This window comes from Paraferrimonas sp. SM1919 (assembly GCF_010993985.1).
GTDB lineage: Bacteria > Pseudomonadota > Gammaproteobacteria > Enterobacterales > Shewanellaceae > SM1919.
Genome location: NZ_WINH01000006.1, coordinates 1 through 57671, shown reverse-complemented (window position 1 = coordinate 57671; position 57671 = coordinate 1). Strand labels below are relative to the sequence as shown.

The 57671-nt window shown below is 42.7% G+C and carries 49 protein-coding genes (1 of these 49 running past the window's edge); 24 read left to right on the top strand and 25 right to left on the bottom strand.

Annotated features, from left to right (window positions below):
• Both djlA and GFB48_RS05085 read left to right on the top strand, forming a co-directional pair.
• Positions 1 to 467 carry the 3' portion of a co-chaperone DjlA gene (djlA, locus tag GFB48_RS05090; protein ID WP_163932089.1) on the top strand. Its footprint begins 274 nt before the window's first position, so only the last 467 of its 741 coding nucleotides appear in the window; its start codon lies beyond the left edge, outside the window; the stop codon is at positions 465 to 467.
• A gap of 18 nt (positions 468 to 485) precedes the next feature.
• Positions 486 to 1118, top strand: a complete 633-nt coding sequence (locus GFB48_RS05085) for an outer membrane beta-barrel protein (RefSeq protein WP_163932086.1) — start codon at positions 486 to 488, stop codon at positions 1116 to 1118.
• Between the two features lie 50 nt (positions 1119 to 1168).
• On the opposite strand, the gene GFB48_RS05080 is transcribed toward GFB48_RS05085, so the two are convergent.
• Positions 1169 to 1507: a hypothetical protein gene (locus GFB48_RS05080; protein ID WP_163932082.1), complete on the bottom strand. Its 339-nt coding sequence runs from the start codon at positions 1505 to 1507 to the stop codon at positions 1169 to 1171.
• On the bottom strand, positions 1500 to 1931 hold the full coding sequence (locus GFB48_RS05075) for a hypothetical protein (protein WP_163932079.1): 432 nt from the start codon (positions 1929 to 1931) through the stop codon (positions 1500 to 1502). The genes GFB48_RS05080 and GFB48_RS05075 overlap by 8 nt, the downstream gene beginning before the upstream one ends.
• A 115-nt stretch (positions 1932 to 2046) precedes the next feature.
• Here GFB48_RS05075 and GFB48_RS05070 point away from each other — a divergent pair, with 115 nt between their 5' ends.
• Complete coding sequence (locus GFB48_RS05070; protein ID WP_163932076.1) at positions 2047 to 2925, top strand: TraB/GumN family protein; 879 nt, start codon at positions 2047 to 2049, stop codon at positions 2923 to 2925.
• 63 nt (positions 2926 to 2988) lie between these two features.
• On the opposite strand, the gene rapA is transcribed toward GFB48_RS05070, so the two are convergent.
• Positions 2989 to 5886, bottom strand: a complete 2898-nt coding sequence (rapA, locus tag GFB48_RS05065; protein WP_163932074.1) for an RNA polymerase-associated protein RapA — start codon at positions 5884 to 5886, stop codon at positions 2989 to 2991.
• A 301-nt stretch (positions 5887 to 6187) separates the two neighbouring features.
• Between rapA and GFB48_RS05060 the strand changes: the two genes are divergently transcribed.
• On the top strand, positions 6188 to 9844 hold the full coding sequence (locus GFB48_RS05060) for a response regulator (RefSeq protein ID WP_163932071.1): 3657 nt from the start codon (positions 6188 to 6190) through the stop codon (positions 9842 to 9844).
• Here the strand turns inward: GFB48_RS05060 and GFB48_RS05055 are convergent.
• The gene (locus GFB48_RS05055) at positions 9839 to 10660 is read right to left on the bottom strand and encodes a DNA ligase (RefSeq protein WP_163932069.1); all 822 of its coding nucleotides are present in this window, start codon (positions 10658 to 10660) and stop codon (positions 9839 to 9841) included. The genes GFB48_RS05060 and GFB48_RS05055 overlap by 6 nt on opposite strands.
• A 155-nt stretch (positions 10661 to 10815) precedes the next feature.
• On the opposite strand from GFB48_RS05055, the gene tcdA reads away from it, so the two are divergent.
• Positions 10816 to 11595 (top strand): tRNA cyclic N6-threonylcarbamoyladenosine(37) synthase TcdA, encoded by a 780-nt coding sequence (gene tcdA / locus GFB48_RS05050; protein ID WP_163932067.1) that lies wholly within the window; start codon positions 10816 to 10818, stop codon positions 11593 to 11595.
• Positions 11596 to 11646: 51 nt separating this feature from the next.
• Complete coding sequence (locus GFB48_RS05045) at positions 11647 to 12180, top strand: DUF3016 domain-containing protein (protein WP_163932064.1); 534 nt, start codon at positions 11647 to 11649, stop codon at positions 12178 to 12180.
• 92 nt (positions 12181 to 12272) lie between these two features.
• Here the strand turns inward: GFB48_RS05045 and GFB48_RS05040 are convergent, their stop codons facing one another.
• Complete coding sequence (locus tag GFB48_RS05040) at positions 12273 to 12584, bottom strand: prephenate dehydrogenase (RefSeq protein WP_163932059.1); 312 nt, start codon at positions 12582 to 12584, stop codon at positions 12273 to 12275.
• 253 nt (positions 12585 to 12837) lie between these two features.
• Between GFB48_RS05040 and GFB48_RS05035 the strand changes: the two genes are divergently transcribed.
• Positions 12838 to 13698, top strand: a complete 861-nt coding sequence (locus GFB48_RS05035) for a MaoC/PaaZ C-terminal domain-containing protein (RefSeq protein WP_163932056.1) — start codon at positions 12838 to 12840, stop codon at positions 13696 to 13698.
• A 37-nt stretch (positions 13699 to 13735) separates the two neighbouring features.
• Here GFB48_RS05035 and GFB48_RS05030 read toward each other — a convergent pair whose 3' ends face one another.
• Positions 13736 to 14806, bottom strand: coding sequence for a methyl-accepting chemotaxis protein (locus GFB48_RS05030; RefSeq protein ID WP_163932053.1), 1071 nt, complete (start codon positions 14804 to 14806; stop codon positions 13736 to 13738).
• A gap of 106 nt (positions 14807 to 14912) precedes the next feature.
• On the opposite strand from GFB48_RS05030, the gene GFB48_RS05025 reads away from it, so the two are divergent.
• Complete coding sequence (locus GFB48_RS05025; protein ID WP_163932050.1) at positions 14913 to 15212, top strand: hypothetical protein; 300 nt, start codon at positions 14913 to 14915, stop codon at positions 15210 to 15212.
• On the opposite strand, the gene epmB is transcribed toward GFB48_RS05025, so the two are convergent.
• Positions 15202 to 16203: an EF-P beta-lysylation protein EpmB gene (gene epmB, locus GFB48_RS05020; RefSeq protein WP_163932047.1), complete on the bottom strand. Its 1002-nt coding sequence runs from the start codon at positions 16201 to 16203 to the stop codon at positions 15202 to 15204. The genes GFB48_RS05025 and epmB overlap by 11 nt on opposite strands.
• Positions 16204 to 16243: 40 nt before the next feature.
• Between epmB and efp the strand changes: the two genes are divergently transcribed.
• From efp to GFB48_RS05000, 4 genes are all read left to right on the top strand, one after another.
• Entirely contained in the window at positions 16244 to 16813 is a 570-nt protein-coding gene (gene efp, locus GFB48_RS05015) for an elongation factor P (protein ID WP_163932044.1), read from the top strand.
• Positions 16814 to 16890: 77 nt separating this feature from the next.
• Positions 16891 to 17856 (top strand): elongation factor P--(R)-beta-lysine ligase, encoded by a 966-nt coding sequence (gene epmA, locus GFB48_RS05010; protein ID WP_163932042.1) that lies wholly within the window; start codon positions 16891 to 16893, stop codon positions 17854 to 17856.
• Between the two features lie 117 nt (positions 17857 to 17973).
• On the top strand, positions 17974 to 19491 hold the full coding sequence (gndA, locus tag GFB48_RS05005; protein WP_163932039.1) for an NADP-dependent phosphogluconate dehydrogenase: 1518 nt from the start codon (positions 17974 to 17976) through the stop codon (positions 19489 to 19491).
• Positions 19492 to 19663: 172 nt separating this feature from the next.
• On the top strand, positions 19664 to 20890 hold the full coding sequence (locus GFB48_RS05000) for a glycoside hydrolase family 105 protein (protein ID WP_163932036.1): 1227 nt from the start codon (positions 19664 to 19666) through the stop codon (positions 20888 to 20890).
• Positions 20891 to 21035: 145 nt separating this feature from the next.
• On the opposite strand, the gene GFB48_RS04995 is transcribed toward GFB48_RS05000, so the two are convergent.
• Positions 21036 to 21983, bottom strand: a complete 948-nt coding sequence (locus tag GFB48_RS04995; RefSeq protein WP_163932034.1) for a prohibitin family protein — start codon at positions 21981 to 21983, stop codon at positions 21036 to 21038.
• 74 nt (positions 21984 to 22057) lie between these two features.
• Positions 22058 to 24091: an FUSC family membrane protein gene (locus GFB48_RS04990; RefSeq protein ID WP_163932032.1), complete on the bottom strand. Its 2034-nt coding sequence runs from the start codon at positions 24089 to 24091 to the stop codon at positions 22058 to 22060.
• 475 nt (positions 24092 to 24566) lie between these two features.
• Here GFB48_RS04990 and GFB48_RS04985 point away from each other — a divergent pair, with 475 nt between their 5' ends.
• Complete coding sequence (locus GFB48_RS04985; protein ID WP_163932030.1) at positions 24567 to 26030, top strand: sulfatase; 1464 nt, start codon at positions 24567 to 24569, stop codon at positions 26028 to 26030.
• Positions 26031 to 26090: 60 nt separating this feature from the next.
• Here GFB48_RS04985 and GFB48_RS04980 read toward each other — a convergent pair whose 3' ends face one another.
• The 4 genes from GFB48_RS04980 to GFB48_RS04965 all read right to left on the bottom strand — a co-directional run bounded on the left by GFB48_RS04980 (position 26091) and on the right by GFB48_RS04965 (position 30426).
• Positions 26091 to 26282 (bottom strand): DUF3185 family protein, encoded by a 192-nt coding sequence (locus GFB48_RS04980; protein WP_163932385.1) that lies wholly within the window; start codon positions 26280 to 26282, stop codon positions 26091 to 26093.
• A gap of 90 nt (positions 26283 to 26372) precedes the next feature.
• Complete coding sequence (gene hemL, locus GFB48_RS04975; protein WP_163932028.1) at positions 26373 to 27662, bottom strand: glutamate-1-semialdehyde 2,1-aminomutase; 1290 nt, start codon at positions 27660 to 27662, stop codon at positions 26373 to 26375.
• Between the two features lie 19 nt (positions 27663 to 27681).
• On the bottom strand, positions 27682 to 28695 hold the full coding sequence (locus GFB48_RS04970; RefSeq protein WP_163932026.1) for an aspartate carbamoyltransferase: 1014 nt from the start codon (positions 28693 to 28695) through the stop codon (positions 27682 to 27684).
• Positions 28696 to 28827: 132 nt separating this feature from the next.
• The gene (locus GFB48_RS04965; RefSeq protein ID WP_163932024.1) at positions 28828 to 30426 is read right to left on the bottom strand and encodes a chloride channel protein; all 1599 of its coding nucleotides are present in this window, start codon (positions 30424 to 30426) and stop codon (positions 28828 to 28830) included.
• 43 nt (positions 30427 to 30469) lie between these two features.
• Here GFB48_RS04965 and GFB48_RS04960 point away from each other — a divergent pair, with 43 nt between their 5' ends.
• The 3 genes from GFB48_RS04960 (at position 30470) to GFB48_RS04950 (ending at position 33663) form a co-directional block, all read left to right on the top strand.
• Positions 30470 to 31186: a DUF6776 family protein gene (locus GFB48_RS04960; protein ID WP_163932022.1), complete on the top strand. Its 717-nt coding sequence runs from the start codon at positions 30470 to 30472 to the stop codon at positions 31184 to 31186.
• A gap of 74 nt (positions 31187 to 31260) precedes the next feature.
• The gene (gene erpA / locus GFB48_RS04955) at positions 31261 to 31611 is read left to right on the top strand and encodes an iron-sulfur cluster insertion protein ErpA (RefSeq protein WP_163932019.1); all 351 of its coding nucleotides are present in this window, start codon (positions 31261 to 31263) and stop codon (positions 31609 to 31611) included.
• Between the two features lie 510 nt (positions 31612 to 32121).
• On the top strand, positions 32122 to 33663 hold the full coding sequence (locus tag GFB48_RS04950) for an MFS transporter (RefSeq protein WP_163932016.1): 1542 nt from the start codon (positions 32122 to 32124) through the stop codon (positions 33661 to 33663).
• Between the two features lie 44 nt (positions 33664 to 33707).
• On the opposite strand, the gene GFB48_RS04945 is transcribed toward GFB48_RS04950, so the two are convergent.
• Positions 33708 to 35063 carry a solute carrier family 23 protein gene (locus tag GFB48_RS04945; protein WP_163932013.1) on the bottom strand — a complete coding sequence of 452 codons (1356 nt, stop codon included), beginning with the start codon at positions 35061 to 35063 and terminating at the stop codon, positions 33708 to 33710.
• Positions 35064 to 35718: 655 nt separating this feature from the next.
• Here GFB48_RS04945 and GFB48_RS04940 point away from each other — a divergent pair.
• Entirely contained in the window at positions 35719 to 36186 is a 468-nt protein-coding gene (locus GFB48_RS04940; RefSeq protein WP_163932010.1) for a hypothetical protein, read from the top strand.
• Positions 36187 to 36223: 37 nt separating this feature from the next.
• Here GFB48_RS04940 and GFB48_RS04935 read toward each other — a convergent pair whose 3' ends face one another.
• Together GFB48_RS04935 and GFB48_RS04930 are read right to left on the bottom strand one after the other, a co-directional pair.
• Positions 36224 to 37330 (bottom strand): anhydro-N-acetylmuramic acid kinase, encoded by a 1107-nt coding sequence (locus GFB48_RS04935; RefSeq protein ID WP_163932008.1) that lies wholly within the window; start codon positions 37328 to 37330, stop codon positions 36224 to 36226.
• 25 nt (positions 37331 to 37355) lie between these two features.
• The gene (locus GFB48_RS04930; protein WP_163932005.1) at positions 37356 to 38645 is read right to left on the bottom strand and encodes a peptidoglycan DD-metalloendopeptidase family protein; all 1290 of its coding nucleotides are present in this window, start codon (positions 38643 to 38645) and stop codon (positions 37356 to 37358) included.
• Positions 38646 to 38788: 143 nt separating this feature from the next.
• Between GFB48_RS04930 and tyrS the strand changes: the two genes are divergently transcribed.
• Positions 38789 to 39988: a tyrosine--tRNA ligase gene (gene tyrS / locus GFB48_RS04925; protein WP_163932002.1), complete on the top strand. Its 1200-nt coding sequence runs from the start codon at positions 38789 to 38791 to the stop codon at positions 39986 to 39988.
• 62 nt (positions 39989 to 40050) lie between these two features.
• Here the strand turns inward: tyrS and GFB48_RS04920 are convergent, their stop codons facing one another.
• The 7 genes from GFB48_RS04920 to gltB all read right to left on the bottom strand — a co-directional run bounded on the left by GFB48_RS04920 (position 40051) and on the right by gltB (position 48883).
• Positions 40051 to 40404 carry a glycine zipper domain-containing protein gene (locus GFB48_RS04920; protein ID WP_163931999.1) on the bottom strand — a complete coding sequence of 118 codons (354 nt, stop codon included), beginning with the start codon at positions 40402 to 40404 and terminating at the stop codon, positions 40051 to 40053.
• A 71-nt stretch (positions 40405 to 40475) separates the two neighbouring features.
• Positions 40476 to 40958 carry a nuclear transport factor 2 family protein gene (locus GFB48_RS04915; RefSeq protein ID WP_163931996.1) on the bottom strand — a complete coding sequence of 161 codons (483 nt, stop codon included), beginning with the start codon at positions 40956 to 40958 and terminating at the stop codon, positions 40476 to 40478.
• A 2-nt stretch (positions 40959 to 40960) separates the two neighbouring features.
• Positions 40961 to 41587: a trimeric intracellular cation channel family protein gene (locus GFB48_RS04910; protein ID WP_163931993.1), complete on the bottom strand. Its 627-nt coding sequence runs from the start codon at positions 41585 to 41587 to the stop codon at positions 40961 to 40963.
• 9 nt (positions 41588 to 41596) lie between these two features.
• Complete coding sequence (locus GFB48_RS04905; RefSeq protein ID WP_163931990.1) at positions 41597 to 42193, bottom strand: hypothetical protein; 597 nt, start codon at positions 42191 to 42193, stop codon at positions 41597 to 41599.
• An 11-nt stretch (positions 42194 to 42204) separates the two neighbouring features.
• The gene (locus GFB48_RS04900) at positions 42205 to 42894 is read right to left on the bottom strand and encodes a 5'-methylthioadenosine/adenosylhomocysteine nucleosidase (protein ID WP_163931987.1); all 690 of its coding nucleotides are present in this window, start codon (positions 42892 to 42894) and stop codon (positions 42205 to 42207) included.
• A gap of 122 nt (positions 42895 to 43016) precedes the next feature.
• A complete protein-coding gene (locus tag GFB48_RS04895; RefSeq protein ID WP_163931984.1) occupies positions 43017 to 44426 on the bottom strand; it encodes an FAD-dependent oxidoreductase in 1410 nt (469 codons plus the stop codon).
• Positions 44427 to 44434: 8 nt separating this feature from the next.
• Entirely contained in the window at positions 44435 to 48883 is a 4449-nt protein-coding gene (gltB, locus tag GFB48_RS04890; protein ID WP_163931981.1) for a glutamate synthase large subunit, read from the bottom strand.
• A 544-nt stretch (positions 48884 to 49427) separates the two neighbouring features.
• Between gltB and GFB48_RS04885 the strand changes: the two genes are divergently transcribed.
• The gene (locus GFB48_RS04885; protein WP_163931978.1) at positions 49428 to 49793 is read left to right on the top strand and encodes an Hpt domain-containing protein; all 366 of its coding nucleotides are present in this window, start codon (positions 49428 to 49430) and stop codon (positions 49791 to 49793) included.
• Between the two features lie 55 nt (positions 49794 to 49848).
• Here the strand turns inward: GFB48_RS04885 and GFB48_RS04880 are convergent, their stop codons facing one another.
• Positions 49849 to 51987 carry a M3 family metallopeptidase gene (locus tag GFB48_RS04880; RefSeq protein WP_163931976.1) on the bottom strand — a complete coding sequence of 713 codons (2139 nt, stop codon included), beginning with the start codon at positions 51985 to 51987 and terminating at the stop codon, positions 49849 to 49851.
• A gap of 141 nt (positions 51988 to 52128) precedes the next feature.
• Here GFB48_RS04880 and GFB48_RS04875 point away from each other — a divergent pair, with 141 nt between their 5' ends.
• The 5 genes from GFB48_RS04875 (at position 52129) to yqfB (ending at position 57102) form a co-directional block, all read left to right on the top strand.
• Complete coding sequence (locus GFB48_RS04875) at positions 52129 to 52866, top strand: dienelactone hydrolase family protein (RefSeq protein ID WP_163931973.1); 738 nt, start codon at positions 52129 to 52131, stop codon at positions 52864 to 52866.
• Positions 52867 to 53035: 169 nt separating this feature from the next.
• Positions 53036 to 54433 carry a replicative DNA helicase gene (gene dnaB / locus GFB48_RS04870; protein WP_163931970.1) on the top strand — a complete coding sequence of 466 codons (1398 nt, stop codon included), beginning with the start codon at positions 53036 to 53038 and terminating at the stop codon, positions 54431 to 54433.
• A gap of 9 nt (positions 54434 to 54442) precedes the next feature.
• Complete coding sequence (alr, locus tag GFB48_RS04865; protein ID WP_163931966.1) at positions 54443 to 55519, top strand: alanine racemase; 1077 nt, start codon at positions 54443 to 54445, stop codon at positions 55517 to 55519.
• Positions 55512 to 56771 carry a hypothetical protein gene (locus GFB48_RS04860; RefSeq protein ID WP_240464828.1) on the top strand — a complete coding sequence of 420 codons (1260 nt, stop codon included), beginning with the start codon at positions 55512 to 55514 and terminating at the stop codon, positions 56769 to 56771. Before alr ends, GFB48_RS04860 begins: the two co-directional genes overlap by 8 nt.
• Before the next feature lie 19 nt (positions 56772 to 56790).
• Complete coding sequence (gene yqfB / locus GFB48_RS04855) at positions 56791 to 57102, top strand: N(4)-acetylcytidine aminohydrolase (protein WP_163931963.1); 312 nt, start codon at positions 56791 to 56793, stop codon at positions 57100 to 57102.
• A 361-nt stretch (positions 57103 to 57463) separates the two neighbouring features.
• On the opposite strand, the gene GFB48_RS17555 is transcribed toward yqfB, so the two are convergent.
• Positions 57464 to 57671: hypothetical protein (locus GFB48_RS17555; RefSeq protein ID WP_205597682.1), on the bottom strand; the 208-nt coding region annotated here is incomplete at its 5' end.

The following is a 57671-nucleotide window of genomic DNA, read 5'->3' as shown; positions in this document are numbered from 1 at the left end:
AGGCTTTTACAGATGGCAAGGCTGCGGATTTTGAACTGGCAAAAGTGATAAAGACATTACGTAACAATACCATTGGTAGACGTGATGTCAGGCAGATGTTTGTTGAAGTACAAGTTCAAATGGCGTTAAATGATGGTAAGCTTGATGCTTCTGAAGTGACCATTCTTTATAAAATTGGCCAGTACCTTAGCTTCAGTCAGAGTGAAATAGATAATTTATTAGAACAAACCAAAGCCCATTATCGAAGTCATCAAGGTGGTGGCAGCAAGATGACTCAATCTGATGCCAGAAAGATTTTAGGGGTCAGCACCGACGCCGATGCCAAAACCATAAAAAGAGCTTATCGAAAAGCCATGGCTAAACATCATCCAGATAAATTAGTGGCTAAAGGTTTACCTCAAGAAGCAATAAATCTAGCCAAAGAAAAGGCACAAGATATTCAATTGGCTTACGATTGCCTTAAATAAAGTAATTACAGGGAAGTTATGAAAAAACGATTAATAACAATAATGTTGCTCAGTCTCGGCTTTAATTGTTGGTCGCAGGTGTTTATTGAAGGGTATTCTGGATACTCATTTGCTAGTCACTTAAGGGTGGCCGAAGCAACAACCGCTACAGATAGCTTTGGTAAGCTCATTTTTGATAAATCAGAATTAAGCTTTAAATCAGGCAATAGTTTTGGGGGGAAGATCGGTTGGTATACACAAGACCCTGGTTCTGTATACCTTCTGTTTGACACTCGTAAAAGTGATATTGAGGTGACAGGAGAAGCTACTGCTCCACTTGAATTACAAATGGATCATTATCATTTAGGTGGTACCGCCTATTACCCAAGTGGTAACTTTTATCCTTATGTCAGTGCCAGTATTGGTGCCAGTCGGTTAACTTTATCAGAAGGCTACGGCAGCGAAACTCAGCCCTCGCTGTCTATAGGCGTCGGCTCAGAATACAGAATCGGTGAACATTTAAGATTAAATTTAGGCTTAGTTGGCTATGCTGTGTTACTTGAAAATGAAGAATTAATTTTCTGTGACCCGGAGATTCAATGTTCTTGGCAAGTCGATGGCAAGGCAATCTTTCAAGGCCAAGCCAATTTTGGTATTTCTGTGGGCTTTTAATTGGCAAAAGGAAACAGTCAAATTTATGACTGTTTCTTATTAATCTAGGCTTATTCTGTCTCTTCCATAGTAAATTCTTGGCTGCCACAGGACGAACACTCCAGCAGCCTAAATCCTATTTTTACAGCAATTCCTTGACCAAAATTATGCGCCACTTCGGGGGTGATTGAAAGCAGCTGGTGTTGAAACTGCACTATGGCATCGGCGGGATTACCTTCAAGATCTGCTACTTCAATGCGGCCATTGGCAAAAATTAACGCTTTGAGTGTATGATCATTAGAAAATATATGTTTGTCATCATAGCTGCAGCGATTGTGTTGTTGGCAAGAGTAGCAAATTAACGATCCTAAAAAGTCGTTGTCGCCAATGTTGATGTTCTCATCATTCATGATTATTTCCTTGTAAGTACTCTATACATTGATTATGGCGCTCTTCTTTTAGTACTCTGTAGTGTGCAATATTCTCTCGCTTAGGCAATTTTTTGATTCTAGGACAGTCTGCTATATAGGGGATGTGCTTAGGATCGGTTAAGTCCAGTTGCCAGCCATTAATAATAACTAGCTCAGCTATTGCTATTTTTATGCCGTAGGTATGACTCCATGGCATACCAGCTGTAATATCAGTTTGAGTTAAGCCAAAGAGGTGCCATTTATCGGTAGTTCCAAGGTACCTTGAATCCGTTTTTAAATGTCGCGGTTGGGCTTGGTAAAAAGCTTCAATAGCGGTTTCAAAAAGATCCAGACTTCTAGTGCCCGAGGCAAAGCCCGATGAAGTCATTAGCAAGCCTATAGTCAAGAATGTGGTTCGCAGCATCACTTTTCCTTGGTGGTTTTTTCTTCAGGATCGTGCTAATCCTGCTAAGATTATTATTCAAAAGACCTTACCAGTCTTTAAGATATACCTGTACTTAAACTAGCAAGGAATGCATATGCCTATCAAATATTTGTCATCATTGTTGGTGATTGTTCTCGTTGCGCTATTTTCATCTGCAGCTGTAGCCAAGTCTTCGGTTTGGAAAGTCAGTAAAGGGGGCAAATATTTTTATGTTGGCGGTACTATCCACCTACTCAAGGAAAGTGACTACCCATTACCGAGTGAATTTGATAAAGCCTATAAAGACTCAGATAAGCTCATATTCGAAACGGATATCGCCGCATCAGAAACCCCTGCAGCTCAGCAAAAGCTGATGATGGCGATGATGTCTAAAACCGGGCAGACTCTGCAGCAATCGTTAGGTGGTGAAACCTACCAAAAGTTGCAGGCTTTTTTAGCCTCGAGGCAATTACCCATTGAAAACTTTGCAGCTTTACAGCCGTGGGCGGTTGGCTTAGTGGTAACAGTAACTGAATATCAACGCTTTGGCATGATGCCGCAGTTTGGTGTTGATAAACATTACAGTGACAAAGCGATGGCAGATGGTAAGCCAATAGGGCAATTGGAAACCTTTGACCAGCAGGTGTCCTTTTTAGAATCCATGGGGGAAATTGAACCCAATTTATTCATTAATTACACCATGGAAGATTTAACGACTTTGCCAGAACTGATTAAATTTATGAAAACCGCTTGGCGCAGTGGCGATATTGAAGCTTTCACTGGCCATGAAATGATGACTAAGATGGAGCAAGATTTCCCATTGCTTCAAAAAGTATTGATTGTTGATCGTAATAATAATTGGATGAAACAGTTGGTCACTCTTAACAACAACGATATTACTGAGTTTGTGGTGGTGGGTACGCTACACCTTAACGGCGAGCATGGTGTGCTTAATCAACTTATACAGGCAGGCTTTAAGGTTAGCCAGCTGTAGTTTAAAAGTTATCTTAAATGATAAAGGGAGCCACCGCTCCCTTTATCATTTCTATTGTTTCAGTTAGTTATGACTCACCATTACTACCCTTAACGCATCTAATTGCAGTTTAGCACCGTCAATTAAGCTGTCTAATTGGGTAATTTGTTTAGCGATGTGATCCAGTTCCGATTGACGAATATTAGGGTTCACCTGTTTCAGTGCAGTTAAACGCTGTAATTCATCGTTGAGGCTTTGATGCATATTATCTTTGGCAGTGCTGATCAACAATTGCATTTGTTTCTCCGCGGCCGCTTCAGCTTGCGCCAGCATCGGGTGGATGAGTACTTGAGCAGCATTGACAAGTTTACTTGCCATATGACGATTTACGGAACTTAGCTGATTATCAAAACTTTGATAATCAATATTAGCCGCAATGTCATTGCCGTTTTTATCGAGTAATACCCGTATTGGTGTCGCTGGTAAGTATCTAAACAACTGTGTTGATTTAGGAGCTGAGGCGTCTGCAACAAACATCGCTTCTAAGAATATGGTCCCAGCAGGCAACGCTTTGTTTTTTAATAACGCTACTGATGTTGATCCAGACTCACTGGTAAGAATCAAATCAAGTCCTGCCAGAACAATGGGGTGCTCGGGGGTGATTAAGGCGATATCATCCCTTGAAAGTGCCAGTTCACGGTCAAAAGTGACAGTGATCCCATCCTCAGGTAGCCCAGAGTAAGTTGGGAACAGCATATGCTCAGTAGGGATCAACACAATGGCATTTTCACCTTTGTCCTGTTGCTCGACACCGATAATGTCCCACATCTTAATTACCGCAGCAATGAAGTTAACATCACCATCGAGTTTGGATAAACGCTCAGTTAGGGCTTGTGCTTTAGCGCCACCATGAGAGTTCAATTCTAATAATTTATCTCGACCATTTTGCATAATCTTAGTGAGCTGCTGTTGGCGTGCAGCCGTTTCGCTGATTAAGCTGTCAATGCCACTCTGATCTTGCAAGCACAGTTGCTCAAGCAGTCTCTGCGAAAATTCATTATAGATAATATGACCACTTGGGCTGGTTTGGCAGAAACTGTTTAAGCCTTGATGATACCAATCCATTAAGGTTTGTTGGGCGGTATCAGCAAAGAATGGTGCGTGAATATTGACATTGTTTTGTTGGCCAATGCGGTCTAAACGACCAATCCGTTGTTCTAATAAATCTGGGTTAAGTGGCAAATCAAACAGTACTAATTGACTGGCAAATTGGAAATTACGCCCTTCAGAACCAATTTCGCTACAGATCAGGGCCTGAGCACCAGCATCTTCTTGGGCGAAATATGCGCCTGCGCGGTCACGTTCAATAATTGACATGCCCTCATGGAATACCGTGGTAGCGATCCCTTCGCGGGTGCGTAATGCTTCTTCTAAGGCTAACGCAGTTTCAGCTTTGGCGGCGATTATGAGCACTTTTTCACGTTTATGTGCTTTTAAAAAGTCAATTAACCAATCCACCCTGGGGTCGAATCGCCACCAACTAGAGCTATCTCCTTCGAAGTCCTGATAAACCTTTTCCGGAGTTAACGCTTGCATCGCTTTAATTTCAGCACTTTGCTGACCAGCCATCATCGCTGCGACTTTTTGGGCTGTCTTATATTCATTGGGCAAAGCCAACGGGTGAGGGTTAAAAAGGCGTTTAGGGAAACCGGCAACCGAAGCACGCGAGTTTCTGAAAAGCACTCGACCGGTGCCATGGCGATCAAGCAATTGCTGCAGAAGTGATTGTTGCGCACTAATCACTGCTTGTTGATCATCGCTATTAAGTTGGTCAATAGTGACTTGTGCATCAGCACCTAATAATTGCTTAAGGTTATCGGCTTGTTTACCCGCGACCGTTGCGAGTTCTATGGCACTGGCGGCATTGGCAACTTTCTGGTAATCCTGTTCTTCTGCCAAGAAATCTTGGTAGTTATAAAAACGATCAGGATCTAATAACCGTAAACGAGCAAAGTGGCTTTCATGGCCAAGTTGATCAGGGGTCGCAGTCAGTAATAGCACCCCAGGAATTTCAGCGGCTAATGCCTCAACCACTTGATAGCCACGGCTTGGCTTCTCAGGATGCCACTCAAGGTGATGGGCTTCATCGACAACTAATAAATCCCAATCGGCATCAAGGGCTTGTTCAAGGCGTTTCTTCTTGCGAAGCAAATCCATAGAGCAAATGACTAATTGCTCAGTATCAAATGGATTATCTGCATCTGCAAAGGCTTCTATGCAGCGTTCTTCATCAAAAATAGAAAAATGCAGATTAAAACGGCGAAGCATCTCAACTAGCCATTGATGTCTTAATGAGTCAGGTAACACAATTAACACTCGTTCAGCGCGGCCAGTTAATAATTGTTGATGGATGATCATGCCGGCTTCAATGGTTTTACCCAAGCCTACTTCATCTGCTAACAAAACTCGCGGAGCATGTCTTTTACCCACTTCATGTGCAATCCATAATTGGTGTGGAATTAAACCAACTCGAGCCCCTTGCAAACCCAATACATCCGAGGTGTCAGTATTAAATTTTAATTGGCGTGCCTGATAGCGCATGCTGAAGCGATCGATACGATCAATTTGACCTGCGAATAGTCTATCTTGGGGTTTATTAAAGCGAATATTATGGTGTAGTAGTGTTTCCCTGAGTTCGATTATTTCATCGGTATCACTACGTTTACCTTTGTAGGTAAGGAGAAAATTGTCATCTTCGGTCACTTCACTGACTTCTATGTGCCAGTTTTCTGGCCCTTGCACAGTATCACCTGGATTAAATCTCACTCGGGTTAGTGGTGCCTGTTCATGGGCAAAAATTCTTGATTCACCAGTGGCAGGGAAAAGTATGGTGATCATTCGTCCTTCAATTTGGACGACGGTACCTAATCCTAAATCTGATTCCGTATCGCTGATCCAGCGCTGTCCTAGGGCAAATAACATGAAAATCTCGCTTTGTGGCTGTTCTTGGGAAGAAAAAGGCGCGTATAGTAACCCAAGCGCTACTTTGATTCTATGTCACATTGAACACATATCAAGCGTCTAATTCGAACGGTTCTGTCATCGGTTAAAAGAATTTGATTATTTAACTGCTAATTATAATTAAGGTGGCATTGATTATAGACATTGGTACTCACTGAGGGAGATTTTTTTCTTAAGAAACTTAGCCGCTTTGGTGTACCAATTCTGACCTTGGGTATACAATTATGTATGCAACCCTTTAATTCCTAAATGATAACTTTTAATGGCGCACTCTGATAAATCTCTGCTGCAAAAATTGCCGATTATTAAAAAGTACAACTTCGCAGTGTTCTACACCTATATAGGTGTGCTTGTGCTTGCGCTTATTGGTGCTGCAATAATCTTTAGTAATCAAAAGTCTAACCTGATAGAAAAACGTCAACTTCAGGTGGAACAGCATGTGGTTCAAGTGGACATGCTGTTAGAAAGTAGTATCCGCTCTTTAAAATCTTTACATACCCTAGCTAAAGATTATGTTAGACGTGGTGAACTTATTAGAGTCAATCAGCTCAGCCAATATATTAGACAGTATCCAGATTACTTTTTAATGGAAATTGTTGATCCGGTGACAGGGGAGAGATTTGAAAATATGGGTAAGCTCACTGGTTTAGGCCAGTGGCAGCAAATAGACCCAAACCTCTATCAAGAATTAGATATGTTGTTCGAATTGTCTTTATCTTTCCCAATTGCAAAAGAAACGGCACCTAAAGCAGAAGAAATTTATTACATATCTAAAAATAAACTGCTATCTACTTTTCCTTGGGAGCAGTCAACTCCATACTTTATGGAAGAGCAATTAACTCAAGATAGCTTCGTACTGGCCACGCCCCAGCAAAACCCACAAAGAAGTATCTACTGGACAAAGAGTTATATTGATAGCAAACAAAAAGGATTAAAAACTACCGTCGGTATTCCACTTTACAAAAATGATGAATTTATTGGGGCGATTAATATCAATATCGCATTAGAAGCACTATCTAGGCAGATAAGACAGTATTTTTCAGTACCTGGGAAGGTGATGCTGGTTGATCAGTTTGGCAATGTTTTGACCCATAGCGATGATAATGAAAATGCTATGGGCCTGATACAACATCTAAGCATGAGACTGCCTCCTCAGCTTCATGGCGTAAGCCAAGATGAACTATTGAGCGGCGAAATGGGAACCGTCTTTAACGGCCTATTGGTTTATTCAGTAGCCCTTGAAAATGCCCCTTGGCGAGTATTGTATTATCAAGATATTGACTCCTTATACATTGAATTATTTGAAACTTGGAAATGGAGCTTTGCGGTTGTTGGTTTAACGCTAGCCTTGTTGATTTCCATTGTGCATTGGATTTCCCGACGCGTATTCATCACTCCAGCAACCCAATTATTAAGTTATCTTGAAGCAATCGCTCAAAGACCACGACCGCTCCCGAACAATATTGAACCTGGGTGGAAACCATGGTTTCGACTGATTGAAAAGATCTTTGGAGAAAATCGGCGTTATACCGAAAGCCTGACGGAGCAAAATAAACGTCTAGATCGGTTAGTAGAAGAGCGAACGTTAAGTTTAAAAGAGACGACAGAATCTAGAGAAAGAGATTACGCATTAATGCGCTCGATAGTTGACTCTATTCCGGAAGCCATTGCATTTAAAGACATTGAAGGGCGGTTCTTAGGTTGTAATCATGCAGCCGAAAAATTACTCGGTTTCGCTCAAAATGAATTAGTGGGTATGTTGGAAGCTGAACTATCAACAGATGACAATCTGACTAGTGTCATTGAGTATGAGCAACAAGTAATGGAGCAGCAAACTCAAGTACGTTACCTGGAAGAGGTCTTGCTTGATGGTAAGTTACATCTGTTTGATACTTTAAAACTGCCTTTTTATCATAGAGATGGGCAATTGCTTGGGCTTATTTCAATTTGGCGAGATGTCACTAAAGAGCATGAGTCGGCAGAAAGGCTTCGTAATTCTGAGCAACGTTACCATTTAGCGATGGATGCTGTTGAAGATGGCTTATGGGACTGGTATTTAGATTCTGAACAGTTAATTTGCAATGTCGCATTCTATTCAATGCTAGGATACCAAGTGGATGACTTTCCACCACTTATTGATAATATCCATAAATTAATTCATAAGGATGATTTAGCCAACTTCGATGCCTATAACCAACACTTTTGGCAAGACCCAACCAAAGCTTATGAGATTGAATTTCGTTTAAAAGCTAAAAATGGTGATTATTTATGGATTTTGTCCCGAGGGCGAGTGGTAGAGTTCGATGCTGATAAGCCAATTCGCATGCTGGGTACCCACAAGGATATTACTAAACAGAAACAAAATGAAGTTGCTCTGATTGAAGCTAAGCAAGAGGCCGAGATGGCAAACCGATATAAGTCGGAATTCCTTGCTAATATGAGTCACGAAATTAGAACACCGATGAATGCTATTATCGGTATGTTGCAACTTGCCCAAAGAACCGAATTGACCAGTCAGCAAGCAGATTATCTTAAGAAGGCCGATTTCTCTGCACAAAATTTATTAGGGATTATTAATGATATTCTTGATTTTTCTAAAATTGAGGCAGGCAAGTTAGAACTCGAAACGATAGAGTTTGATCTTGAAGAGGTACTCGAGCAAGCCATTTCTGTTAATGCTCTCGCAGCACAAAAAAAAGGTAATGAGTTACTTTTATTTGCTCCTATTTCCCATAATTTAAAGTTAATTGGCGATCCATTAAGATTGTCGCAGGTGCTTATTAACTTATTATCTAATGCCGTAAAGTTCACCGAAAAAGGCGAAGTAGAGCTGGGTTGTGAGGAAGTAAACCAAGTTGATGGCCGCTTAGGGATTAAGTTTTGGATACGAGATACGGGCATCGGCATTGATGAGACTAAGCAGCAACAATTGTTTGAAGCTTTTGCTCAAGCTGATGGATCGACTACCAGAGAATATGGTGGAACTGGTTTGGGATTGTCTATATCAAGACAGCTGGTGCAATTAATGGGAGGGGATATCAGCCTTGAGAGTCAACTTCATGAAGGCTCTACTTTCAGCTTTGAATTGGTATTTGATCTGGCTAAGGTTGATCATCGGTCGAAACTTGAATTACCAGCAGGTTATCAAAATGCCAGTGTATTAGTTATTGATGACAACCCTACCTCAACAGAAATTTATTCTACCATGCTCAAGCAAATGGGGATGAAAGTAGACAGTTGTACATCACCTACACAAGGTCTGGCTAAGTTAATTACACAAGATTATGATTTATTACTAATTGATTGGATGATGCCAGAATTAGACGGTATTTCTTTGGTACAAAAGTTACAACAAAAGAAATCAAAATTACCCAAGATCTTATTAATGACTGCTCACAGTGCTCAGCCACTTTCAGAGAAAATTGCCGGCACAGCAATTGATTCAGTGTTACAAAAACCATTTAAAGCGAGTGAACTTTTGATTCACTTACAAACTCATCAGACACTAAAAACTGACTCTGCGACAGAAACAAAATTGCCCCCCAGTAATGATATAACTAAGACTATTTTGCTGGTTGAAGACAATATAATTAATCAGCAAGTGGCTAAAGAGTTATTGTTAAGTGCGGGCTATGTCGTTGATGTTGTGGACGATGGGCAGCAAGCCTTGGAACGTTTACAGAGCCAGCCCTACGACCTAGTACTTATGGATATCCAAATGCCCGTGATGGATGGTTTGACAGCTGCCAAAGCCATCCGAAATATGCCTCAGTACCAGGATTTGCCTATTATTGCTATGACCGCCCATGCCATGAGTGGTGATAGGGAAAAAAGCTTGCGGGCAGGCATGAACGACCATATAACCAAGCCCATAGATTTGGTTGCTCTTTTACAGATGCTAAAAAAGTGGAGCTTATGAGTCAGGCCTAACTCTTAGGAAAGTGGCAAATTTAGGCTTACCATTATTATAAAAACCATTATATTTAAAGGTAATTGTGGCCCCTATAGCAGGGGGCTGCTGGCGTTGTTTGAGGCTAAAACCGCTGCCAATTTTGAATCTGGTTTTATTGGCTGTCTCGACCAATAAAGCCCCCATCAAACCTTCATATTTACCTTTACCGGCAATGTGAGCAATGACAATAGCTTCGGTATCTTGCCATAGCTTAACCTTAATCAAATCATTGGTTCTTTTTCCATGATAATGACTGAGTTTCCTTTTCAGCATTAATCCCTCGGCACCAAGGGCAACCAATGCGGATAACTGCTGTTGCAACTGGTTATGATCTTGTATTGGCCATTGTTCCACTAAGAAAATGTATGGATTGCTATGAGAGTGCATCAATTGTTGTAAAAATTGATATCTTTCAATAAACGTTCCAGGATGTGCAGGTGCGTCGAACACCATAAAGCGGATTTGCTGCCAATCTTTGTGGTTATTTTTACTGCGGACGATGGCCGAAGTCTGTTCAAATTGCCCGCGGCCTATCCACAGTTCACCATCTAATGGGGTATTAGGAAAGCCACTAGTAAACCATTTGGGAGCAAAGATCGGATTCCCTTGGCGACTAAAGAATTGTTGACCATCCCAATACCCTCGAACGCCATCGTACTTTTCGCTTACTAAGTAATCACTTAGGTTTAACTGGGAATAATCGGCATTCGCTAATTGTAGTTGGCGAGGCTCGGCATGCGCAACAGTGCTAATGATAAATAATAGGCAAAGAATGTACTTCATCACTCATCCTTGAGGTTAAATCAACGGCAACAATTACCTTAATTATGGCAGGGTTCACAGTTTTGGCTAATTAATCATCACATTTGGTTTCGATAATGAGTCAATACGATAATTTTGATACACTCTAACTGTTTGGTTTTATGAAAGAGAATGTGATGCAAGAGCAGTATTTAATGCGCTTTGGCGGTATAGCCCGGCTTTATGGGCAGCAAGCACTGGCAAAGTTCCACGATTCCCATGTTACTGTTGTTGGAATAGGCGGGGTGGGCACCTGGGTGGCGGAATCCTTGGCGCGAAGTGGTATTGGCCAAATTACTTTAATTGATCTAGATGATATTTGCGTGACGAATACGAATCGGCAGATCCATGCATTGAAAGACACCATTGGTCATTCTAAGGTTGAAGAAATGGCGGCACGTATTGAAGCCATTAATCCTGATTGTATTGTGAACCAGATCGAAGATTTTGTTGCTGCAGAAAATTTATCTGAACTAATACACTCGGCGATGGACTATGTAGTTGATTGTATTGATTCCGTGGCAGCTAAAGCTGCGCTTATTGCATATTGCAAAAGAAATAAGATTAAGATTGTCAGTGTCGGGGGCGCTGGTGGGCAACTCGATCCACGCTTAATACAAGTGACAGACCTTGCCAAAACGATTGAAGATCCGCTGATGTCAAAGGTGAGAAATATCCTCAGACGTGATCACGGTTTTAGTAAGAACCCTAAGCGTAAATTTGCCGTTGAGTGTGTATTCTCAACTGAAAAACTTAAATATCCTCAACCTGATGGTAGCGCTTGTGCTGTGAAAAGTACTTCTGAGGGGATGAAATCTATGGATTGTTCTAATGGTTTCGGAGCGGTGACGCATGTAACCGGAGCTTTTGCTTTTTTTGCTACTTCTAGAGTGTTAATGAAGTTAGCTGAAAGATAGACTATTCTATTTATATTAGAGAGTTAGATAGACTTTTAATAGGAGCTTAATATGAAATTATCAAAAATTATATTATTGATAAGTACCCTTGCGATGGCGGGATTTGCGAGCGCAGAAAACAAGCAGGAAGCCCCTACTTACACCAATGGTGCCGTGACTATGGTCTGGCAAAACCCAGATGACTACCGTGATGTTCGTGCTGCTTCTGAATTGCAAAGTCGCTATCAAGAAAGAGCCTTTAGGGTTATTTCTAAGGAATTTTCTAAACAAGTTGAAAAAATTCTGAGCGCGGGACAAACCTTAGAGATTACTGTTTCTGATTTAGATCTTGCTGGTGACGTGAAGCCTACTTTTGGTGAATTTGGCTCTGACAACATTCGAATCGTCGAGTCCTTGTATCCGCCTGCAATTAAATTTGATTTTAAGCTTCTTGAAAATGGCAAGGTGATTGCCTCAGGTAAAGAAGAGTTGAGAGATTTAGGTTTTGACCATAGGATCCGTCGCGCTGGTTCTGGGCAAAATAAGTTTTACTTCGAAACTCGTATGTTGATGGCCTGGGCAAACAATACCTTTAAAGCAAACTAAATTTAAAAACACAGTACAGCTACTTTGAGTTCTGTGAATTATTAAAAGGGTTGCTACAAATGCAACCCTTTTTGGTATTTGTGTGACTATTACTAGCCCTTTAAAGACTCTTTAAATTGCTGTAGGGTCTGAAGCAGTAATCCTAGTTTGGTAACTAGATGCTGCAGTTGATCTGGGCTTGGAACTCCTTTAGATAACTTTTCGTAATCCGCACTAAGTTCTTCGACATAAGGTTTAAATCGATTGGATTGAGTCGTGAAACCAACATTTTTATCAAAAATATTATTGAATTTTGCTTTACCACTTTGGCTAAGCTGCTCCAGCGCTTGGTCGGCATCTAAGGCCTGCCGATAAGCTGTTTGAAGATTAGTTTTAATGTGGCTGAAAATAGAAGCAAATGACATGATTTGACTCTTTATAAATAAAAATAAGTGTAACAGAATCCAGAAGACAATCGCTATTTTTAGTCATGGACTCCAGCGTTACTGGAGCCGTCACCGCTTTATGTCTGTAGATAGTATGAGTCAATATTGTGACACAATAGGGCAGAAGTAGAAAATTTTTAATCATCATTTATTATTTTTTAAGTCTTGGATGAAACTAGACGCTTAAAAAACTGGTACAATGAGTTAATGTTTTGATGTTTTTTTGGATTTTATGAGCGCAATTATTGAGTTGGCGGCGATGCCATCACTGTTATCTTTATATCGTAAAGTATTTTTTCATAAGAAGCCTGGTTGGGACGGACAATTATTGCCAGAAACTTGCGTTCATCTTCCTAACCATAAACTGAACTTAAAGACGGTTGCTGCATATAACAAAGCATGTGGTTTTGAGAATCAAACCAATCTAGCGGTAAGTTATTTATATACTCAAGTTTTTCGTTTACATGTACTGCTCTTTACCCATGAAAGTGTTACTTTTCCGGCTCTTGGTTTGATTCATTTAAAAAACAGTATCAGCCAATATAAATCTATACCAATGAATAGTAGCTTCGATCTTAGGTGTCAGTTTGCTAACAGCAATGAAACCGATAAAGGGTTAGAGTTCGATTTAGAGTCAAAAGCTTATGTTGATGGTGAGCTGGTGTGGAGTGCAACATCAACCTACCTATATCGTGTACCAGGCAAAGTGGGTAAGCGAAGCCGCCCTGCGCGAGGTTCTGATATGGATTGGAGTGAAGCTAAGTTGTGGCAATTACCACAAAAAAGCGGTATCGAATACGCTATGGCTTCTGGTGACTTTAATGTGATTCATTTACATCCAGTGTTAGCTAAGCCGTTTGGTTTTGATCGAGTACTGGCACATGGTATGTGGTCGAAGGCTAAGTGTATAGCGGCACTGCCATCTGAACTGACCCAGGGTGCTTGTCAGGTCGACGTAGAATTTAAACTGCCACTGCTATTACCTAATGATGTGAGTTTTCACTATGTGCCAACAGATGATGGTTGTCGATTCGAATTACGAGATCCAAGAGGGCGTAGACCGCACTTAGTCGGTACTGTCAAGCCACTTTAATATAGTCAACAGCCCCAAATTTTGGGGCTGTTTTTTATTATAGTTCTAAAAACTTTTTCTCAGCTTTTTTAACATAATCCATGATATCGTGATAGCTTCTTTCGAGTTTATTAAAGTTTTCATTAGAGGGCTGTTGTTTAACAAACTCAAGTCGTTGGTGGAAGTCGTTAGCTTTATCATAGAAGTGCTCTAATATCCCACCTGGACGAGTAAATTCATTGGTTTGTGGGTGCGAAGCCACAAGAGAGCCAAATACTGTGTGGTCGACATCAGGGATGTTATGGTTCTCTTGTTGATGAGCTTGCAAATAAAGACTGCTGTATTCTAATAATGAGCTGGTTACGAAGTAACGAGTGGCACATCCAAGTAAGATTTCACCAGAATTAGCAGAAAAACCGATTAATTGCCTTGAGTCTTCAATTAATTCTTGGGCAATATTTGAAGTGTGATGTGTTTGCATCACTGTATCATTAATCGCGGCCTCGGTGACATGGGCGCTAGAGGTAATTTTGTTGACTAAAGTGGAGATTTCAGTGGCGGCTTGATTAGCTCGGTGAGCTAATGCTCTAACTTCATCGGCGACTACCGCAAACCCTCTACCATGAGTGCCTGCTCTGGCGGCTTCAATTGAGGCATTTAATGCTAATAGATTGGTTTGTTCAGATATTTGATGAATATGACTAACAAATTGGCCTATTTCAGTTGTTAATTCATTAAGCTGTGCAAAACTTTGCTGGTTACTTTTAGAAATCTTCTGCATATTAAGCAGAGATTGATTCATTTTTTGAAGTTTCTGTTCGGTATTGGGAAAGTCGCTATTGCGCTTTTCTATGGCATCTGTCTGCTGTATTAATTGGTGATTGTTTTGATGGAATGAATGGGTATACTGCTGTAAAGATTGACCATGTTCATTAAGAGTTGCGGCCAACATTTGTTGCTGTTGTAATTGTTGTTTAAGCTCACTGACCTGTTGCTGTAATTCTGAAATACTAAGTTGGTTGCTTTGTAATTGTGTGTTTTGTTGTTGAAGGCGCGCATTTTCTTGTTTTAGGTTTTCGTTATTGAGTCTAAGCTGCGTTAACTCTGTTTTGTTTATAATTTTAAACATGCTGTTCTCTTGCTTTAGTTACACACTTATAACAATAAGTTTTTGGTTTCATAAAGGCAATATTAGATAACCTCATTTTATTTAACTAAGGTATTAATTTTTATATATGAAATGCCCCCAATGCGCCAAGTTAGTTAGATTGGCAAAACTTGAAGAGTATCAGGTAGATGGTGCTCAAAGATACATGAAGTGCACTCATTGTGGCGCATGGCTGAAAAATTCAAAAATTGCATTGCTAGGTAAAGGTGCTGCGTTTTATCTCGCGGTGATCATGCTCGCTTGCGGTTATTGGCAATGGCTTGAGGCAAGTATAAGCTACCCCATTGCCATCATTGCGACTATTCTGATGTTTGTATTGCATCTAATGGATCAGCTTGCTGTAGTAGACGAGCCCCCTAAAAAATAGCGGTTTTACTTGGATGGCCAGCCTCTTCTTTGGCAAGAGTTGGCACCAGATAACCAGCAACCTTTGCCCGTAATTGCTGGATCAATTCTATCCCTACTTGCTGTTCTACATTGAAGTGAGCAGCGCCTTTTACTTTATCTAATAGATGCAAATAGTATGGCAGCACCCCAGTTTGATAGAGCTTTTCTGATAACTCAGTCAATACCTCAACATTATCATTAATCGACTTTAGCAATACACTTTGGTTAAGTAGGGTAATCGTTGAACGATGATAAGGTATTAGCCTATTTTTCAGTTCATCCCCAATCTCATTAGGGTGATTAATATGTAATACTATGCTTGCCTGTAAACGCGATTTATCCAGCATATCCTTTAACCTAAGGGTTAGCCGTTGCGGAATGCAAACGGGTAACCGAGTGTGGATACGAATTTTATTGATGTGTTTTATGGGCTCTAATTGAGCTAATAATTTTTCAATATGCTCATCTTTTGCCATTAAAGGGTCACCACCTGAGAGGATAACTTCGTTGATTTGGTTATTTTGTTTAAGATAAGTGATTGCTTGCTCAAGGTTATCTCTATTGGGCTGATTATCTTGATAAGGAAAATGCCTTCTAAAGCAATAACGACAATTAATGGCACAGCCGCCCCTAAGCATCAATAACACTCGATTACCATATTTATGCAAAAGCCCCGGGCTGGCGCTATCATGCTCCTGTAATGGGTCTAAACTAAAGCCAGCAACTTCTGTAAATTCATCTGCTAGAGGGAGCACTTGCTGCAACAGTGGATCATTAATGTTGCCTTTCTCCATCAAGGCGATGAAAGGCCTTGGTACCCGAACGGCAAATAGCTTCTTTGCTGGTAAGTGTTGTTGGTAATTTTGAGGGTTAATATCCAGTAGTTTTAATAACTTTTCTGGGCATGTAACCACTTGGGCTAACTCTTTTTGCCAATCTGAGTGTAAATTTTCGCTAATTCGGGTTATCATTTTAGAGTAGTTTCATAACGTAATTTAGAGATAAGAGAAAATGGCTTCTGTTAGTACAAATGAATTTAAGGCTGGTCTGAAAGTAATGATCGACGGTGAGCCTTGCAACATCCTCGAAAATGAATATGTCAAACCGGGTAAAGGCCAAGCATTTAACCGTGTTAAGATCCGTAAGCTTATTTCAGGTAAAGTACTAGAAAAAACTTTTAAATCTGGTGACAGCCTAGAGCGCGCTGATGTCATGGATACCGAACTTGCCTATCTATACAACGATGGTGAATTTTGGCACTTTATGGACAACAACACTTTCGAGCAAGTGGCCGCCGATTCTAAAGCCATTGGCGACATGGATAAGTGGCTTGTTGAACAAGATGTTTGTACTATCACCACTTGGAATGATAACCCAATTTCAGTGACCCCACCAAACTTTGTTGAATTAGAAGTGACTGAAACCGATCCAGGTCTAAAAGGTGATACCCAGGGTACTGGTGGCAAGCCAGCAACATTAGCTACTGGAGCTGTTGTGCGTGTGCCACTATTTATTGCTATCGGTGAAGTGGTTAAAGTGGATACGCGTACTGGTGAGTACGTAGAACGTGTGCGTAAGTAATTTAAATTAGGTTCTTGGTACATTACTAAGCGGAGCCAATAGGGCTCCGTTTTTTTATCTAACAGGATTAACTCGCTATGAATTGGCAACCCAGTGTTGATATTAAAACTTTACATGCACGCAGTGAAATAATTCAAAAAATTAGGCAATTTTTTTTGAGCAAAGGGGTCCTTGAAGTAGATACTCCCGCCTTCTCCCAACACTCAATAACCGATTTGCACCTCCATCCATTTACAAGTCAGATGGTTGCTCCAGGTTACCCTCATGGTAAGACATTATATTTGCAGACATCACCAGAATTTCACATGAAACGGCTATTGGCAGCGGGTTCTGGTCCGATTTATCAAATCTGTAAAGCGTTTCGCAATGAAGAAAATGGTCGTTTCCATAATCCTGAGTTCACTATGCTGGAATGGTATAGACCAGGATTTAATGATAAGCAGTTAATGGCGGAAATGGCTGAGTTACTGCAGTTGGTTTTAGGTTGTGATAGGGTGGACAGTCTGAGTTATCAACAGGCCTTTATTGAGCATTTGCAACTGGATCCTTTAGAGGCAACATTGGCGCAGTTAAAGCAGCTCTCAAGTTCTCTAGGTTTTGCCGATATCGCGGCAATTGAGGAGGATAAGGATACGTTATTGCAATTATTATTTAGTCAATGCATTGAACCCCAAATAGCCCAAATCAGACCCTGCTTTATTTATGATTTTCCAGCGTCACAAGCTGCGTTAGCTAAAATTGACCGTTTGGACGATAGGGTGGCAAAACGCTTTGAGGTTTATTTTAAGGGAGTCGAACTGGCTAATGGCTTTGACGAATTGACAGATGCTAAGGAGCAATTGGCGAGGTTTGAGAACGATAATATAAAACGACAACAGGCTGGTTTAACTCAGTTACCTATTGACCAATATTTAATTGCCGCTTTAGCAGATGGGTTTCCCGATTGTGCGGGTGTCGCTTTAGGGGTGGATAGGTTATTGATGCTAGCACTGAATAAACACCATATTAGTGAGGTAATCAGTTTCAATATCGAGCGTGCATAAGTTTAATTTATAACATGCTTTTAATTTTGTGGGTGAGCTCAATAAAATTTCGCAAAATGCAGCGCTTTTGTGTATGATCTGCCCGTTTTTTTGCCCTTAATGTGTTAGGAATGGTATATGTCTTCCCCTTCGAATGATCGTCGAATTGGTTTTATTGGTTTAGGTGTTATGGGTGGTAGCCTATCGCTAAATTTGGCAGATAATGGCTATCAAGTTTATGCATTTGACCTAGATTCAAAAAAGACTGAACACTTGATCAATCAAGATGCACTTGAACGTGGTGATAAGCCTCAACGTATATTTCCATGTACTGACTTCAAAGAGCTTCTCGAGCAATTACCTCAGCCACGAACAATTATTTTATCAATTCCAGCGGGCGCACCCGTCGATGCGGTTTGTGAGCAATTAATGGCTGCAGGTTTGAATCGTCAAGATATTGTGGTTGATACCGGTAATAGCCTCTGGACTGATACTAAAGAGCGTGAAGATAGATACAAAGAAAAGTTCAATTTCTTTTCAACGGCCGTATCTGGCGGAGAAGTTGGTGCCCGTTTTGGACCTTCTTTAATGCCATCGGGTCCAAAAGAAGCTTGGCATCAATTAGAGCCAATCTTCCATGCCATTGCAGCCAAAGTAGATCCAAAAACGGGTAAACCAATTGAGCGATTTGAACCTGGAAACCCTGTCAAGGAAGGCGAGGCTTGTGCCACTTATATTGGTGATGGCGGTGCGGGCCACTATGTGAAAATGGTACACAATGGTATTGAATATGCGGATATGCAGCTGATTTGTGAAGCCTACCATTTAATGCGTAGCGCTTTGGATATGACCCCAGCACAAATTGCCGACGTATTCCGACTGTGGGATCAAGGTCCATTAAACAGCTACCTAATTGGTATCAGTGCGGAAGTGCTGGATCAAGTTGAACCTGAAAACAATCAACCGTTAGTCGACATTATTGTCGATAAGGCTGGCCAAAAAGGCACAGGCTTATGGACAGCGGTAAGTTCACTGCAGGTGGGGGCTCCGGCGCCATCGATTGCGGCAGCGGTATTTGCCCGTGGCCTTTCAAGCTTGAAAGACGAGCGTATTGAGGCATCTAAAGTATTACAAGGCCCTGCCAATAAGGTAGAGCTAGAACAAATTGAGTTTATTGGGCAATTGGAGCAAGCTTTATACAGCGCTAAAGTGTGTGCCTATGCTCAAGGTTTCCACTTGATGGACATGGCAGCAAAAGAAAATGGTTGGAACTTAGATTTTGCTGAGATTGCTAAAATATGGCGTGCTGGCTGTATTATTCGTGCCGGTTTCTTACAATCAATTACTGAAGCGTATCAAGAAAATCCAGATTTGAAAAATCTTCTGGTTGCCCCTTATTTTGCAGAGCAAGTTAATCGTTTCCAAAACTCATGGCGTCAAATTGTTGCCAAGGGTGCCCTTGTTGGGATCCCATGCGGTGCCATTAGTTCAGCATTGAGTTACTATGATTCATACCGTCTAGAAGTTTTGCCTGCTAATTTATTACAAGGACAGCGCGACTTCTTTGGTGCCCACACTTTCGAACGTACCGATGTTGTAGGGAATGACAAGTACCATGTACTTTGGAGTGGTGATCGCTCTATTGTCAAAATTTAAAAATTTGTCATAGCAAGGTATTAAATGAGGCCAAGTATAGTGAATATACTTGGCTTTTTTTGTATCTGAGTTTGTTTCATATTTTAACTAATCTGTGGGTTAGATTTATCAATAGTCTTTACCCATGTTAGCTTAAGTTTATTAAAAAAATGAAAACAGGATGTTTTTAAAGATGTTACATAAACTAACGACAGCAATTTTAATAACTTCAGCTTTGGGTTTAAGTGGGTGTGCAGCCGACGACGCGCAACAAACAGAATCAGTAAAATATGCAATAGCAGAAAGGGGCCCTTTCTCTAGTGCGCTCGATCAGGTTGAAATAGCTAAAGTCATGCAAGCCAATGCTGATTGGATGCTAGCTAACAACAAAAACTACTTCATTGGCAAAACCGATGATGATATTAAGTTTGATTATGATCCAAAGGGTTGGATTAAAGCTGCCATGTATGTGGGTATGATGCACTGGGTAAAAATGCAAGAAAACCCTACTGAGTCGAAATACTATGCTTTCATGAAAGAAATTGGCAAAGGCAATCAGTGGGATATTGCTCACCGTCCAAAGCATGCTGATGATCAAGCCGTATCTCAATCATACATGGATTTATACACCCTAGAAGGTGGTGAGGATAAGCTCGCAACCGTACGCGCTAAGTTTGACAAGATTATTGTCGAAAACCCAGATAACCCATTAACTTTCCCCCAATGGGATTGGATGACTGACCTTGGTTATGGTTGTGCTGATCGTTGGTGTTGGGCTGATGCAATCTACATGGCACCACCAGCATGGTTACAACTGGCACAAGTAACCGGTGACAACAAATACCTAGACTATGGTATGAAAGAATTCTGGGCAACTACCGACTTCCTATGGAATGAAGAAGATAGCCTATACTTCCGTGATTCACGTTATTTTGAAATGAAAGAACCCAATGGGGAAGGCGTTTATTGGTCACGGGGTAACGGCTGGGTATTTGCGGGTATCGCTCGTATGCTGCAATTTTTGCCGGAAGATCATAAAACGCGTCCATACCTAATCGACATTTTCCAAAAAATGGCTAAGCGTCTTGCGGGCATTCAACGTAAAGACGGTTTCTGGCCTTCAAGCTTGTTAGACCCTGCCAAGTTTACTAATCCGGAAACTTCAGGTACGGCATTTTTTGTCTATGGTATGGCGTGGGGGGTAAATAATGGCCTGCTTGAATTGCCGCAATATCAAGATAACATTAGTCGTGGTTGGGATGCTTTAGTTGGTTCTATTCATAGTGATGGGATGATTGGTTATGTGCAAGAAGTTGGTAAAGATCCGCAGGGTACCAACTTTAATTCTACTGAGCTATTTGCTGTTGGTGGCTTTTTGCAAGCAGGTGCAGAAATGCACAAGCTAGCGGGTAAATTATAGCAATGTATTTACCTTAGGGGGCGTCACTTGGTGACGGTGGGAGCACTTCGTTTCAGGGCGCCTTCGGCTTCGATAAGCTAGAAAACAGACGACGGATTACCGAATAGTGAAAATCGGTAATCCGTAATTTATGGCAATAACTCACTTATTGTGATTTGACATTCCACAGCACATCAACGCCGTTACCCATAACGGTAGTTGGCATTTGGCCGTTCCACTTCATGGCCTTTTCATATTCGACTAAGGTTGAAGAGCGAGCGATTGCTCTGGCTTTTACTGTCATTGCGATAGCTTCCGCGTTACCTTTTAGTTCGATAGCCGCTGCTTCTGCCTCGGCTTCGGTTTTAATCTTGTAGGCAATACCGTCCGCTTGGGCTTTTTGAGCGTCACGTTGTGCTTGGGCGGTGTTTACAAGCTGCTGGGCCTGTAAACGTTGTTGCTCTAGCTTATGGTTTTCCGCATCCGCCAAGTTTTTAGCCGTTTGCTTGGCCTCAATCGATTGAAGGTATTTGACTGGCAGTACAATATTTTCAATTTGCAACGAGTCAATGCTTACTGGGAAGTCGGCCATTTCTTCTAGTAGCATTGATTCAATATCATTAATGGCACGACTACGATTAACCACCAAATGCTCGGTGGTGTATTTAGCCATGGCATCTTTAGAGGCGCTGCGCAAACGAGGGTTAATAATGCGATCTTCAAATTGGGCTAAACCACCGTAAGCTTTAAATAAATCTAACGCCTGAGCTTTATTGACCGTCCAGTTTAAGGAAACCTCTACGGTTAATGGCATCTGCTCTTTAGAGGCGGCAGGCAATTTTTCTAGAGTTTTGCGAGTACGGACTTCAATTTCTTCTACTTGATGTACAAATGGAATTTTGAAATGCAGGCCAGGGTTAACCTGTTCTTTTGCTTCACCAAAGGTTTTAACCACACCAATGTGGCCTTCTTCAATGGTATAAAAGGTAGAACTAACCAGCACGAGAGCGACAACCCCGGCAATGACTTTAATCGCCATTTTGGAGGTATTTGTGGCGTTTTGGTTGGCTTCTTTGATCCTTTCCTTGCTGCTTTTAGTTAATAAGTCACTCATAGTTAACCCCTTAATAGTTCCGTTATTTAACAAGTAGTTAGCTGTAGTTTAACACTGTTTGGTTAGGTTTTATACTATTTCCATAGCTTTTTAAAGCCTTCTAATTCAGCCAGTAACAAGGTCAATTGTGCATCTAAAGATGGGCTGATGGCTAAGGATTGAATTTCTTTATCTAAACTTAAATGCATGCCACTATGGTGCTTAGGATTGGGGAGCGCTTCTTTATCTTGAGCCTTATCGTTTAGCCATAACATCGCTTGTTCAATTTGATTGATTAATTGTTTTTGCGATGCGCTTAGGGGGTCATTATTTCTAAATTTTTCTAAGCCTGTAAGCAGTCTCAAAATTGCAGCGCTTCGCCTAGCGCAGATGAGCATTCCTTCAGAACGCTTAACCGAACGTTTAGGTTCGTTTAAGTAACTTTGCCAGCTATTGAACAATTCATTATCAGCGAGTACCGCCTGATAAAGGCTTTCTGATATTTGCTCCGGGGTTAGCGCATCATTTTGCAGGGCTTGTAAATAACTGAGGTATTTTGCTGTTGCTTGTTTGAAGAGCTGATTAAATTGGTCTTTTTGCCAGTTCGGGCTAATCAATAATACCGTCAGCGCTGGTAAAGCCACCCCTAGCAAAGTGTTCTCAAGTCTGGGTAATAATAACGGATTATTTTCTCCCATAATGGAGAAGGCGCAAAAAACTAATAAAGTAATAAAGAAAACCGAGATTGCATATTGGCGGCTGGCATAACGAAAGAAACCATATGCACCAATAATATAACAGCCGATTAATATATTTTGTTGAACGTTAAAATGAGATAGTAACCCGAAGGCCGCTAGGCCTAATAAGGTACCAACTAATCGGTCGATCAATCGACGCCAAGTCATAGAAACATTCGGTTTTAATACGAATAAACTCGTCATCATTGCCCATACCCCATATTCTATCGTTAATGCCTGAGTCATAATAAAACCCACAGCAATACAAATGCTGGCGCGTAGAGCATGCCTAAAATGGGATGATTTTAATGCCCCTTTACTCATTAATGAGTTACGCCATAATTGCTTCTGTTGCGCTTCTAAGGGGTTTTGTTTAAAACTGGTAGCAGGCATGGGACTTTCTATAGTCTTTAATTTTTTGAACATTGCCCTTAATGTTTTTAGGTAAGCGATTACTTGCTGGCCCTCTTGCTGGTAGCGGTTAGGCAATTGCTCAATTTTGATTTTATTGAAGTCAATCTCCCTTAAACCTAAGGCGCTATCTGGGCGTAAATCGATGGATGCTTCGATAGCATTACTGAACTTATGACTAATTAGGTTTACTTCTAATAACCAGTTGTGACAATCCACACGAATGCCATTACTGAGCATCAAATTAAGCAACCTTGACTGTCTGGTAAGGTGTTCGGCAATTTTTAGTCTTTGCAACATTAAAGAGTGACGCTGATTCGCATCACCAGAGCGTAGTTGCTCTTCTAATCTTGCTCTAAGGGTGCGAATGCGGCTAATGAGCCTGTTACGTTCACTCGCTGTTTCGATAAATTGCTCTCTTTCATTAATTTTATAGCTCACAAGAGCTTGCGAGTGAGTACGCACTTTATCGGCTAATTCACTGTAGAGTTCGGCTAATAAATCCCTTTCAGATTGATTGGGTAATATGGCACTGGCAATCGTATGACAAATACCAAAACTTAACCAGCCGAGTAATAGATAGGCAGTGATAGCATAATTTTCCCCTAAGCTATATTCCATTAATAAGGTATAGATACCAATGGTAACACTGGCGAAACCGATGGCCCCCATTCGAGGCCCAAGTTGAGCCAAATAAAGCAGGAGAAAACTCACAATAGGGAAAGAGAATCCTAATAACCAAATGTTGTTAGAGCTATAAATTACCCAAACACTGGTAGCACAAAAAAGTAACAAGGATATTAGCCAGTCATTAATACGATGGCGGTTGATCGTCGCCGAGTCGCTAAACCAACTGCTGATCACCCCTAGGGCGACGCCCACACCTATGTGTGCCTGTTCGATATAGAAAAAGGGCAGCGAGCCTACTAAAAAAGCTAGGCTAGTGACGATAGAACGTTGATCTAAGTATTGGCGTAACACGTTAGTTTTCTTGATATTTATTGATTAGATAAATTGTATCAGGGTTTGCTGCAGCTAAGGTATAAAAATACCTTTTTGTTAGTTTAGGAATATTATCTTTTGATAACCCAATTATGAAACCATTGCGGTAAATACAGCGGTAATCTCTTCAGCTAGTGGTGAGTTATCTCCATTGTATGTACCAGGGTCTGTTGACCTTTCGTGTTTACTTTATGTGCGAATTAATGGGCAAGATAGCAAGGCACTCGAATTGAAGCATAGTTATTCTATGTAAAATAAGAGTAACGCAGGTAGGTTGCCCTTTAAACGCATCCACGGACAGCATTTGTTAGCCATTTCTACTGCGTTGGCGCTCATTGGTGTGGAACAACCACACGTCACTCGCGCCGCCTTCTTCTTTTAAAATAGAGAGTAAAGGCTAACAAACTGCTGCAGAAACAAACAGCAAAGGTCAACAGACCCTAATGGATTGGATATGAAAATAACAAAAACCTTATCGGCTGTGTTAACACTAGCAGCACTGAACGCTTGTAGTCAGCCAGAGCAGCAGAGTACTCAACAACAAACCAAGCCCAATGTCATTATTATTATGACTGATGATCAAGGGTACGGTGATGTGGGTAGCTATGGTGCCCAAGGCTACAGCACCCCAAACCTAGACCAAATGGCCGCTGAAGGGCTTAGATTTACCGATTATTACGCGGCGCAGGCGGTGTGTACCTCTTCCCGTGCAGGCTTATTGACCGGTTCTTATCCAAACCGTATCGGCGTGCATGGTGCGTTTTTCCCTGGGGATGGGCAGGGCTTACACCATGATGAGGTGACCATAGCGGAAATGCTTAAAGAGCAAGGTTATGCGACAGCGACTTATGGTAAATGGCATTTGGGGGATGATGAGCTATTTATGCCCCATAACCACGGCTTTGATGACTTCTTTGGTATCCCTTATTCCAATGATATGTGGCCGCTGCACCCAGAGCAGGGCACTAAGTTTGATTTTCCACCATTACCACTGATTGATAACGGCAAGGTCATTGAGCATTTAACTGACCAAAGTAATTTAACTAAACAACTGACCGAGCGCAGTGTTCAGTTTATTAACGACAATAAAGATAAGCCGTTCTTTATTTATCTCGCACACCCACAGCCCCATGTGCCTTTGTATGTGTCTGATGACTTTAAAGGCAAGTCAGAATTGGGTCTTTATGGCGATGTGATCATGGAGCTAGATTGGTCAGTGGGTGAGATTTTAAAGTCTCTAAAAACCAATGGTATTGATGATAATACATTGGTTATTTTTACCTCTGACAATGGTCCATGGCTCAATTACGGTAGTCATGCAGGCTCTTCAGGCCCACTTCGTGAAGGTAAATCAACGGCACTAGAAGGTGGCCAGCGTGAACCTTTCATTGCCCGTTTCCCTGGTAAATTTGCAGAGGGTAAAGATATCAGCACGCCAATAATGGCTATCGATTTATTACCGACGATTGCCCATATAACAGGTGCAAACTTACCGATGCGTAAAATTGATGGCGTGAATGCCTGGCCAATTTTTACGGGTGAAACCACAAAGCCTGTGCAAGAAGCCTATTTCTTTTACTACAAGGTAAACGAGTTGCACGGTGTGCGTTGGGGCGATTGGAAAATGTATTTCCCCCACAGTTATTACTCGCTCAATGGTAAGCCAACCAATACCGATGGAACCCCAGTCAAATACGACTATAACGAGTTTACCAAGATTGAACTTTATAACCTAAGGGGAGACATCGGTGAAACTACCGATGTTGCAGCTAAACACCCACAGGTGGTGGCGAAAATAAAGCAACTGGCTGAGAAGATGCGTGCTGAGCTAGGGGATTCTTTGCAAGGAAAAGCCAAAGGTGCTGGCACTCGTGAACTTGGTCGAGTACCTGGAACCAACTCAGGACCGCAAGAATAACTTGGTAAACATACTCGCATAGAGCGTCAGTTGCTCATACAACTGGCGCTTTTTTATGGCTTATTTTACTTTGAAAATGCCAACAATCACTGCGAGCACTCCGCCACCCATACCTGCCCAAGCTTCTAATGGGGTATCCCCTTTAAATGCTCGAGTGAGCTGTGAACTGGCTGAATCATAAATGTCATAACCCCAAATGGCGGCCAGTGTGCCTGCGATAATGAGAATGATGCCTAAAAGCTTGTTCATGATATTTTCTTCCTTGTCTATATAACTTTATTGTTAAAGCGGCTAAAAAAATACCGCCATTAAGGCGGTATTTCAATTCAATAATTAGCATGATTACTTATTCGCAATCTTAGCCAGTACTTTATCAGCCGCAGCTAAGGTGGCTTCAATGTCCGCCTCAGAATGGGCTGCACTTAGGAAGCTAGCCTCATAAGCACTTGGTGCTAGGTAAATGCCTTCTTCTAGCATACCGTGGTAGAACTGCTTGAAGGTGTCCATGCAACACTTAGTCACTTGGTCAAAGCGAGTGACTTTTTCTTCATTGGTGAAGAAGAAGCCAAACATAGCACCAACATAGTTAATGGTCATAGGCACGCCGTGCTTGTCAGCAGCGGCTTTAAAGCCTTTGGCTACGCGCTCGGTTTTGTCCGTTAGGCTTTCGTATAAGCCTTCTTCGGTCAGTAGGTTTAGCTGTGCCAGACCTGCTGCCATGGCAATTGGGTTACCAGATAGGGTACCACCTTGGTAAACGCCGCCTAGTGGCGCAATATGTGCCATTACGTCTTTACGACCGCCAAACGCACCCACTGGCATACCGCCACCAATTACTTTACCTAGGGTTACTAGGTCTGGTTTGACGCCGTAGTGACCGTGAGCACCAGTCAGTGATACACGGAAACCTGTCATTACTTCATCAATGATCAGTAGCGCACCGTGGTCATCACAGATTTGACGAAGACCTTCTAAGAAGCCTTCAACAGGTGGGATACAGTTCATGTTGCCCGCCACTGGCTCTAGAATGATACAAGCAATATCATCGCCCACTTCATCAAAGAAAGCTTTTACAGAGTCTAGGTCGTTGTAGGTTGCCGTTAGAGTGTGCTTAGCAAAGTCTGCTGGTACACCAGGAGAGCTTGGCTGGCCAATGGTTAGTGCGCCAGAACCGGCTTTAACCAATAGGCAGTCGGCATGGCCATGGTAACAACCTTCAAACTTAAGAATTTTGTCACGACCAGTAAAGCCACGGGCAAGGCGGATGGCGCTCATGGTGGCTTCGGTACCCGAGTTCACCATGCGCACTTGATCAATCGCAGGGATCATCTCGCATACTTTATTGGCCATTTCAATTTCGGCTTTGGTTGGGGTACCAAAAGACAGACCATTTTGCGCAGCATCGACAACGGCTTGGCGCACCGCTGGGTGGTTGTGGCCTAAAATCATTGGGCCCCAAGAACCGACGTAGTCAATGTATTTATTATCGTCGGCATCCCACATGTAAGCGCCATCGGCTTTTTCAATAAAACGTGGGGTACCACCAACACCATTAAAGGCACGAACTGGAGAGTTAACGCCACCTGGTATGGTTTGTTGGGCTTGTTCAAATAGCTGCTGTGAATTAGACATGTTAGTCCTTACCTTATTCTTATGCTTTATTAGTGTGCCAGTTTACCGGGCACTCATATTGGCTCATTTGCTTTTCTACGCCTAGGGTCATGGCAAAAAGGGCCATACGCACTAATACGCCATTATCGGCTTGACGGAATACCGCTAATGATGGGTGTTCGTTTAAGTCGTTATCAAGCTCATTAGCCTGTGGGCGTGAGTCCCTTGGCAGTGGATGCATGATAACGGCTTTTTGTTGGCAATGATTAGTGAAAATTTGCTTGTTAATACGGAACTGCCCACGATACTGATCGGCTTCTTCTTGAGAAGCAAATCGTTCTTCTTGAATACGAGTGACATAAACGATGTCAGCATCGTTTAAGCCATCCACCAGTGATTCGGTTTGAGTCACTTTGTGTCCAGCATTATCCAATTCAGCAATAATGTAATCTGGCATGGCTAGCTCTTTAGGCGAGATCATGGTCACTTCAATGTTTTGGTAACGACATAGCAGCTTTGACAGTGAGTGCACGGTACGACCATGTTTCAAATCACCGACCATAGCGATCTTCATACCATCGATTTGGCGAGCATTATTCGCTAGCTCTTTTTCAATGGTGAATAAATCAAGTAGCGCTTGGGTTGGATGCTCGTTAGCACCATCCCCACCGTTAATTACTGGCACCGATGAACCCGTGGCAAATTCTGCCACCGACCCCGAATCGGGATGACGCATTGCCACTACGTCAGAGTAACTGGCAAACATACGGGCGGTGTCGAATAACGATTCACCCTTAGCGAGTGATGACGTCGCCATACCGACGGTTTCGCGTACGCTACCGCCGAGTAAGTTAAAAGCGGTACCAAAACTCACTCGGGTGCGGGTACTGGCCTCAAAAAATAGGTTAGCTAAAATTGCACCTTCAAGAACCTTAGTACGCTTTTGGCGCTTGGCATAGGGTTCCATTTGTTTGGCAACATGGAAGATTTCTTTAAGGGTATCTAAATCAAGTTGATTAACAGAAAGTACGTGGGAGCCTTTAAGTGAGGTCATCAGCCTTTATCCTAATATTATTTGCGTTTCATTGCAGGATTTACCCTGCATGGCTGAGGGCAAATTTTAGCAAAGTCCCAGTTAAAAAGCATTATTAGTGTTATACCCATTTGCCGTTATCTTCGGTAACAGTTATAGCTGTGGTTTGCGGATGATCTCTTGTATTTGGTCTTTATAGATAATACCTACTGGGCCTTGCTTATCTTCAATCAAGACTGCCCATTTATTGTTCTTATGGGTAGCCTTATAAACTTTATCTAAGGTCGAGTTAATATTAAGTCGTGGAATGGATTGACTCTCGCCTTGTTGATTTATTAACAGGAAATTATCTTCATCTTTAATTAGGCGGTAACATTGCTGTTGTTCTGTAAGGTCAGCGTCTATTGTAGGCATGGTGTTCATAATGGCCATCGCTGCTTGTTTTTGCAGTTCTTTTTCTGTGGGGCTTTGGCGATAACTTAATCCCCAAATGTCTAGCTGCGTATACATAATAGAGCGAGCTTTAAGAACCTGATATGACAATAAGAATCCTGGAATAATCACAAAGAGTGCGGGGCTTATGATTTCTTCATGACCAGTTAATTCAACTAAGGCCGCTAGCGCTGCTAAAGGAGCGCTCAAACCAATAGCCATCATTGCCGCCATGCCAATTAAGGCATACATAACGATGTAAGGTTCAATGGGGGAGAACTGATGGACAGTCCAAGCAAAAATGCCTCCAACTAAAGCTCCAATACCATATAGCGGTCCAATCAATCCGCCCGGGATCCCGAGACCGATGGCGGCAATTGTCGCAATTATTTTGGCCGCACATACCATGATAGCAAACCAGATAATGGTGTTGGCTTGAGTAATATATTCGAGTAGATTTTCTCCAGTACCCAGTGCCTGTGGAGCAATAATGCCAATTACTGCAGTAACCAGCGCTGCGCTAGCTAGGCGTCTAGCTAGTGATATTTGTAAGCTTTTTTTCGTTAACCAAAGCAATGAGTGATTGAAACTAGCACCAACAACACCTAGCACTAAACCAAAAATTATTAGCAGCGGATATTGTTCTATAGGAATGACTTGATAGCTAAAATCAGTAAACGCATTGCTGTCACCGAATACCATTGAATTGGCTAAAGTGCCACACATCGCCGCAATCACAATAGGGAACACGTAATGCAGCCGATATTCTCGGGTAATGACTTCTATCACAAAGATAATTGCCGCCAGTGGAGTATTAAAAATGGCACTAATTCCCGCAGCAGCACCACTGGCGGCAACGATTCTGATTGCGTTATGAGGCAGATTTAATGGCCAAGTAACTGCGCTGGCGGTTGCCGCACCTAGGTGGATAGCAGGGCCCTCGCGGCCTACAGAGAAGCCACAAAGCAAAGCGATGAAAGCGTGGTAAAATTGAGCAGGTGCACTGAGCTTAGGAAAAATACCATTGTGATGCTTAATACGATGAATGACATAGGCAATACCTAACCGGCGATATCTAAGGGGACTGAACTTCATCAACAAAAAAATTAAAGTTGCGCCTAAAATAGGGAGCAAGACTCGCCATTGAGTGTCGATAGAGGTAAACTCATCTGAGTTGGTGAGAAGTAGTTCCTGACTCTGATCAACGAGGACTTTAAAAGTAATAATTACTCCGCTAGCGACAATTCCACATATTAGTGCTAAAAAGCACATTTGAATGGAAACGTTATTATTAGCCATTATTTTCTGGAGTTTTTTCACTAATTGGAACACCTTTTTTGATGCATAATATGGACTTTTTACAATGCAACGTTATATCAGAAACTTTACTCGCTGGCGCAAAGGCCTAAACCCAAGCTTATCTAAGCAATTTTTTATTTTAACTTTTATGTTTGTTTCAGGCTATGGCATTAATTTCATGCAGGTCAATAGCCTAAGTCAAAAAGTCACTAGCTTGAACAGTGAATTAGATAAACAAACTAATCTAGCAGTGAATAACGCTAATGCCTTGGTTGCTGCTAATTTAAACGTAGAAGTAGAAAAGCAAACGGTCAAAGTATTAGAAAAAGAGCTAGCAAATGCACGGGCAACCCAGCAGCAGCAACAGCAGAACTTAAGCTTTTACAAATCTGTTATGGCTCCGGAAGGTGCCGCCGATGGGGTTTATATCGAATCTGCTGAATTAACCCAGGGCTCATTAGAAAATCGTTATTTACTTTCCTTTGCTTTAGCGCAACTCAAAAAACGTAAATCGGTAGTTAAGGGGGTTATTTCTGGGGCGATCAGTGGCACTTTAGATGGTAAGCCAAAGAAGCTGGATTTAATCAAGCATTTGAATCAAGATTTCAATAGCAGTTTTGGTTTTAAATACTTTCAGCTCGTAGAAGGCTTGATCACCCTTCCAAAAGGGTTCAAGCCAGAAAGATTGTCTATCAAAATTAGAGTGCCTGCAACCCGATGGTCTAAAGCACAGCAAGCAGAGTCAGAGTTTAATTTTACTGATATCTACGTTAGCCAGTAGTAGTGTGCGCTAAATACTTGACCTAAATAGTCGGGTAAAGGATAATTCGCATATTAATGAGAGTGAGTAAGATTATGAGCGAACAAGACACACAAGAATTTCCATTAAACATGAGCGAAGTGGCTGCCACTAAGATTCGCACCTTGCTTGAAGAGGAAGGTAATGATGAACTAAAGCTGCGAGTTTATGTAACGGGTGGTGGTTGTTCAGGATTTTCTTACGGTTTTACCTTCGATGAAAAAGTTAATGATGGCGACATGGTGCTAAATAAAGACGGTGTCGCTATGGTGGTTGATCCTATGTCGCTAGGTTACCTAGTGGGCGGTACGGTTGATTATACCTCTGGACTAGAAGGCTCGCGTTTCTTTATTGATAATCCTAACGCGACTAGCACCTGTGGGTGTGGTGCATCATTTTCAGTATAGAGCTTCGCTCTATGAAAAGGGTTAACAGCTAAGCTGTTAACCCTTTTTTGTGCCAGTCATTAATTCACTGCACTGCTACGCCTGCATCATAATTTCTGCGTTCGCTGCGCCACTTAACCCTAGTCATTTAGGCAAGCTAAACTCCCAGGGCTTAAGGGGGTTATTAAATACTTCCCTGTATTTAACCCTTCGGGCTAGCTAAAGCTATTCAAAAGTGTTCCTGAAACTTTTGTGCTGCCTTGAACTTATTTCGCAGAGCTTGCAGGTAAGCATATTTAAGTTTTCTTTAATGTAGAGAAAGATCTGGTTTTAATTCACTAAAATTATTTATTCTTTCGACCATTCGACCATTCGACCATTCGACCATTCGACCATTCGACCATTCGACCATTCGACCTTTCGCCTTTCTACGCCCTTTAGTGGTAAATTGTATACATTGTGCTTTTTTGTGACATAGATCCTGTTACACTCAGCAGATTATAAAATCACTCGACCTATAAGAGGTGAAATATGTCATCGGGAGATGCACAAAATGACTTAAGGGAAGTCAAACAGCTGGGGATGTGGGCAGCCATTGGCAGCCTAAGTTATGTATTCTGGCTAGTCGGTGGTATGGAGCTTATTGAGCGCCTGGCCTACTACGGCGTGAAAAGCTCAGCAGTATTGTACGCCAGTGCGCCGCAATCCGAGGGTGGTCTAGGTATTACCATGACCGACTACGGTATTATTCTGTCGGTATGGGCGTTACTGCAAACCTTCATCCCACTGTTCACCGGAGGTATTTCCGATAGAGTGGGTTACAAAGAAACCATCTTTGCTTCTACTCTCATCAAGATTGTCGGTTATTTGCTGATGGCTTGGTTCCCAAGTTTTTGGGGCTTCCTGTGGGGCGCGGTTTTCCTAGCGGCCGGTACCGGTATATTCAAGCCGGGTATTCAAGGCACCTTGGTACTGTCAACCAATCGTAATAATACTTCTATGGCGTGGGGTATTTTCTACCAAGTCGTCAACATTGGTGGCTTTTTAGGTCCGCTGTTAGCGGTGCACATGCGCCAGCTATCTTGGGATAACGTGTTTTACGCTTGTGCCGCCATTATCGCCCTAAACCTAGTGCTGATATTTGCCTATAAAGAGCCGGGCATTGAAGAGCGTTTAGCTCGTAAAGCTAAAGTAAAATCGGGTGAAATTAACCAAGAACCTCTATGGAAATCAGCCCTGACTGAACTAAGAAAACCCATTATTTTAGGTTATACCTTTGTGTTTGCGGGGTTCTGGTTCTTATACAATGCGCTGTTTGATGTACTGCCATTACACATTAAAGAGTGGGTCGATACGACAGTGATTGTGACCAGCTTATTTGGCGCTGAAGGCACTCAAAATGGTTTCTTCCAGTTCTGGCTAGGGCTTGATAACTCAGGCACCAAAGTCATGCCAGAGGGCATGCTAAACCTGAATGCGGGCATGATTATGGTTGGCTGTTTCTTGGTGGCAGCGATGACCGCTAAAATGCGGATTATGCAAGCCATGCTGATTGGCTGTGTGCTATCTATTGCTGCCATTTTTATGATTGGGAGCTTTACCTATGCTTGGACTATTGTGATTGCCATAGCCTTGTTTTCATTCGGTGAAATGATGCTAAGCCCGAAAAAGAACGAGTTTATGGGTAACATTGCCCCTAAAGATAAAAAAGCCATGTACTTAGGTTTTGTTATGCTACCACAGGGCATTGGTTGGGGCTTAGAAGGTTACTGGGGCCCGCGGCTATATGACATTTATGCTTCGAAGGAAAACTTTGCCCGTAAAATGTTAGAAGAGTTAGGTATGGCGGCTGAAAAAGTGGCGGCGATTCCTTACGGTGAAGGCTTTAAGTCTTTGGTTGCCTTTACAGGCCGACCTGAGCTGGAGCTAACCCAGGAGCTTTATGCTAAACATAATATTGGTGATGCTTGGTATATTATTGCACTGATTGGGATGATTTCAGCGGTAAGCATTTTCTTCTACGGCCGCTTTATTTACCGTATTGCAACGGCATCAGAAAAGCAGCATCAGTAATCATTTTCACTTAGCAAAAGGGGCTCCATTGGGAGCCCCTTTGATTACTTGTCTTGTTTCACACGACCGAACAGCTTAGGTCTTTCAACAAGAGCGTACAATGCAATGCCAACAGCAAAAGCATAAATGATTGATTTAGGATCAGGTAGAGCAAGAGTAACGGCAACGATACCTGCAACGCCGCGCTCATTAGGGTTAGTGAGCTTTTCCATGCCGACCATAATGCAGATATAGCCGGTTAGAATTAAAGTTAGGGACAGAGCGATAGGCAATACCGGCTTAAAGAATGTCACTAAAGGTAAAATAAATAAGGCCACTAGCGCACTGAACCAAAAAGCACCACCACCAGAGTAGACCGATTCCATCGCTTTTTTGCCCATATTGTAACGCTCAATTACGGTAGCATGAGCAGCTGTCCAAAGGGGACCAGCTAGACCAGGCCAAGGAGCAAAGAAAGCATGTATGCCATTTCTAATGGCTGTGACTAAATGAACACGGCTAATGTTGTTTTCAATATGTTCATCACCACGAACTTCACTAGCACGCTCAATCAAGCTGTTGCCAACAATAATATCACCAAAGGCAATGACATAAGCGATGATTGCCGTTGGGATCGCCAGCAAGAATACTTCCCATCCAGGGAACCCAACACTAAAGGTTAGGTATTGGAACATAAGCCCAAAATCTGGCTGGGTAATACCCCATTGCACTTCTGGTAAAGGATATTCACCGACAGCCCAGCCTACTATCATAGCAATCATCATACCGGTAACTAAACCAAATTTGGCTACTTGTTTCGCAAACCAGTTGTTCGGCAAGATAGATTTAAATGATAGTGAAAATAATACATAGGCTGAAATGACAGCGCCAATGATTAATGAATATGGCGTGGCATCCACTCTTCCGCCCACTTTAAATTCACCCATTAGCGCAGCAATACCCGCACCAATAATAATTCCAGACTTTAATGAGTTAGGAAAAATCTCGACCAGTTTAGCGCCCCAGCCTGTTGCCCCAAGGATTAAAAAGATGATGGCCACTTCTAATTGCAGGGCAAATAGGGCTTGAATCGCTTCTGGTCCAGGTTCAAAACCTTTTAAAAATAACAGTACAATTGGAATTGCTGGAGTAATCCAACCAGGCACCAAAGGGACGCCTAGTAACACTGGTAATACATATAAAATCCCTGCGACAAAAGTAAAAGCGAGTGCCGCTTCGTAAGGCATACCCAAGAACTTTTCTAATAAGGGGATCATCGCTAGACCAACAACAAACATGATCAAACCTTGGATCATGTCGGCGTTTTCCCAGCGGTAATGAATAAAAGGTAATCGGACCTTGAAAGGGCCGAATGGCCAGTAAGGTTGTTCCTTACCGTGCTCGCGGTGGTACATTTGCATAGCTTATCTTCCTTATTATTATACAAATATGATTGCACCAATTCGGTACAATCACACCTAAGCTACTGCACTGATAAAAATATTGCTAGTCCGATGAGTACGTGTTTTATATGAGGAAAAAAATAATAAGTCCCAAGCGACAGTCATTATGTGCATGCTTTGTGTTCAGTAATAGACTTTTGGGTGTCACAGAGATATGTTAAATATTAGTTATGGGCTTATTGGTTAGAAGCAACAGGAAAAATGTCATGGAAATATTGGCGTTAGTTTTTAATTTGTGTGGAGGCGTTATTAGCCTTGTGTTTGTTGTCAGTACCATGCAGTTTTTGATGGGTAAACCAACATGGCTAGAAAGCTATTTTAGCAAATGGTTTAAGTAATAATGGATTGATTTTAAAGGGTAATCCTTATTTAAAGAAGATAAGGGATGCCTTTTACGTTTAAAAACGCAGCATGGATATTTTTGCAGCCGTTTGCCTAGGCTAGGTTGTGCAGGTTTTTTCATTGGTGACGTGCTAGGGAGATGGGCCACCTCTGGCGTCCGTGTTATTCAGGCCAATGCTTGCTAGTTATTATTGGGCACCTGTCTGCTGATAAGCGGGCAAGTAAAAAGTTTTACTTTGGGACCTAAAACATAAAAATAGGGACGATAACGATGAGAAAAAATGAAGCTACAGCCATAGGCGGTTTGGCGGTAATGACCGTGGTGGTGATTATACTTATTTTGCTTTCCCTATGGGCGTGGCCCAAATACAAGGTCTATAAACTTGAACTCGATGGCATTGCCGCTTTAAAGGAGGCGGAATGGAGTAAGCAGATTGTAATCGAAGAGGCGAAAGCGAAAGAGCAAGCAGCATTAATGCAAGCGAAAGCTAAGGTGACCTTAGCTGAAGCCGAAGGCCAAGCAATGATTGTAAGAGCGAAAGCTGAGGGGCTGGCTGATATTGAAAGGGCGAAAGCCGCAGCTCAAGCAAATTTGATTATTGGTGAGTCTCTTAAAAATAATGAAGCTTATTTAAGGTATGTTTGGATCAAAGGTTTACAAGACGGTAATGGTGAGCGGATTTATATTCCAACCGAAGCGGGCATGCCAATTCTTGAAGCAGGTAAAGCTAAACATTAATAAACGCCCGCATTTTTGCGGGCGGTTAAGTCTTAAATTAACTATGGGGGGTAAAACTTCCAAGTACTGCCGGTCTTGAAGCGCCGGTTACTTGGACAACATTACCGGGTTGTCTTTCTATATGGCATTTAGCAAACCATGCAAAGGCCATCGCTTCCATCCATTGTGGGTCTACGCCAAGAGCACTTGAACTTTGTACCTTGTAATCGGGTAAGTCCTTAGCAATCGCATCAATTAGCACTGGATTAAGTGCGCCGCCACCACATACATAGAGATTACCCTTTGGGCTAAGCCAGCTAATGGCATCGCTAATGGTATCAGCGGTAAGTTGACATAAGGTCGCTTGAATATTTTCAGGTGGTTCATTAGCAAAGTGTTCTAAGTGTTGCTCCAGCCAGGCAAGGTTAAACAATTCACGACCGGTGCTCTTGGGGTAAGGCATAGCAAAATAAGGATGCTGTTTTAATTTATCCAGTAGAGCTGGTAATACTTTACCTCGAGCAGCTAGCGCCCCATTTTCATCATAGGGTTTTTTCAAGGTACGGCGACACCAAGCATCCATTAAGGCATTGCCTGGGCCAGTATCGAAACCAATAATTTGATCTTTGGTTAAATAGCTAATGTTGGCGATACCACCAATATTCAATATGACATTAACGTCATCTTCGCACTTTGGTGAGGTAAGAATATGATGAAAAGCGGGCACTAATGGTGCCCCCTGACCACCTAGGGCAATATCTTTGGAGCGAAAATCATGTACCACATCGATACCAGTATTGACAGCAATGGTGTTTGGATCACCAATTTGTATGCTAAACCCTTGTTTTCCTTCTGGGAAGTGGCGAACTGTTTGGCCGTGGCTGCCAATGGCGGTAATGCTGTTAGCAGCAATCCCTAGCTCAGCTAGCAGAGTATTCGTGGCCTCTGCGAATAGTTGACCCACCGCGCGATCCATTCTACCAAGTTGGTTGATGCTATCAAAACTTGGGTCTGCTAATTGATGCAGATGAGATAACAAAGGTTCAGTTATTGGGTGGCTGTGGCAGCCAATAAGCTTTGGTATGTCATTATCAAACTCAACCAAAGCAACATCGACACCGTCCATTGATGTTCCCGACATTAATCCAATAAAACGAGGCTTCATGTAATCCCTTCTTATTTGTGTTCTTTTAGAACGTTTTCTTCGTATTTATCTGAGCCATCAACTCATTTGCAATGGTAGTAAAGTTTGCTTTTTCTGAAGCATTAATAGGCTTTGGTTTCGGCATTTTTACTGTTCTTGGGTTGCGGTGGACGCCATTAACAATAAACTCATAGTGTAGGTGAGCGCCAGTGACGCGTCCAGTTCGACCGACAGTGCCAATGATGTCGCCTTGTTTTACACTTTTACCTTTACGCACTTTACGTTTATTGAGATGGAGATACTTAGTAATATAATTATTTGGATGTTTAATAAAAATATAATTGCCATTGTATTTAGAGTAACCTGCCTGGGTCACTCTGCCAGCGCCGGCAGCATATACCGGGGTACCAATAGGAGCGGCATAATCGACACCATTATGAGCGCGAACTCTACCAGTAACAGGATGTAAGCGGCGAGGATTAAAATTAGAGCTTACACGAGTAAAGTCTACCGGGGCTCTTAAGAAGGCTTTTCGCATGGATCGCCCTTCTTTGTTATAGTATTCGCCATCTTTATAATGAATAGCAGTAAAGGTCTCGTCTTGGTTAATAAATTCGGCCGCTAGAATATTGCCATTTTCCAGATACTCACCTTCTACATATTTTTGTTCAAACAATACAAAGAACTTATCCCCTGAACGAATATCTAACGCAAAATCGATATCCCAGCCAAAAATCCCTGCTAATTTCATGATTTGATTTGGACTTAAGCCCGCATCGGTAGCTGCATTCCAAAAATTAGATGAAATGCTTGCTTGGGCAAACTTGCGTCTGATTTCAATCTCTTTGGTGGTGGTCCACTCGCTCAGTTTACTGTTTTTAAAGCCAACGTGCAGACTGTTAATTTTGTCATATTGGTAGGTCAAAGAGTGAAATTGACTTTTATCGTCAAGGGTGATTTCAATGGTTTGACCTGGAAGAATTTTGGTCAGTTTTTTGCCCGCTTGTGTGAGACGGCTGACGCGATATAAGTCTTGAGGTGTTAAGCCTGCGCGGTCAAATAAGCGTGCTAAGGAGTCGCCTTCCTCCACACGGTAATTGTTGGATTTAAACTGAGGGGATTGCTGTTGTTGTTCTAGAGGATCAGTTTGGCTATGATCTTGCGGAATGACAAGTTGATGGCGTTCCCCAAGCTTTAGTTGCTCAACTAAGTTCTGAGTTGCACGGCGGTCTTGGTATGCCGTTTGTAACATAGCCAAAACAGCAAAAATGATCACCAGAATAGAAACTTTATGCTTAGCTGGCAGTAATGAGAAAAAGGTGACGAACTTGCGCATTATTTAAAATTTAAATCACTCTACAAATAAAAACTGTGGTAGTTTACACTCTTTCAATTAGGCTGGCTAACAAGTAACATAGCCGTTTTTGAAAAATTTCATTTTTTGTGACTCATCTAAAGGTGTCTGGAGCACTCAATATAATGTCTGATATACAAGCTATTTACGCAGAAATTGCCCGTGGAACAGAGGAAATTCTTGTAGAACAAGAGCTTAAGGATAAACTGAAAGAAGGTCGTCCATTACGTATTAAACTGGGCGCCGATCCTACTGCTCCTGACATTCATTTGGGTCACACAGTAATTTTAAATAAATTACGTCAATTTCAGCAACTGGGCCATGAAGTGATTTTTCTCATTGGTGATTTTACCGCCATGGTAGGTGACCCAACGGGTAAAAATGCTACCCGTCCACCGCTGACTCGTGAAGATGTTCTTGCCAATGCTGAAACCTACAAAGAGCAGGTTTTTAAAATTTTAGATCCTGCCAAAACACGAATCGAATTTAACTCAAGTTGGTTAGATGAGCTTGGCGCGACGGGCTTGATTAAGCTTGCGGCACAACAAACTGTTGCTCGCATGCTAGAACGTGATGATTTTAAAAAGCGTTTCGCTGGTAATACGCCAATTGCCATTCATGAGTTTTTATACCCGCTGTTGCAGGGGTATGACTCCGTTGCCCTTGAGTCTGATGTAGAGCTAGGTGGCACGGATCAGAAGTTTAACCTGCTAATGGGCCGTGAGCTGCAAAAAGGTGCAGGTCAAAAGCCACAGTCAGTACTGATGATGCCATTACTCGTTGGTTTAGACGGCGTTAAGAAAATGTCTAAATCACAAAACAACTACATCGGTGTCAGTGAATCCCCAGATAGCATGTTCGGTAAGTTGATGAGTATTTCAGATGACCTTATGTGGAGCTACTACGAGCTGCTGTCTTTCCGCCCGCTAGAAGAAATTGCAGGTCTTAAAGAGCAAGTGGCGAATGGTGAAAACCCACGTAACATCAAAGTTGCACTAGCTAAAGAAATTATTGCTCGCTTCCATGACGATGCCGCCGCAGCACAAGCCGAAGCCAACTTTGTGGCTCGTTTTGCTAAAAACCAGGTACCTGATGAAATGCCAGAGTTCACCTTTGACGCTGGGGAAGGCTTAGGAATAGCCAATATCTTAAAGGATGCCGATATGGTTAAATCTACCTCAGAAGGTATGCGTATGATCAAACAGGGTGCTGTTAAGATTGATGGCGAGAAAGTCGAAGATACTAAATTAACATTATCAGCTTGCGAACAACCACTGGTGATTCAAGTGGGTAAGCGTAAGTTTGCTCGTATTACCCTAGCGTAACTGTATTTAAATAAAAAGGCGCACCCTTTAATCAAGGTGGCGCCTTTTTTGTATCTAAGGGCTTAATTCAAAATTGTGTAACCACGATTGCGTAAACAATTTTTAACGACTTTATCTTTTTCTCGCTCTGCTTTTACTGCGCCTCGAGTGCCACCGCTGACCGCACCAACGCCAGCCCCTCGAACAGCACCTCTTTCACCACCAACAATCGCCCCTATAAGTGCGCCTACAACGGCTCCAGAAGCAGCATCACTGGCCGCATCTGCGCTAGTGTCTATCTGTTCAGTATAGGATTTACATTCAGCTAAATCTTGCTGATAGCTCTCCATGTTCTTGCCTTTAGTATCGACAATATAGCGTTCACGAGCGCAACCAGTAATGGTGCTTAATAGTGTTAAAATTAATAATAACTTCATAGCTTTACCCCCTTTGGTAACTTTAGATTAAAAGCGGAGGATATGCCTATTATTTGAAAAAGGATGTAAAGCTAGTATTGCATTGAAAGTTGTTCTTTCATGGCAGCATAATCGAGAAGGTCAGTGTGTTTTTTGATTCTGTGATTATTAACGTCCACGATTAAAGTGGTGACACCAGGTATCGCAACTTCGATGATTTTACCGGGTTTTCCAAATTGTTTACCTGGCCCTTTTAGGTAATAGTTGCCAATCATGATCACCAGTGAGCCAGAGTTATACATTTGTTCGATATTAAATTCATATTCATGGACGTGGGCATGGGCTCTTTTTAGAAAGGTTAAGATATCCCTTGCACCAGTGTAGCTTTTGCCGGCGGTTCTATCTTCAAAGGTACTGTCGCGATTATAAAAATTAAGAAGCTTACGATAATCATTATCGGTCACAGCTCTCATATATTGCAGTGCCATTTGCTGCTCTTTAGGTAAAGAATCGTATCCAAAACCGAAACTGAAGCTGGAAAAAAACAGAATAAGAATACTTAAGCATGCGTACATGGCTAATCCTTTAATTGTTGCTCTCTAAAGATGGGTAAACTTAAATGCCAGTATAGAGCAGCTAGCCTGAGAGTTAATGCAGATAATAGGGCTAAGCCTGCTGTAACACTATAATGCCAATTAAACTCAATGCCAAGGGTGTATACTATGCCACCTAGGATCGCGGCAGTAGCATAGATTTCAGTGCGAAGCACCATGGGAACTTGGCGACATAAGATATCTCTGATGACCCCGCCACCCACGCCAGTAATGACCCCCATAATAACAGCGATCATACCGTCATGACCAAAAGATAAAGCCTTATCAGCGCCAATCACGCAAAATAAAGCTAAGCCGCAAGCATCTGCGATAGGCAAAACTGACTTTGGTGCTTTAGTGGGGGTTTTCCAAAACAGCATCGTAAGCAGTAATGTTAGCATTACCACATAGATGTAATTGGGATCGGTGATCCAAAAAACCGGTGTTGCGCCTAAAGCGATATCTCGTACTGTTCCTCCACCGACAGCGGTTACTGCTGCTAAAACTAAGGCACCAAACACATCCATATTGTGGCGTGCTGCAGCAAGGATCCCTGTAAGGGCGAAGACAGCGGTTCCGACAAGGTCAAAAAAATAAATCCAATCCATCAATATGTAATTCTAGTAGGTCATTAACAAAGCTAAAGTGACTATCGCTAGCCAAATTACTATTTTCTGCATAATGTAGGGCTTTTGTGCTTGCTGAGCAACAGTTTCTACTAAAATTCTTGGGGTATTAAGTTGCCAGTGGGGGTAATGAATTAATTCTCTTATCGCTGTTTTGGGGGTAACAAAAATGAACCAGATAACAAAAGGTATAAATTCAATAATTTGAGTAAGGGTGTGTGACCAGCCATGCTGTTTTTGTTGGTTGATATGTTTGAGTAGCAGCCAACTAAAAAGTACCGAACTGCCAAAAACTAAAAATAAAAAGCTGCTACTGATGAATTGCAGCTTAAATTTGTCTTCATTTTGTAGGGCAAGGGCAAGTATATAAAGCTCCAACATCCACGGAAAAGCCATTATATCGATGATAAATTGGTAGCCCATTATCAGAATGAAAAGTCCAATGAGCTGACTTATACCAAGTGCGAGTTTGCTGTATTTTTTGATGCAGAAGGCAAGGGCGTCGATCCCCTGCCAAGGCGCTGGAAGCTGTGGTAAGCGAGCTAAGAATGAAAACCATAACAGGGTACAAATACATAAGCTGGCTATCACAGGGTATCCTTTTAAATCAATTTAAGCATCGCCATGACTAACTCGGCTGAACGCTTTCCTGCTAATTTAATGTAGCTTTCAAAATCTACCGGCGAATCGTTATTGGCATTATCGGACAATGAGCGGATCACAACGAAAGGCACATTGAATTGATGGGCTGTCTGAGCAATGGCCGCGCCTTCCATCTCACATGCTGCTAAATTAGGGAAATGCTCTAACATAACTTTGGTGCGATTAGGATCGGCAATAAAGCTATCACCCGTACCAATTAATCCGGTAATGCCTTTATTGTCCATAGGTTCTAAGGCGACCTGAGCGGCATTAATTAAAGTCTGATCTGCCTTAAAAGTGGCCGGTTGTTGCGGTACTTGCCCCATGACATAGCCAAATGCGGTCGCATCAACGTCGTGGTGCAGTACTTCATCGGAAATAACCACATCACCAATGTCAAGCGTGTCCACAAAACCACCGGCAGAGCCAGTGTTGATAATATGGCTTGGTTGGTACTGACTGATCAGTAGAGTAGTTGCCACCGTAGCTGCTACTTTACCAATACCAGAGCGGGTGATAACCACTTCTACACCATCAATTTGGCCGCTATAAAATTCTACGCCAGCAATAGTTTGCTGCTGTTTGTTTGTTAGGGCTGCAACTAATGAAACAACTTCTGGCTCCATGGCGCCGATAATACCGATTTTCATAAACGACCTTTAAATTAGATTTGAAACGGCCGAAGTTTAACCTAAAACCTTGATAGACACCAAAAGAAAAGCCCCTAGTCATTATTACATAGGGGCTAAGAGGGGGAAGTTCTAGTGTATGTTTAGTCTAGGTAGTTAAGAATACCGACCGCAGCCTTGCGGCCTTCATCAATGGCGGTCACCACTAAATCAGAACCGCGGACCATATCACCGCCAGCAAATACTTTTGGATTGCTGGTTTGGTAGGCCTTATCAACATTGCTCGGGGCAATGACACGGCCTTTACTATCTAACTCAATGCCGTATTGCTCAAACCATGGCGCTGGACTAGGTTGAAAACCAAACGCAATCACAACTGCATCGGCTTCGAGTACATGCTCGCTGCCCTTAACGGCAACTGCGGCACGGCGGCCTGAAGCATCAGGGGCGGACAATTCGGTTTTAACAAACTTGACGCCGCTCACTTTGCCGCTGGCATCCACTTCAATGCCTACTGGCTGCACGTTAAAGTTAAAGTTAACGCCTTCTTCACGGGCATTGGTCACTTCACGGCGAGAACCTGGCATATTAGCTTCATCACGACGATAAGCACAGGTTACTTCGGTTGCACCTTGACGAACCGCAGTACGGACACAGTCCATGGCGGTATCACCACCACCTAGCACTACGACTTTTTGCCCTGCTAAAGACACAAATGGGTTGGCGCTATCGGTCGTGCCCATCACATTGTGGGTGTTGCCTATTAGGTATGGTAGGGCTTGCAAAACACCTTGGGCATCTTCGTTAGCAAGACCCGCTTGCATGGCTTTATAAGTGCCCATGCCTAGGAACACGGCATCGTGGCTATCAATTAGAGTTTGAAAATCGATGTCTTTGCCGATTTCAGTATTGAGTTTAAATTCAATACCCATACCTTCAAGGATGGTGCGGCGTTTAGCGATCACTTCCTTTTCAAGCTTGAACGAAGGAATACCGTAGGTTAATAGGCCGCCAATTTGTTGCTGTTTGTCATAGACGGTAGCTTTAATACCATTACGGGCTAATACATCGGCACAGGCAAGTCCTGCAGGGCCGGCGCCAATAATGGCGACTTTTTCGTGACGCACAGGTGCATTGGAAAGATCCGGCTTCCAGCCCATGGCAATCGCAGTATCGGTAATGTACTTTTCCACGTTACCAATAGTGACAGCACCAAACTCATCGTTTAGGGTACAAGCCCCTTCACAAAGCCTGTCTTGAGGGCAAACTCGACCACACATTTCAGGTAGCGAGTTGGTTTGGTGAGACAGTTCCGCTGCCTCAAAAATTTTGCCCTGTTTGGCCAATTCCAACCAGTTTGGTATGTAGTTATGAACTGGACACTTCCACTCACAGTATGGGTTACCACAATCCAGACAGCGATCAGATTGTTGTTTTACCTGGGCTTCTTCGAAGCTTTGATAAATTTCTACAAACTCTGTTTTACGGGTTTGCTTGGCAATTTTCGTTGGGTCCACACGACCAACTTCGATAAATTGAAAATCGTTATTCATGTGACCTCCTAGCTAGCCTTAACGTTTAATTGATTAGATTGCTCAAGATTAAGTAAATCTTGGCTGGCAATATTTTTAGGCTTAACTAACACAAATCGTGGTAACCAGTTTTCAAAATCAGCCAATATTTGCTGGGCATGCTCGGAACCTGTGGCTTTCACATGTTCTTCAATCAAGCCTTTTAGGTGCTGAATTTGAATATTTGAATCAACCGGAAGGGCTTCGACCATTTCGGTATTTAAGCGACGACTAAAGCGCTTATAACGGTCAAATACGTAGGCAAAGCCACCGGTCATACCCGCACCAAAGTTAACGCCAGTTTTACCAAGGACTAACACAATACCTCCGGTCATGTATTCACAACCGTTATCGCCGACACCTTCAACCACGGCAATCGCACCAGAGTTACGAACCCCAAAGCGTTCACCGGCGCGACCTGCGGCAAATAATTTACCGCCAGTAGCACCATATAAACAGGTGTTACCAATAATAGAGGCTTCGTTGGAGGCAAAAGTACTATTACTCGGTGGACGAATGCTAATTTGGCCACCGTTCATGCCTTTACCTACATAATCATTAGCATCACCTTCAACGTTAATATTTAAGCCTTTAGCGTTCCAAACCCCTAGGGATTGTCCTGCGGTGCCTTTAAAGTTGAATTCAAGGGTGCTTGCCATACCATCACGGCCATGGGTTTTGGCAATATAGCCAGAAATAGCCGCGCCAACTGAACGATCAGTATTGCGAATACTTAAGTCCCAAGATTGATCTTGGTTGGCTTCAATCGCGGCTTTAGCCTGAGCCAGCATATTGAGGTTGAGCTGACCTTTGTCATCAGGAGTGTTGTTTTCAGTGCATACCGCCGCACTGCCTGCAGGAATTGCCGGCATATCAAGGATATCACTTAGCTGTAAACCTAGCTGTTTGTTAGTGACGCCTTCGACTTGTGCTAACAAATCAGTACGACCAACTAAGTCTTCAAGTTTGCTCACACCAAGCTTAGCCATATACTGGCGAACATCTTCGGCAATAAATTCGAAGTAGTTAATCACTTTTTCTGGCATGCCGTGATAATGCTTATCACGCAGCTCTTGGTTTTGGGTGGCAACACCTGTAGCACAGTTATTAAGGTGACAAATACGCAGGTATTTACAACCTAGGGCCACCATTGGTGCGGTACCAAAGCCAAAGCTTTCGGCCCCTAAAATGGCGCCTTTGATGACATCCATAGCCGTTTTCAGGCCACCATCGACTTGTAAACGAACCTTATGGCGTAGACCGTTAGCCACCAGTGCTTGATGAACTTCTGCCAGTCCTAGCTCCCATGGCGAGCCCGCATATTTAACCGAAGTTAATGGGCTGGCCGCCGTACCGCCATCATAACCAGACACGGTGATTAAGTCGGCATAGGCTTTAGCCACACCGGTGGCGATAGTGCCAATGCCTGGCTCAGATACCAGTTTCACTGACACCAATGCGGTTGGGTTAATTTGTTTTAGATCGAAAATAAGCTGGGCTAAATCTTCAATCGAATAAATATCATGGTGTGGTGGTGGCGAAATTAACGTCACACCTGGACGCGAGTGACGCAGACCAGCAATCTCTACACTCACCTTATGACCCGGTAGCTGACCACCTTCACCAGGCTTAGCCCCTTGGGCGACTTTAATTTGCAATACATCGGCATTCACAAGGTAGTGCGCTGTTACACCAAAGCGACCAGAAGCAATCTGCTTAATCGAAGAGTTTGCTAAACTATTGAAACGGCGTGGATCTTCACCACCTTCACCTGAGTTAGAGCGACCTCCAAGAGTATTCATAGCCACGGCTAAGGCTTCATGGGCCTCAGGGCTTAGTGCTCCGATACTCATCGCTGCAGTATCAAATCTTGGGTATAACGCGTTTGCTGCTTCCACTTTATCTAGGGCAAGTGGGCTATCTGCATATTGCAGCGCTAATAAATCCCTAAGGGTCGCAGGAGAACGCTCATCGACTAACTGATTAAAGGTATTAAAGGCGTTACGGTCTTTGTTATTTAATGCCAGTTGTAAGTTGGTGATCACATCTGGGTTGTAGCTGTGGTATTCACCACCTTCTACGTATTTCAGTAAACCACCATGGGCCAGCTTAACGTGGGCACGATGAGCCGAGCGGTGTAGTGACACTAAGTCTTGTTCTAATGCCTCAAAGCTGGCACCACTAATACGGCTAGTCACCCCTTTAAAACACAATTCGACCACTTCTTCACTGAGACCAATGGCTTCAAATAACATCGATGAACGGTAGCTAGCAATACAGCTAATGCCCATCTTAGACATGATTTTACGCAGACCCTTATCAATACCTTTACGGTAGTTCAGCATCAGTTGTACAAAGCTTTGATCGGAACCTTTTTGAGTGGCCAAAGCACCAATGCTTTCTAATGCTAGGTATGGGTATACTGCGGTTGCACCAAAACCAATTAATACTGCAAAGTGATGGGGATCCCTTGCCGATGCGGTCTCAACAATAATGTTCGAATCGCAGCGAAGACTTTGTTCGATCAGGCGCTGTTGCACAGCACCAGTTGCCATAGCTGCAGGGACCGCTAATGTATCTTTAGACACGGCACGATCGGTTAATATAACTAAAGCAGTACCGGAGCGGACTAGCCGCTCAGCTTCGTTGCAAATGCGCTTAATCGCTTTTTCTAGCCCTTCACTAGGGGCATAGTTAAGGTCAATTTTGTTGGCACGGTAATAAGCATCATTGAGCGACAATAATTGTTTAAAGTCACTGTAAAGTAGAATTGGGGATTCAAATACAACGCGATGCGCCTGCCCTGTAGTTTCAACTAATACATTGTGCTCTCGACCCACGCAAGTCGCCAATGACATCACATGCTGTTCTCGTAAAGGATCGATCGGTGGGTTGGTCACCTGGGCAAACATTTGGCGGAAGTAGTCATAAATACTGCGCTGTTTATGGGACAGAACAGCCATTGGCGTATCATCACCCATAGAGCCAATCGCTTCTTCGCCTTTGCTCGCTAGAACCCATAAAATCTGTTCGAGTTCTTCGCGAGAACAATTAAATTGTTTTTGGTACCTATCTAAGCTTGCTTGGTCAAATTCACAAATGCCTAATTCTTTGGCAGCGAGGGCTGAGGCATTGGTTAACTTTAAGCTGTTCTTTTCTAGCCATTCTTTATAAGGGTGACGTGCTTTTAATTCGTTATCAATTTCACCCGATGGCAGTAATTTACCCGTTGCCGTGTCTAATACTAACAACTCACCTGGGCCAACTCGGCCTTTTGAAAGCACCGAATCGTCGTAGTAATCCCAAATACCCACTTCTGAGGCTAGGGTGAGAATACGGTCTTTAGTGATCACATAACGGGATGGGCGCAAGCCGTTACGGTCAACGGTACAAGCCACATGGCGGCCGTTGGTAAATACGATCCCAGCAGGACCATCCCAAGGCTCCATATGCATCGAGTTAAATTCGTAGAAGGCTTTTAGCTCTTCGTCCATTTCTGGGTGGTTTTGCCATGCTGGTGGAATAAGCAGACGCATAGCACGGTATAAATCCATGCCTCCTACTAACAGGACTTCTAGCATGTTATCCAGTGAAGAAGAGTCTGAGCCACTTTGGTTTACAAATGGCGCGGCATCTTGTAAATCTGGTAGCAGCGGTGAGGCCAACTTATAACCCCTAGCCTTAGCCCACTGACGATTGGCGCTAATGGTATTAATTTCACCATTATGAGCTAAATAGCGGAAAGGCTGAGCCAACCGCCACTTAGGCTGGGTGTTGGTAGAAAAGCGCTGATGGAATAAACAAATGGAGCTTTGCATGCGCTCATCACCCAAATCCTTAAAGAACAGGGGTAAATCTGCCGGTAGCGTCAAGCCTTTATAAATAACCATTTGCCCTGATAATGAAGCAATATAAAAATCATCAGATTGGCCAATCTGTTTTTCGATTCGCCTACGAGCCATATAAAGTCGACGCTCAAGATCTCTATTAAGCCAACCAGCAGGGGCATTAACAAACACCTGTTCTATTTGAGGCAAAGATTGGGCAGCAATTTTTCCAAGCACACTGGGATCGATAGGCACTTCACGCCAACCGACAATGGGTAAATTTTCTTTTTCTAATTCCTGCTCAAACACTCGTCGCTGTTGCTGAGCTAATACGGGGTCTTGGGCAAGAAACACCATACCCACGGCATACTTTTTGGCTAGATTCCAGCCTAAGCGTTCAGCTTCATCGCGAAACAGCTTTTCTGGTTGGGTAAGAAGTAAGCCACAACCATCTCCAGTTTTGCCATCTGAAGAAATACCTCCCCTGTGCTTCATCCTATCAAGGGCGTGAATGGCTGTTTTAACAATTTTATGGCTGGCTTCGCCATCCATTTGGGCAATTAAGCCGAAACCACAATTCTCTTTCTCAAATCTGGAATGATTTAAGCCCATGCCTAAACCTCCTACTGTTACTATCCATAGAAATAGGAATTCATTACAATTATGTAATATCTATTCACATTAGGATAACAAGGTACTCATTATAAGCATAAAAATCAATGCTGAATTGATATGAAATTTTGTAATAATCTTACTAAAGATGGTGATTTATATTGTAAAAATATCGACTTAAGCCCCAGGCAAGCCCCTGTTTATGGTTGGTTTTGTCTACTTTTTAGTTGTGGTCAGAGCTGTTGCTGTATTTTAATTACAGGATTTCACAATGTCCCACTGTGAATTTAATCTCGTTATTTGTGACTAATTATTCTTATATAGAACGAGTTGTAGAGGGTTGCTTAATATTTGCTGTTGAAATATTGTACAAAATGGCTGGTTGAAGGTGAACGGTGATCTTTTTTAAACAATTGTTAAGGAGTTGTTTTGTTTCTGGTGTTAATTCGCTGGGAACGACTTTAACTGCTTGTCTTTTAGCACAATAGATAAGATATTGACCTTAAAAGTGATCAACTTAACATTTTTGCCGGAGATAATAATAATGAATCAAGAACCTCTCAATGAAATTTTAGATCTACATACTCTGGAACAATATATTACGGCGATAGGCGCAGCGACTTTGTTGAAAAGTGTTGTGTTGTTTGAAGGCCTAATGCCAGAGTACATAGCAAAATTAGAAAGCCACTATAAAGCCCAAGAAAAGAAAGCCTTATGTGAAGAGGCCCATAAGTTTAAAGGTGCTGCAGGATCGGTTGGTTTATTGCGTTTACATATGCTGGCTGAAAATCTTCAACATGGTGAACGTGAACAGTGGCAAGAGCAACACCCCATTTGGATTGAAGCGATTTTATCGAATGCTCAAGCGGACTTGAAATTGCTAAGCGATTACCTGAATTCTAAGTGTTAAATAAAATGCCCGTATCTGAAGATACGGGCATTTTTGTTTCACTTTAGCAATGCGCTTATTTAATACCTCTACGCTCTAATAGCGCTTGAGTTGTTGGCTCTTGGCCACGGAAGTTTTTATAGGTTTCCAACATATCAATAGTGTTACCTACACTGAGGATATGTTTTCGGAAGCGGTCGCCATTCTCACGTGTTAAGCCGCCATTATTTTGCATATGCTTAAAGGCATCGGCAGCGAATACTTCAGACCAAAGGTAGGCGTAATAACTGGCAGAATAACCCCCAGCGAAGGTGTGAGAGAAATAAGCCGATTTATAACGGGGAGGAACAACGTCTACATCAACTCCGTGTAATTTCAATGCTGCAGATTCAAATTTTGCAACTTGTAGGTCTTCGACTTTCATTTCTGCGCCAAAGGCATGCCATTGCTGATCCAGCATCGCTGCCGACATATACTCTAAAGTATCAAAGCCTTGGTTAAATTTATTGGCTTCTAATGCTTTGTTTAATAGCTCTTGAGGGATCACCTCACCCGTTTCATGATGTTTGGCGTAATTAGCTAAAATCATGGGATTAAGAGCCCAGTCTTCTTGAACCGTAGAAGGGAATTCAACGACGTCTCGGGCGACTGCTGTTCCCGCTAACGAAGGGTAGTAAACATCGGAAAACATACCGTGTAAAGCGTGCCCCATTTCATGGAACATAGTACCAACGTTATCTAGGCTTACAAGCTGAGGTTGGCCGGCGGCTGCTTTGGGGATATTTAATACGTTAACAATAACAGGCTTGGTACCTTTCATCGCGCTTTGACGAACGAATGCACTCATCCAAGCACCGCCACGCTTGCCTTCTCGAGCAAAATAATCACCATAAAATAGTGCGATAGATTGTCCATCTTGGTCAAATACTTCATAAGCCAACACATCAGGTTGGTAAACCGGTAAATCCGTGCGAGCTTTGAAAGTAATACCAAACAGTTTTTCCATAGTGAAGAACACGCCATTTTCTAACACGCTCTTAAATTCAAAGTATTGTTGTAGCTCAGCTTCATCAAAAGCATACTTTTGTTGCTTAACTTTGGCTGCATAATATTCCCAGTCCCAAGGTTGAGCCGTAAAGCTTTGGCCAGATGCCTCAATGCTATTTTGAATTGCCGTTAATTCCTTTTTAGTATTGTTTACGACTGCAGGCACCATTGACGCAAACATCTCCAGTACTGCTTCTGGTTTTTTCGCCGAAGCTGCTTGTAAGCGATATTCCGCCCAGTTGTTATAACCGAGTAATTCGGCCTTTTGAGCTCGCAATGTGGTTAATTTAGGAATGATGTCTGTGGTTTTATATTTACCAGTCGTGCCTCGATAGGCTGAAGCTGTCCATAATTGCTCACGAGTGTTGCGGTTGTTTAGCTTGGTTAACATTGGATGACGGGTAGTATTGCTTAGTTTAATCGCATATTTACCAGCGTGGCCTGTATCTTCGGCAAGCTCCCTTGCTGCTGCTATTTCCCCACTACTTAAACCATCTAGTGCAGCTGCATCAGCTACAACAACGACTTCTTCATTTAAAATACCCAATAACTTTTGGCTGAAGTCATTTTGTAATTCGGCAATTTGTTTGTTTAAGTCTCTCACTACTTGCTTTTGTTCATCAGTTAATTGAGCGCCAGCTCGAACAAAGCTTTGATGGGTGATTTCAAGTAGACGTGCCTGCTCTGAGGTTAAGTTTAAGTCGTTAATTTGCTTTAAAAGGCTATCAACACGATCGAAAAGTTTTTTATTTAGGTAGATGTCATCATTAAACGCTGACATTTTAGGGGCAAGTTCAGCCTGCAGAGCACGGATCCCTTCGGTACTCATCGAGCTGGTTAGGTTATAAAAAACATTGGTGGCACGTTCAAGTAATTCACCAGATGCTTCCATTGCTTCGATGGTATTAGCAAATGTGGCAGCTTGAGGATTATTAGCAATAGTTGCTATTTCTTTTAGGTTTTGGCTTATCCCGGCTTCGATTGCTTCTTTGAAATGGGACTCTTCAATAATATCAAACTGCGGAGCTTGATACTGTAGTGGGCTTTTACTCAATAGCGGATTGCCACTGTGTGCTTGCTCAGCATGTATCTGTTGTGTTTCTGGGGTTTGCGGTGAGCACGCAGATAATGCCAGAGCGATACTGAGAGCGAGACTTTTTTTAAGCATGAGAATTCCTTATTGTATAAATTATATTTTCCATAGCGGTACTATTGTTACTAAAGTTGTTTTTTAAATCAAATTTTTACCGAATATGCCTTTATAATTGTTTATATTAATGTTTTAAGTGACTTTTTAAGGATGAATTAAGTGCAAATCAAACAGCATATCGTGGATATTGAGACGCCTACAGGGTCAATGCGGAATTATATTTACAGGCCCAAGTCTGAAGGGGCGTTTGCTCCAATTATTTTTTACTCGGAAATATTTCAGCATACCGATCCAATATCAAGGGCGGCAGCAATTCTAGCAGGGCATGGATTTTGCGTGATTGTACCCGAGGTTTTTCATGAGTTTAATCCAATAGGTACCGTCTTGGGCTATGACGATATAGGCAAAAACAAAGGCAATAATGACAAGCATAGCAAACCTTTAACCCAGTATGATTCAGATAATGAAGCATTGATTCAGTGGCTGAGTCTGCAAGATTACACCACAGACAAGGTAGGGGTGATAGGTGTCTGTATTGGTGGCCATTTAGCCTTTAGAGCGGCATTGCAACCTCAGGTAAAGGCCGCATTCTGTCTATACGCGACCGACATCCACAGTGGAACGTTACCGGCACCTTCCGAGCAGCAGTCTTTAGCGAGAAGCCATGAAATCAGCGCGGAACTTGTAATGGTGTGGGGCAAGCAAGATCCCCATGTTGATGCATCAGGTCGTGAACAAATCTATCGTCACTTGCGTGATGCTGGGGTAAATCATGTGTGGCTTGAGGTCAACGCTGAACATGCTTTTATGCGTGATAATGACGCGAGATATGATCCTGCTTTAGCGCTACAGATGTATAGTGAAGCAGTGGCTTTATTCAATCGCACATTAAAATAAACCAGTAAAATCTTTCAAGGTCATTAGGGTTTTAGTCAGTTAGGCAATAGTATTATTAATAAAGCAGACAAGCGGATATTAATTTGCCTAACACTTTTGTTATGATAAACCTGTGTAAATGACTAAGCCCGATCAATAATGGCTTCCTTGCTTGATAAAGAGAGTTTTAATGGCACAAAATCGCAATCACCAAAAGATAGATAAACAAGTTAGCCAACTTAAGGTTCCGCCTCATTCTATTGAAGCGGAACAGTCTGTACTTGGTGGCTTGATGTTAGATGCGGAAGCTTGGGATAGGGTGTCCGAGGCGGTGACCAAAGAGGATTTTTATTCTCGTGCCCACCAAATGATCTTTGACGCTATGGCAACCTTGGTTGAAGGTGGCCAGCCACTTGATTTGATCACCGTGTCTGAATCTTTGGAGCTAAACCAACAATTAGAGGATGCGGGTGGCTTTGCTTACCTGGCAGAAATTGCTAAAAACACACCTAGTGCCTCTAATATTATATCGTACGCTGATATCGTCCGTGAACGTGCTGTGGTGCGCGATATGATCAAAGTCGCCAATGAAATTGCTGATGCTGGCTTCAACCCAGAGGGCAGGGACTCTGCACAGTTGTTAGACTTAGCCGAGTCTAAAGTATTTAAAATTGCCGAATCTCGCGGGAACGATAAAGAAGGTCCAGAAAACATTAAGTCTATTCTGGACAAAACCGTAGACAGAATTGAAAAGCTCTACAACAACCCACACAACGGTGTTACTGGGGTATCTAGTGGTTATAACGATCTTGATAAGATGACCGCTGGCTTACAACCGTCAGACTTAATCATTGTGGCAGCAAGGCCGTCTATGGGAAAAACCACCTTTGCCATGAACCTGTGTGAATACGCTGCCCTAAATGAAGATAAGCCAGTGCTTATTTTCTCATTAGAGATGCCTTCTGAGCAGATTATGATGAGGATGCTGGCATCGTTAGGTCGTATTAATCAGACCAATATCCGTACCGGTCAGCTAGATGATGAAGATTGGGCGCGAGTCTCCTCGACGATGGGGATAATGCTTGAACAAGGCAAGATGTACATTGATGACAGCTCAGGTCTAACACCAACCGAAGTGCGTTCCCGTGCTCGCCGTATTGCCCGTGAACATGGCGGCCTATCAATGATCATGATTGACTACTTGCAGCTGATGCAGGTACCGGGGTTATCGGATAACCGTACTTTAGAGATTGCAGAGATTTCCCGTTCCTTGAAAGCTTTGGCGAAAGAATTACAAGTACCAGTTGTGGCACTGTCTCAGCTTAACCGCTCATTGGAGCAACGTGCTGACAAGCGTCCAGTTAACTCTGATTTGCGTGAGTCAGGCTCTATTGAGCAGGATGCTGACTTAATTATGTTTATCTATCGTGATGAAGTGTATAACGATGATTCACCAGATAAAGGCACAGCAGAAATTATTATTGGTAAGCAGCGTAATGGCCCGATTGGTCGCGTTAGATTACAGTTTGTTGGTCAGTTCTCTCGCTTCGATAATTACACTGGCGTCGATTACGACGATGAATACTAAAGGCTTGTTTTGAAGGTATTTCCTAGAGCGCAAATTGACATTACTGCATTACATCATAATGTTCTGCAGTTGCAAAAAATAGCCCCTCATTCCAAATTAATGGCCGTGGTTAAGGCCAATGCTTATGGCCATGGCTTAACCTCAATTTGCAAACACCTAACCGAAGTCGATGGTTTTGGTTTAGCCCGCTTAGAAGAAGCAATGCAAGTACGAGCAGCTGGGGTAGGTGCGCACTTATTACTGCTTGAAGGTGTTTTTAGGAGCAGCGATTTATACTATTTAGCCAGCCATAACATTGATACCGTTGTGCATCACCAAAGTCAGGTTGATATGCTTGAAGAGGTGACGTTAGCCAAGCCGATTAATGTTTGGATTAAAATTGATACGGGTATGCATCGGCTTGGGTTTTTAGCGGAGGAGTTTAATGATGCCTACCAAAGGCTATTAAATAACCCTAACGTGGCTAAACCGATTAACTTTATGACCCACTTCGGTTGTGCGGATGATCAAGCGAACCCAGTTACCCTTCAGCAAATCCAGCGCTTCAATGAATTAACCCAGGGTCTAGAAGGTCAGCGTACTTTAGCTAATTCCGCTGGTATTTTAGGGTATCAAGATGCCCACCAAGACTGGATCCGAGCAGGTATTGCCCTATATGGGGTCAGTCCTATTGAGGGGGATAGGGCGACCAATCATGGTCTGCAACCCGCGATGAGATTAATATCGAAACTGATTGCAGTTAGAGATCACAAGGCAGGCGAGCCCGTTGGTTATGGTGGTAGTTGGCGCAGCGAGCAAGATACCAAGCTTGGGGTAGTGGCCATAGGATATGGTGATGGCTATCCAAGAAATGCACCAACTGGAACTCCGGTCTATATTAATGGTAGGCGTGTACCTATTGTTGGCCGTGTTTCCATGGATATGTTGAGTGTTGACTTAGGTGCTGATTCTATTGATAAAGTGGGTGATGATGCCATTTTATGGGGGCCAGAGCTACCAGTAGAAGAGGTGGCGGAGTATATAGGCACCATAAGTTATGAACTTGTCACTAAGCTCACTCCTAGAGTCATGGTGGATTGTGAATAAAACACATCTAATAGGGGCGCTTGGCGCCCCTTTTTTGTTACTGCTAACAACCTCAGTACTGGCGAATAATGCTCCATCAAAGCCAGTCATTGAAATAAATCAAGAGACACAAACCAATGATTTGGTTGGCGTCCCTTTTGTGTTTGCTTCTGAAGAAATGAGCTTCACTATGGGGGCAGCGCTCATTGCAAAAGAGGTTGGGCAAAAGCAGGCTTCGGCGATAGCTATCGCGATGTACTCGAGCAATGACAGTTATGCCGCTTATACGGCGTTCAATCACTATCAACTGCCCAAGCTTAATAATTGGCTTTTTTCTGCAGAATATTACGCAGGGCATTTTACTCGTGGTCGTTATTATGTTGATGGTGCGCCAGGATTCCATAATGAAATTGCGGGCACTAATGAATCAAGTTTTGAAAATCGCATTCAAACCGTTGGTGACGAGCGCATGTTCCGCGTAAAAAGCGAATATGTGCTGGCTATTGGAGATGGTGCAAATGGCGCAATTGCCAGTCTTTACCAACAAAAGCATGCCGCACTTGGTTGGAATCCATTGAAAAATGGTGTTACCAGTTTAGGCATTAACCTCTATGGTGAATCCCAGCACTTAAAAGCATATGCTAATCCTTTTTATCAGGATAAAACCTTAGCAGCAGAAATAGAGCTAAGCTGGGATAACCGTGACTCTAAAAGTCATACAACTAGAGGCGGAAAAACCCATTTTAGAGTCACCCGGGACTTTGGCAGTAGCGAACGCAACCAATGGACTAAATGGGAATGGCAGCAGAGCCTATTTGTGCCGTTAGGGGGCAACGGCTTTGCCGAGCAGCAAGTACTGGCGTTTAATGCTTATTTGGCTGATACTCCAACTTGGAACAGTGGTGGTGTACCGCCCTCGTTTGCCGGAGTGCGTTTAGGTGGCTTTGAACGTTTGCGTGGCTTTTCTAGCAATCGTTACCATGGACGCAGTGCCATTAATTACGCCATGGAATATCGAGTCTTGCCTGAATGGCAGCCCTTAGGTAACTGGCCGATCTTCAACTTATATGACTTTGCCTGGTGGCAGTGGGTGGCATTTGCCGAGGTCGGTAGAGTGGCGAATGAGTTTGATCTAGGTACGCTGCATAAAAACATGCAATGGACATTGGGAGCGGGGGCCCGCTTCAAAGTTGAAGGGGTGGTGGTGCGAGCTGAATTTGCCCAGTCAAAAGAAGATAATCAATTTTGGATCATGATTAACCAGCCTTATTAAGCACAGTAGAAACTAGAAAGTGAAGACATTATTATTCTTTGATCGATTTGAGCATGACATTAAATCGGCAAGTAAAACCATTACTTTAAGGGACCTTGCTGAATCCGACTACCACCCTGGTGAGCTGGTGCAGCTGGTGGCCCTTGAAAGCCAAACCAATTGGGGACAGGCCAACATTAAGGCTAACACCCAAGTGCATTTTGATGAGCTAACCCAAAGCCATGCCCAGCAAGAAAACATGACTCTGGCTGAGCTCAAAAAACTGATTGTTGAGATTTACCCTAACGAGCGTCAGTACTATTGTATTGAGTTTGAGTATTTAGGTGACTAGTTAGCACGGGGCTCTTGGTTTTAAGTTACGCTCGGCTTTTCTAGTCTTTCCATGGAGTGCCGGGCTGCCGGTTTTGTATGTTTTTAAGCTGCGCTTAGCTTTTCAGGTTTGGGAGTCGCGGTGGCGACAGCACCCAAGGGGAGAGCGGGCTGCGCCCGCCGATATTCCAGGCATCCTGCCTTCCACCCTACGGGCCCGCTAAAGCGGTTCAAAATTGTTCCAGACAATTTTGTGGACTCCCCTCCTGCCCCCAACAGTTCTTGCTAGGCATCCATGCCTAGCACCTCTATTAACTCAATCAAATTAAGCGCAGAATGAAGGGGGGAATTGAGTAACGGTGCGTTATCAATGATACCGTTAACTAAAACGTTTTTGGACAAAAACGTGTCAGGATTTCTAGTGGTAACGCTTCATTCAGAGGCAAATAATTGTTGGCTAAAATGTGAAGCGAAGCGAAACTGAGCCAACTGTTAGCAGTCCCGCTTGAACAGCTTGTTGAACGAAGCCGCTTCGCGGCAGAAAAAGCATAGTGGAGAGTCTTCTTAAATACTTCTAGTGACCAATAACGG

Bases quoted from the DNA above. Each gene is read 5' to 3' on its own strand.
- GFB48_RS05085 (WP_163932086.1), top strand. From the start codon at position 486: ATGAAAAAACGATTAATAACAATAATGTTGCTCAGTCTCGGCTTTAAT.
- GFB48_RS05080 (WP_163932082.1), bottom strand. From the start codon at position 1,507: ATGAATGATGAGAACATCAACATTGGCGACAACGACTTTTTAGGATCG.
- GFB48_RS05075 (WP_163932079.1), bottom strand. From the start codon at position 1,931: ATGCTGCGAACCACATTCTTGACTATAGGCTTGCTAATGACTTCATCG.
- GFB48_RS05070 (WP_163932076.1), top strand. From the start codon at position 2,047: ATGCCTATCAAATATTTGTCATCATTGTTGGTGATTGTTCTCGTTGCG.
- rapA (WP_163932074.1), bottom strand. From the start codon at position 5,886: ATGTTATTTGCCCTAGGACAGCGCTGGATCAGCGATACGGAATCAGAT.
- GFB48_RS05060 (WP_163932071.1), top strand. From the start codon at position 6,188: ATGGCGCACTCTGATAAATCTCTGCTGCAAAAATTGCCGATTATTAAA.
- GFB48_RS05055 (WP_163932069.1), bottom strand. From the start codon at position 10,660: ATGAAGTACATTCTTTGCCTATTATTTATCATTAGCACTGTTGCGCAT.
- tcdA (WP_163932067.1), top strand. From the start codon at position 10,816: ATGCAAGAGCAGTATTTAATGCGCTTTGGCGGTATAGCCCGGCTTTAT.
- GFB48_RS05045 (WP_163932064.1), top strand. From the start codon at position 11,647: ATGAAATTATCAAAAATTATATTATTGATAAGTACCCTTGCGATGGCG.
- GFB48_RS05040 (WP_163932059.1), bottom strand. From the start codon at position 12,584: ATGTCATTTGCTTCTATTTTCAGCCACATTAAAACTAATCTTCAAACA.
- GFB48_RS05035 (WP_163932056.1), top strand. From the start codon at position 12,838: ATGAGCGCAATTATTGAGTTGGCGGCGATGCCATCACTGTTATCTTTA.
- GFB48_RS05030 (WP_163932053.1), bottom strand. From the start codon at position 14,806: ATGTTTAAAATTATAAACAAAACAGAGTTAACGCAGCTTAGACTCAAT.
- GFB48_RS05025 (WP_163932050.1), top strand. From the start codon at position 14,913: ATGAAATGCCCCCAATGCGCCAAGTTAGTTAGATTGGCAAAACTTGAA.
- epmB (WP_163932047.1), bottom strand. From the start codon at position 16,203: ATGATAACCCGAATTAGCGAAAATTTACACTCAGATTGGCAAAAAGAG.
- efp (WP_163932044.1), top strand. From the start codon at position 16,244: ATGGCTTCTGTTAGTACAAATGAATTTAAGGCTGGTCTGAAAGTAATG.
- epmA (WP_163932042.1), top strand. From the start codon at position 16,891: ATGAATTGGCAACCCAGTGTTGATATTAAAACTTTACATGCACGCAGT.
- gndA (WP_163932039.1), top strand. From the start codon at position 17,974: ATGTCTTCCCCTTCGAATGATCGTCGAATTGGTTTTATTGGTTTAGGT.
- GFB48_RS05000 (WP_163932036.1), top strand. From the start codon at position 19,664: ATGTTACATAAACTAACGACAGCAATTTTAATAACTTCAGCTTTGGGT.
- GFB48_RS04995 (WP_163932034.1), bottom strand. From the start codon at position 21,983: ATGAGTGACTTATTAACTAAAAGCAGCAAGGAAAGGATCAAAGAAGCC.
- GFB48_RS04985 (WP_163932030.1), top strand. From the start codon at position 24,567: ATGAAAATAACAAAAACCTTATCGGCTGTGTTAACACTAGCAGCACTG.
- hemL (WP_163932028.1), bottom strand. From the start codon at position 27,662: ATGTCTAATTCACAGCAGCTATTTGAACAAGCCCAACAAACCATACCA.
- GFB48_RS04970 (WP_163932026.1), bottom strand. From the start codon at position 28,695: ATGACCTCACTTAAAGGCTCCCACGTACTTTCTGTTAATCAACTTGAT.
- GFB48_RS04960 (WP_163932022.1), top strand. From the start codon at position 30,470: ATGCAACGTTATATCAGAAACTTTACTCGCTGGCGCAAAGGCCTAAAC.
- erpA (WP_163932019.1), top strand. From the start codon at position 31,261: ATGAGCGAACAAGACACACAAGAATTTCCATTAAACATGAGCGAAGTG.
- GFB48_RS04950 (WP_163932016.1), top strand. From the start codon at position 32,122: ATGTCATCGGGAGATGCACAAAATGACTTAAGGGAAGTCAAACAGCTG.
- GFB48_RS04945 (WP_163932013.1), bottom strand. From the start codon at position 35,063: ATGCAAATGTACCACCGCGAGCACGGTAAGGAACAACCTTACTGGCCA.
- GFB48_RS04940 (WP_163932010.1), top strand. From the start codon at position 35,719: ATGAGAAAAAATGAAGCTACAGCCATAGGCGGTTTGGCGGTAATGACC.
- GFB48_RS04935 (WP_163932008.1), bottom strand. From the start codon at position 37,330: ATGAAGCCTCGTTTTATTGGATTAATGTCGGGAACATCAATGGACGGT.
- GFB48_RS04930 (WP_163932005.1), bottom strand. From the start codon at position 38,645: ATGCGCAAGTTCGTCACCTTTTTCTCATTACTGCCAGCTAAGCATAAA.
- tyrS (WP_163932002.1), top strand. From the start codon at position 38,789: ATGTCTGATATACAAGCTATTTACGCAGAAATTGCCCGTGGAACAGAG.
- GFB48_RS04920 (WP_163931999.1), bottom strand. From the start codon at position 40,404: ATGAAGTTATTATTAATTTTAACACTATTAAGCACCATTACTGGTTGC.
- GFB48_RS04915 (WP_163931996.1), bottom strand. From the start codon at position 40,958: ATGTACGCATGCTTAAGTATTCTTATTCTGTTTTTTTCCAGCTTCAGT.
- GFB48_RS04900 (WP_163931987.1), bottom strand. From the start codon at position 42,894: ATGAAAATCGGTATTATCGGCGCCATGGAGCCAGAAGTTGTTTCATTA.
- GFB48_RS04895 (WP_163931984.1), bottom strand. From the start codon at position 44,426: ATGAATAACGATTTTCAATTTATCGAAGTTGGTCGTGTGGACCCAACG.
- gltB (WP_163931981.1), bottom strand. From the start codon at position 48,883: ATGGGCTTAAATCATTCCAGATTTGAGAAAGAGAATTGTGGTTTCGGC.
- GFB48_RS04885 (WP_163931978.1), top strand. From the start codon at position 49,428: ATGAATCAAGAACCTCTCAATGAAATTTTAGATCTACATACTCTGGAA.
- GFB48_RS04880 (WP_163931976.1), bottom strand. From the start codon at position 51,987: ATGCTTAAAAAAAGTCTCGCTCTCAGTATCGCTCTGGCATTATCTGCG.
- dnaB (WP_163931970.1), top strand. From the start codon at position 53,036: ATGGCACAAAATCGCAATCACCAAAAGATAGATAAACAAGTTAGCCAA.